This is a genomic window from Yinghuangia soli (genome assembly GCF_021502675.1).
Lineage (GTDB): Bacteria > Actinomycetota > Actinomycetes > Streptomycetales > Streptomycetaceae > Yinghuangia > Yinghuangia soli.
In genome coordinates, this window is record NZ_JAKFHA010000009.1 from 56,841 (window position 1) to 113,230 (window position 56,390).

Genomic DNA, 56,390 nt, shown 5'->3' on the forward strand with positions numbered 1-56,390 from the left:
ACCAGGACGGCCGGGGCAGGCGCCGGGGTGGTCCGCGGCGCGGGGCGCTTCGCGGCCTCGGCCGACGGTGCGGAGACGGCTGCGGCGAGGGCGAGCGGCAGCACGGCGGCGGCCAGGACACGGGGACGGGTGAACCTCATGGGACGGGTTTCCTCTCGGGGTGGAAGGCCGGGCTGCCGCGTACGGGCAGGCCGGAGAACCGAATACGGGCAGGCCGAGATGGCGCGCGCTGCCGTGCGCGGTCGGTGGGACTGGTCGAGATGCAGTGGGACTGGTCGAGATGCCGGCGGGACTCTGTGGGTGTTCCGTTGGCCGCCAGCCGCCCGTGGTCGTCGGACGCTGCCCCAGGCGGTCAGGCGGTCAACCGGCCAGGCGGTCAGCCGGCCAGCAGGGCGGTCGTCAGCGGTCCGAGGCGACCCCCACCGCACCGCGCCGCCTGTCGAGGTACGCGTAGAACGCCGGTCCACCGCCCACCGCCAGTGCCAGACACCCGATGGCCAGCGCGTAGAACCAGATGGCCGGGACCGCCGGCGGGTCGTTCAGGTCGATCGCGCCCGCGCTCTGCGCGACCGGCCCGGACGTGTTGCCCGAGCCGCCGGAGCCGCCCGAGCCGCCCGCGGAGTCGCCGGTGCCGTCCGCCACGCCGTCGCCGTCCGCATCGCCTGCCGGGCCCTCGCCGGCCGGGTCGCCGCCCGAAGCGCCCCCGGCCGCATCCCCGCCCGTCGCGGCGCCTGCCGTGGACGCCCCCGTGGCGCCGCCCGCCGAGGCGCCCCCGGAACCGCTCGAAGCCCCGGCCGCGGACCCGCCGCCCGACGTCCGCGACCCGCCCGTGCCGCCGCCGGCCGCGGCACCGCCGCCCGACGAGCCCCCGCCTGTGCCCGACCGGTCGATCGGCCGGATGAAGCCCGGCTGGAACGTCGGGTTCGGGCAGGCTTCGTACTCGGCCTGCGTGATGTTGTTCAGGTCGCGCGGCAGCGCACCCGGGTCCGGTGCGCCCGGGATGCGCTTGACCGCGTCGTACCCGAACCGGACGAGCTGCGGCGGCAGCGGCGAGTAGCCCAGCGTGGCGACCTGCTTCTGCCCGTCGCACAGGAAGTACCGGATGAACCGGCCCAGCGTCTCGCCGCGACCGGCCGTGAACCGCGAACCGGACGCGATGTTGGTCGGCACGATCATGTAGCTGTAGCTCGACACCGGATAGGCCCGCGGGTCCGGCATCGTGTAGACCCCGTCGAGTTTCTGCGTCGAGTCGTCCGCGAGCTCGACCCGGGTCAGTGCGATCGCCACCGCGTCCGCAGTCGGCTGCACGTACGCGCCGGAGAAGTTGCGCACCGACGCCACCGGGAAGTTGCGCTGCTTGGCGTACGCGTACTCCACGTACGTGATGGACCCGTCGCCGTACCCGGCCGCCACCCAGTTCGCCACGCCGTCCGACCCCGGCTGCGCCTTCGCGCCCTCCGGCACCGGGAAGTCCGACGTCATGCCCTTCGTCCAGATGTCCGACGTCTGCTTCGACATGAACAGGCTGAACTGCGCGCTGGTGCCCGACCCGTCGGACCGCACCACCGGTGTCACCGGAGTCGCGGGCAGGTTCGGGATCGACGGGTTGTCGGCCTTGATGTCCGCGTGGTTCCACACCTTGATCTGCCCGGTGAAGATCTTCGCGATGGTGCGCGGCGACAACTGCAGGTTCCGCACCAGCTGCCCGCGGATCTTCAGGTGGTACATGAACGACGTGCCGCCCGCCACGATCGGCAGGTACGCATAGTTGATGCCCGCGACCCGGGCCTGCTCCAGCTCGTTGTAGACGGTCCCGTCCACGCCGCGGTACGGCGGCTGGAACGGGATCTCCGACACCGCGAAATCCGTGGTCTTCGAGAGGAATTGGGTACGCCCGAGAGTCGACCCGCCGCCCCCGTAGTTCACCTTGATACCGCGCCCCGCGACATCCCGGGTCCACTGGTCCACGGCGACCTGGCTCCAGGTCGACCCGGAGCCGTACACCGGCTCCATCGCCGCATTCGCGGGCGGCGCGGACGCGACCGTCATCACCACGCCCAGCCCCAACGCGGCACCGAGCCGCAGGAAGCGGGCGATCGGCGACGTACGCGCACGCTCCGCGCCCCGCGCCGTACGGCCGTCCGCACGCGGGTTCACGAGCGGGTTCACGAGCGGGTCCATGAACGGGTTCATGACGAGACCGCCTCTCGGGAGATCCGGCGCTTCTGGCGGCGGCTCAGCTCGCCCGGCGCTCGGCCGGCCAGCAGCCGGGTGACCACGAACAACGCCAGCACGATGGCCACCAGCGCGACCGCACCCCCGAAGGCGAGCGAATTGAGCCGGTCGCTGGGCGACTTGACGTTGCGCCAGATGAAGAACACGAGCGATTCCTGCTCGCCGTCGAACGGGTTCCAGTTCATGCGCGCGTTGCCGCCCGCCACCAGCAGCACCGGCGACGTCTCGCCCACCGCGCGGGCCGTCCCCAGGATCACCGCGGTGGCCAGGCCGCTGCGCGCGGTCGGCAGCACCACATGCCACAGCGTTCGCAACTCGCCCGCGCCCAGCGCCAGCGACGCCTCGCGCAGCCCGCCCGGGACCAGCCGCAGCACCACCTCGGTGGTGCGCGTCACGATGGGCAGCATCATGATCCCGAGCGCCAGCGACGCGGCGAACCCGCTGCGGCCCTGGCCCAGGCCGATGATGAGCATCGCGTACACGAACAGGCCCGCCACGATGGACGGCAGCGCACTCATCGCCTCGACCACGATCCGCACCACATGGGCCAGGCGCCCGCGCACCTCGTTCAGGTAGACGGCGGTGGCGATGCCGAGCGGCACCGACATGGCCGCGGCCAGCAGCACCTGCTCCAGGGTGCCGACGATCGCGTGCGCCGCGCCGACGGCGACGTCCGGGCCGCTGAGCGCGCCGAAGAACTCCTGCGTCTCGGTGAAGAACGCGAAGTCCAGCGAGCCCGAGCCGCGCACGAAGATGTAGACCACGACGGTCCCGACCGTGGCAAGCAGCGCGGCGATGCCGGTCCCGACCACCGCACCCGCCAGCCGGTCCCGGGCCTGCACGGCATCGGTACGCAGTCTGCTCGCGACCCCGTACATCAGCAGGAACGCGGCGTACGCGGTGAGCAGGAAGCCCTGCCATCCCGCCACCGGCAGCACCCGGCCGTACAGGATCCACGCCAGGCACGCCCCGGAGACCGCGGCCGCGGCGGCCACGCCGACCTCCTCGCGCGGCACCCGGTGCAGCAGCACCCGGCGTTCCGGGGGAGGGGCCGGCGCCTCGGCCGGCGGTGCGGCCGCGCCGGGAGCCGGGCCGCCGGGCGGCGGCGCGGCGTCGGGCAGGGTGACGGTGCTCATGTCCGCGGTCTTCTGCTTTCTTCCGAGAGTCGTCCGTGGGTCGTCCGTGGTCGTCCGTGGTCGTCCGAGGGGAGCCCGGCGGGCGTCCGAGAGGTGCCGCAGGATCGCCGTCCGAGGATCAGATGTCAGTACCGCTGCCGCTCCGCGACTTCGCGATGACCCACCCGGCCACCACGTTGACCAGCAGCGTCATCGTGAAGAGCGTCAGTCCCGCGGCCATCAGCGCGGACAGCGCGAACTCGTCGGCCTCGCCGAACTTGAGGATGATCAGCGTCGAGATCGTGGACCCGGTGCCCTCCAGGACCCGGATCGTGAAACCGGTGTCGAAGGACAGCACGATCGCCACCGCGATCGTCTCGCCGAGTGCGCGGCCGAGGCCGAGCATCACGCCGCCGATGATGCCGCCGCGTCCGAACGGCAGCACCACCGACCGGATCACGCCCCAGCGCGTCGCGCCGAGCGCGAGCGCGCCCTCTTTCTCGCCGGCCGGGGCCTGCGAGAAGACCTCGCGCATCACCGCGCAGCAGATCGGGATCACCATGCACGCGACGACCACGCCCGCGATGAACAGCGACGAGGCGAACTGCCCGTCCGCGAACCGCGTCGAGCCCTCCAGCTTGTGCACCTCGAAGACCGGCAGGAACCCGGCGTTCTCGGCCAGCCGGCGGCTCACCGGGATCAGCTGCGGCTGCAGCAGGAAGAACCCGAACAGGCCGTACACGATGCTCGGCACCGCGGCCATCAGGTCGACCAGCGAGGTCAGCGTGCGGCGCAGCTTCGCCGGGGCGTACTCGGTGATGTACAGCGCTCCGGTCAGCGCGATCGGCACCGCGACCGCGAGCGCGATCAGCGCCACCAGCACGGTGCCGGACAGCAGCCCGCGGACCCCGATGACGCCCTCGCGCGGCGCCCAGCGGTCCTCGGTCAGGAAGTCCCAGCCGACCGCGTCGATCGCGTTGTAGCCGCGGCGCAGCAGGTACAGGCCGATCGCGCCGAGCAGTGCGAGGACTGTGCACGCGGCCAGCCGCGTGGTCCACCGGTACGCCTGGTCCGCCCGGCTGCGGCGCACCACGACGCGCCGCGGCACATCGGCCGGGACGTCGAGAGCCGGAGCGTCCAAAGGTGCGGTGGACATGGGGAGTTCCTTCACAGAGCCGGGCCGCGCAGGCGGCGGAGCGAACCGGTGCGGAGGTGCGCATCGAGACAGCACGAGACAAGCAGGGGCGCGGTGCGCCTGGGGCGACCGCGGCGGAAACAGCCGGTGACGCAACGGAACGGTCAGGTGCCGTGCATGCGTCGGCCCGACACCGGCCGGACGCGAGATCGGCACACCCCGAAGCGGATGCGGTTCCCGCCCGGAACGCGGCACCGCCGCCCCGGAGTTGCCGTGTACTCCGGGACGGCGGGCGCTGGGGGAGCGTCGTCAGGCGGTGAAGCCGTACGTCGCCTTGATGCTGTTCTGCGCGGCGGCCCAGGTCAGGAAGTCGACCAGGTCGGTCGGGGCGCCCGCGGTCTTGTAGACGTTGTAGACGTCCCGGTTGCCGATGAACGCCGGGCTGGTCGAACCGGGCGCGGTGCCGTCGATGTTGCCCAGCACGAAGCCGTTGCGGGCGTCCGCGACACCGGTCACGGCGCTGTTGGACTGCGCGGTCCAGGCGGCCTTGGAGTAGGGCAGGATCGCGTTGTTCTTGTCCAGTGCGGTGACGGCGGTGCCCTTGTTCTCCTGCACGACCTTGGGCTGCGTGGCGCACAGGTTGCTGCCGCCCAGGACGGTCGGGTCGAAGCCGAGGACCGTGGTGAAGAAGAAGTCGCGGGTGCCCGAACCGGACTGCGGGACGTAGCGCACGATCGTGCCGCTGGTGCCGCCGACCTGGTTCCAGTTGGTGTAGGTGCAGTTGTAGATGCCGCGGAGCTGCGCGAGCGTCAGGTTGTGCGCCGCGGGCGCCTTGCCGCCGGCCGACGACGGGACCGCGGACCACGACACCGCGTCGCCGCCCAGCCGCACCGCGGTCAGCGAAGCCGCCTCGGCAGGCTTCAGGGCGCGCGACGAACGGGCGTAGTCGATGCAGCCGTTGGTGTCGGCAAGCAGCGCGTTGATGCCGGCGCTGGAGCCGTTCGGGGCAGGAGTGCCGGCCGAGAACGTCACACCGGGGCAGCTGCCCGCAGCCGGAATCGAACCGGACGTGGCACCGGCGTTGATGCTCGTCCAGGAGTGCGCCGGGTGGGTCAGCTTGTACTGGTTGGTCAGCGCCTTCATCACGTCCTGCGTGGTGTCGGAACCGACGCCGGCGTACTTGTCGGCGTGCGCGGCACCCGCCGAGACGGCCAGGAGCATGGCGGTGGCAGCGGCCGCCGCTGCGGTCGCGAGCTTGCGGATCATGGGAGTTCCCTCTCTGGGACATCACAGGGATATCGAGGAAATGCCGGTGCTGCTGCGGAGCGTGGACCTCCGTCGCCGGAGCGACGCCGACAACACTCGCGGCCCGCGCACCGGCCCGGCGTGACCGTGGCGGAAACGCTCGATGTCCCACATGTCCGGGGCGGAAACGGCCCGCCACCGGACGGAACGGGCAACGGAAGATGACGCGTTCATGTGCGGGAAGAAACGGCTGGGTGAGCACAACCACCCGGTACTGGACGGGAGTTCGGCGGACCTGTGAGGTGGTGTTCCGGTAGCTGCGCCAACCGGGCAGGCCGTCGCCCCGACATGGCCGGCCCGGACGACCGACGACCGACCGGAGTCGACGTGCCCGCCCTGTTCCGCGCCCGCCCCTGGCATCTGCCCGGCGTCCTCGCCGCCGTACTCGCGACCGTCCTCGGCACCGTCAGTGCGGTGGCGGTGCTCGGCAGGCCCGCGGCCGCCGCGGACGGGCCCGGCACCGGGCCGAAAGTCACGCTCTCCGCCACCGCCGACCTGGTCAACCAGCGCATCCTGGTGCGCTGGAGCGGATTCATGGCGAACAGCTACGCGCTCGGCATCTACCAGTGCAAAGGCCCCAGGCCGACCGCGCTCGGCTGCGACGGCGTCAACGTCCAGGAGTCCAACCCGGACCGCGGCGACCGGCCGCCGGGCACCATCCACGGGCACGGCGCGCAGTACGGGCTCACCGGCAGCGCGGGAGAAGCCTGGTTCCGCATCCTCCCCAAGGAAGACCGCTCGTTCCTGGGCTGCGACGACGTCGCACCCTGCGGCGTCGCGGTGGTGCTGCGGCCCACCGTCGCCTCGACGGCCGAGGACTTCACCCCGGCGAACGTCGGGTTCAGCGTCGCCGCGGGCAACGTGCCCACGGACCGCGAGTTCTCCGTCGCGGTGGCTGCCGGCCAGGCCGCGTACGCGCCCATCTCTTTTGCCGCGGCCAGTGCGACGTGCCCGGACAACCGCACCGCGCTCCGGCTCGCGGGCAACGCCGAGCACAGCATGGCCGGGCAGTCGTGGACCGGCCGGCTGTGCCGCCAGGCCCGCCCGCTGACCGCCACCGTCGCCGCCACCAGCAGCCCCGAAGGACGCGCGGCTTTCCGCGAAGGACTCGTGGACGCGGCGGTCACCACCCAGCCGATCGGCGGCCCCATCGACCAGGCGCTCTCCGAGCAGCCGACCACGCTCCCCGGCCGCGGCGCCGGCGAAGCCGTGTACGCCCCGCTGACCAACGGCGCCCTGGTGTTCGCGATGAACATCGAGCGCATGGACCCGGGCATGACCGGCTACACGGCGATCGAACCGGTCAACCTCACACCCCGCCTCGCCGCCAAGCTGCTGACCAACGCCTACAGCACCTCGGCCCGGCACATGAGCGGCAGCCGGCCGACCGTGCCCGTCAGCACCGCGCCCGGCGTGCCCCCGACGTACCGCATGGTCACCAGCCTCTACGAAGACCCCGAGTTCCTGGCCGCCAACCCCGGGCGGGTCTGGCCGGACCTGCCCCTGCACGCGCTCACCCTGCGCGGCGCGAGCGACGACACCCTCCACGAGCTGACGCGCTGGCTGGTCTCCGACCCCGAGTCGCGGGCATGGCTGTCCGGGACGGTCGACGAGGGCGGGCTGAGCTGCCCCGACGTGTGGCGGATCGGCGCGGCGGCCTACCCGTCGTCGCTGATCGTCAACCGGCTGGAGGAGTCGTACCTGACCTACCGGCCGGTGAGTTCCTACTGGAGCATCGTCGACAACCTGGTCCGCTCGCAGGGCCCCGGAGTCACGTCCGACACCCAGAAGCCCATCGACGCCGACCAGAGCGGGCGGCACCGCGTCCTCGCGGTCACCAGCTTCGAGGCGGCCCGCCGCATGCAACTCCCGGTCGCCAACCTGCGCAACGCCGCAGGGGTGTTCGTGGCCCCGACCGCCGAGTCCATCACCGCCGGGGTCAAGGCCGCCAAACCAGGGCCGGACGGCGTCACCCTCTCCAACGACTTCGCCACCGCGGACCCCAAGGCGTACCCGCTCACCACCACCGACGTCGCCGCGCTGCCCACCAAGAACGTGAGCAAGGACCTGGCCGCGGCCGTCGACACCTACCTCGGCTACGTCGCCGGACCCGGCCAGACCCCGGGCCTGCGCAGCGGCGAACTCCCGCCCGGCTACGCCCCGTTGACCGACAAGCAGCGCCAGCAGGCGGCCAACGCCCGGGACGCGGTGCAGCGCGCCGCGAACACCCCGCCCGCCACGACGCCGCCGCCCGGCACCACCGGCTCCGGCACCGGCGGCGGCCAGGGGACGGGCTCCGGGTCGACCGGTACGACCTCCGGTTCGGGCGGCACCAGCGCGGGCGGAACGGTTGCGGGCGGCGGCACCGCGAGCGCCGGAGGTTCCTCCGCGACGCCGAGCGCCCGCCCTTCGGCGAGCGCCACGCCGCGCCCGGAGGCACGCCCCGCCGCCGCGGCCCCGAAGCCCGACACCCTGCCCGCGGCCGTCGCCGAACGCCTGCGCGACGCACTCGACGGCGACCCCGCCGCAATCCTGCTCGCCGTCCTGATGGGCGTCGCCCTCGCGTCCGGCGCCGCGTCGCCCGTGCTGCTCGGCATCGGATGGCACCGCAGGACGGGCCGATGGCCGCCGCCCTTGCCCGCGCTCGCCCGGGCCGTACGCCGTAACCGCCCGGCCGGAGGAGCCCGATGACCGCCCCCGGCCTCGCCCCTCGCCCGACTGCCGATCCGGTGCCGGACCCCTGCGCGGAAGCCAAGGCCGCGCGGGGCGCCTGGGACCCCTTCACCGTCGCAGGCGTTGCCCTCGCTCTCGTCCTCTTCCTGCTGGCCGGGTTCGTCGGCTACCTCGCCGTCGTCTCCGACCTGCAGCAGGCCCGCAGCCAACGCGTGCTCCACGAGCGCATATCCGAGGACTTCCACACCGACACCGGCCCGCTCGGCGGTGCGATCCGCGAAGGCACCCCCGTCGCCCTCCTGGAGATCCCGGCCCTGGACCTGCGCCAGGTCGTCGTCGAAGGCACCACCGCCGACCTCCTCCGCGGCGGCCCGGGACACCTGCGCAACACCGCGCTGCCCGGCCAGCGCGGCAATGCGGTCCTGATGGGCAAGGCCTGGACGTACGGCGAACCCTTCGGCGACCTCCACAAGCTGCGCCGCGGCCAGATCATCGACGTGACCACCCAGCAGGGCCGGTTCGCGTACCAGGTACGCGAGACCCGCCGCGTCGACGAAGGCGACGACGACGTCATCGCCCCCGGCGGCCCGAACCAGCTGACCCTGGTCACCACCGACTCTTGGCTCGAACCGGACGGCCGCACCGTCGTCGTCGCCGACCTCCAAGGCCGCCCGCAGATCGCCGAGGCGGGCCGGCCCAAGACCGTGCGCGCCGACGAGAAGGGGACCGGCGGCGAATCCGGCGCGGGCATCGCCCTGCTGCTCTGGGCGCAGGCGTCGGTCGTGGCCGCCGCACTGGCCGCCTGGGCGCTGCGCCGCTACGACCGCCGCATCACGCTGCTCCTCGGCACGCCCGTCCTGATCGCCGTGGTCTGGGCGCTCTACGACACGGCGGCCCGCCTGCTGCCCGCGACCCTGTGACCCGCCGCCCCGGCGGAAACCCCGACCGCCCGCCTTAGGACGCGCCGAACTCCCGGCCGCCCACCCGCAACTCGTCCCCGGAGCGGAAGGTTCGTCCCGTGTCCACCGACACCAACGCGACCACCTTGCCCATCGCACCCGTCCCCGCATCCGCATCCGTGCCCGGCGCCCGGCAGCCGGGGCGGAGCTCGTCCACCCTGGAGGCCCGGGCGGTCAGCGCCTGGTTCGGCAGCCACAAAGTGCTCGAGCGCGTCGACCTGACCATTGCCGCCAACACCGTCACCGCGCTGATCGGCCCGTCCGGCTGCGGCAAGTCGACGTTCCTGCGGATCCTCAACCGCATGCACGAACTCGTGCCGTCCGCGCAGTTGGCCGGCGAGATCCTGCTCGACGGCCAGGACATCTACGACCCGGGCCGCAGACCCATCGACACCCGGCGCCGCATCGGCATGGTCTTCCAGAAGCCCAACCCCTTCCCGAGCATGTCGATCTACGACAACGTCGTGTCCGGCCTCAAGCTCACCGGGCGGCGCGGCATCGACAAGGACACCGTCGTGCAGTCCGCGCTCACCCGCGCCGGACTCTGGAACGAGGTCCGCAAACCGGCTCCGGCAGCCGGGCGGCTCGCTGTCCGGCGGCCAGCAGCAACGCCTGTGCATCGCACGGTCGCTGGCCGTCGACCCGGACGTCCTGCTCATGGACGAACCGTGCTCGGCGCTGGACCCCACCTCTACGCGGCGCATCGAGGACACCATCGCGGAACTGCGCGGCGAGGTGACCATCGTGATCGTCACGCACAACATGCAGCAGGCCCAACGCGTCTCGGACCACTGCGCGTTCTTCCTGGCCGCGGAGAACACCCCCGGCCGCATCGTCGAGTCCGGGCCGACCGCCGAGGTGTTCGGCGCCCCCGCCGACCCGAGGACGGCCGACTATGTCGCCGGCCGGTTCGGATGACACGGAGGCCCCGGGCGCGGTTCCGGAGCGCACCGCACGGTACGACGTCCACCTGGACGCCGAACGCCGTGTCCGGTGGCGGCTGGTCGCGCCCAACGGACGGGTCATCGCCCGTTCCGCCCGGGGCCACGCAAGCGCGGCGGCCTGCCGCGCCGAACTCGACGCGTTACGGTCGCGCGTCGCACTCCTGCGCCCTTTGACCGGGCGCGCGGACGGCGGTCGGGGCTGGTGCTGGAGCCTCGCGATCGACGGGGGACCAGTCGTCGCGGTGTCCGCGCGGACGTACGAAAGACTCGAGAGCTGCCAGATCTCCTTCGACCGGTTCGTCCGCGCCCTGGTGGCCGTCGCGCCCGGCGAGGACTGGTAGGGCATGTCTGGGGGATCTTGATACCCCTCGCGGCGCCCGGCACCGCACCTCGCGGCGTTGCAGGGCCTCGCGAGTACGAGAGAGTACGAGCTTCGGCCCTGCGCCTTGCGATGCACGGCACCGAACACCGCGAGGGGCACCAAGATCCCCCAGACACGCCCTAGTTCGCGGCGAAGCGGTGGGTTTCCGGCGCGGGAGTTTCCGCCACCCGTGCCGGATCCACTACGGTGCGTACATGGCCGATGACACGATGCTCATGAATGCCGAGGCGGCCGCCCGTGCGCTGCTCGACCGGCGGATTGACCTGATCCGCGAACTGACCGCTGCCACCGCGGAATTGGAGCCGCTGCAACGCGCGGCCGCGGAAGGCGAGCAGCGCGTGCTCAACGCGTGGACCGAAGCCCTCGCGGGCGGCTGGACCGCCGACGAACTCCGCGGGCTGGGCGTCCCCGAGCCGGACCGCAAGGCGATGGCGAAGAAGGCGCCGCCCAAGCCGCGTGCCGCCGCCCCCGCGGCCCCGCCGCCCGCTCCCGCTGCTGCTGCGCCCGCCCCTGCCCCCGCTCCGGCGGCTGCGGCACCCGAGGCGGACGCCCCGGACGACACCGCGGACGCCGGCCTTGCGCACGACGGCCCGGGGGAGAGCGCCGAGGCCGCGCCGACCCCCGACGCCGCGGATGCCGGTGCCGGTGCCAGTGCCGACCAGTCGGACGACGCCGCCGACCAGGAGTCCTGAGACCGCAGCAGCGGCCGCGCGGCGCACGCGCCACAGGCCGCCGGGACGCGGGCACCAAGCGTCCGCCCGCGTCCCGTACGACTGCTGCGCGGGCCGCCTCGGGCGCTCGTACGGCCATTGCCCCGATTCCGATAGCAGGCCCTGAAAACGCGGACACGGCAAACCCCCGACACCCGCCGCTGCGCGCCGAAAAGGGCAGGAACGCAGGCGGCCCCGCCCGGCACAATGGCCGCATGATCGGCAGACGGATCACGTACCGCATGGCGGACGGCCGGCGTATACCCGGGACTTGGCGGCACGCCTTCATCCGCAACGGCGGGACGCACTTCCTCACCGACCTCGTCGTCTACGCCGACGGACTGGTCGACTGCTGGGGCCTGGTCACGCTCGACGAGTTGGCGCAGCAGCTCCGCTCCGGCTGGGTCGCCACCGATCTCCCCGACGGCGGCAAGGCATCCGCGCACGGCCTTGCGGCCTGGACGTTCGCCGAGCCGCGCTCGTGGCTCACCCCCGAACTGCTGCTGGCGGAGATCCGGGACGACATCGACCGGCTGAACGGCCGTCCCGATGCGACAGGCCGCTGCCTGGCGGCGGTCCGCGCGTTCCTCGCCGACCGCACCGAGGAGAACCGCGCGGTCGCCCGCGAGGGGTACCTCGCCATCCCCGAGACCAAGCGCCACTACGCGCTGGGCGACATGGACAGCAAGGACTGGCCGCTCCGCGTCCTGGTGGCCGGGCCGGGCGGCCGGGTCGACGGGTGGCCCGACGACCCTGACAAGACCGTCTCCCCGGAGATGTACGACAGTGCCGTCGCCTACTTCGAGGACCGCTTCCGCCCGGCCGCCGAACGGCCCTCGCAGCTTCCCGAGGACGGGCCGCCGACCCCGCACGCCCCGGCGATCCACGTGTCCCACACCTTCCCCCGGGAACGCGTGGACGACCCGGGCACGATGGGGCTGCGCAACAACTACCCCGCGCCGATCGAGGTCGACGGCGTCACGTATCCGACGGTCGCCCATGCCTATTGGGCGCTCTCGGCGGCGGGCCCGGCCGCGCGGGCCGGGATCGCCGAAGCGGGCTTCGACGTGCACACGGTCGCCGCTGCTGCGGCGCGGCGCGAGGGTTGGGAGCATGTCCGCACCGCTGTGATGGCGAAGCTCCTGCGCGCCAAGTACGCCCGGCACGCCGACCTTGCCGCGATTCTGTTGGCGACCGGCGACGCCACCCTCCTCTACGACGACGTCGGCGCCGACTACTGGGGCGACAACGCGGGCGCCGGCCGGAACTGGATCGGCCGGCTCCTCGAACTGGTCCGGTCCGAGCTGCGGATGCAGCAGTACGGGATCTGACGGCGCATCCGGGTCCGCGGTCAGAACTCCTGCACCCAGGCCTGGATCACCGTGAAGTCGTCGTCGGTAAGGCCGACTTCGTCGGACACGGCATGCAGGAGGACGCTCGGGCCGCATTCCGCGGCCACCCAGTCGCGGTCCGAGGCCTCGATCTCGTCGTCGATCCAGGCGAACGGCCGCCCGGCGGCGTACGCGACGACCGCGCGCGTCTTCCAGTGCAGTCCGGCCGGGTCGGGGGAGAAGAGCGCGTCGCCCCAGTCGATGAACGGCAGGCGGGGCAGGCCCAGGACCGGTCCGATCATGGCGTTGGCCTGGTCCATCCACGTGGTGGCCCAGACGAGTTCGCAGCCGAGCGCGGTGAGGGCCGGGCCGTGCGCCGGGTTGAGGTCGACCCGCAGCGCCGGCGCCTCCTCGATGACGCCGCCGTGCCGCTCGACCCAGTTGCGGGGCCGCAGCATGTGCGACGCGTATCTCTCGGCGCACGGTCCGGGCTGGCGGCCGAACGGGTTCAGCGGCCCGTCGACGTCCAGCAACAGCAGTGGCCTGCGGGATCGGGAAGCTGTCACGTGGCGGCCTGCCCCCTCGGTGTCCACGCGTGTCCGGTGCGACCAGTGTGTCCTGCCGAGGCGGCCGGTCGGGAGGGGTGGCGGCGCGGGAGATTGCGGTACGGGACCGCATCCGTCACGCGCGCGCCGCAGGCGGCGTGGCGGTACCGGTCGGGGCGGCGGTGTGTGCGGCGATCTCGTCGACCACGATGTCCCACACCTGGCGCGGCGGCATCTGGTGGCCGGCACCCGGCAGCGCCACCAGCCGGGCGCCCGGGATCGCCGCGGCGAGGGCCTCGCCGTGCCCGTACGGGAAGAGCGGGTCGGCGGTGCCGTGCATGACGAGGGTGGGGGCGGTGATGTCGCCGACCCGCCCGGGGGTCTTGTCGCCCTGGTCCATGATCCAGTGGTTGGCCGCGGCGGCCGGGGAGGGGCTGCGGTCGAAGGCGCGGCCCGCGATGCGCCGGATCTCGTCCTCGTCGACGGGGATGGTGCCGGAGAAGTTGCGTTCGGCGGTGACGAAGTAGGCGAGGACGGCGTCGCGGTCGGACCAGTCCGGCCCCTCGGCCGGTTCCGCGAACAGCTTCGCCAGGTCCTCGCTCATCGGCGGCAGTTCGGTGCTCTCCGCGGAGCCGGGGCCGGCGAGCGTGGTGGACATGAGCGTGAGGGACGCCGCCCGGTCCGGGTGGGCGATGCCGATGTCCTGGGCGATGCCGCCGCCCATCGAGATGCCCACGATGTGCGCGGTGCGCAGGCCGAAGGCGTCGAGTACGCCGAGGGCGTCCGCGGTGAGGTCGTCGCCGGTGTAGCCGGGGGCGCCGACGGGATAGGTGGTCGAGCGGCCGGTGTCGCGGGCGTCGTAGCGGATGACGTAGCGCCCGCGGCCGGCGATGCGGTCGACCAGTTCGTCGTGCCACCAGTCCATCGAGGATTCGGCGCCCGCGATGAGCAGGACGGCGGGTGCGGCCGGGTCGCCGAAAGCCTGGACGGCGAGGTCGACGTCGCCGATGCGGACGGTGGTCTCGGGCGCGGCGTGGGTGTTTCCGGTCATGGCAGGCCTCCTGGGGAGTGGGCGTGCCCCCACACTACTTCGAAAATCGAAGTTCTTGCTACTCTTATCGAAGTAGAAGTTCCGACGGCGTGCTCCCCCTACCCTGCGAGGTCCTCATGGCAGCTCCGGCATCCCCGTCGCGCTCGTCGTCCGCTCCGGGCTCGGCGCGCAGGTCGTACGGCCAGGCGTGCCCGATCGCGCATGCGCTGGACATCGTGGGGGAGCGCTGGGCCCTGCTCGTGGTGCGCGAACTGCGCCTGGGCCCGCGCCGCTACGCCGACCTGCAGGCCGCGCTGCCGGGTGCGGGCAGCAGCGTGCTGGCCCAGCGCCTGCGCGACCTGGAGGCGACCGGGGTGCTGCGGCGCCGCACATTGCCCCCGCCCGCGGCCGCCAAGGTGTACGAACTCACCGAGTGGGGCGCCGAGTTGGAACCCGTCTTCGATGCGCTGCGGACCTGGGGCATGCGGTCGCCGGTGGTCCCCCTGACCGGGGAGATCACCGCGGACACGGTGTTCCTGGGCCTGCGGGCGTTCTTCGCGGCGACTCCGGAGACGCCCTGGACCGCGTCGTTCCGGTTCGTGCTGGAGCGGGACGTCTACCGGGTGGACGTCGTCGACGGCCGGCTCGCCGGGGTCGTCCGCGGCGACACCGCGGCGGCGCCCGACGTCGAGGTCACGGGCGACCAGCGCACCCTCCAGGCCGTACTGACGCACCAGGTACCGCTGAAGAAGGCGCTGGCCGCCGGGACCGTCGCGGTCACCGGGGGCGCGGCCGGGCCGGGACACCTGGAGCGCCTGGTCGACGCCCTGCCGCGGCGCGGCTGACCCGCGGGCCGACCCGCGGGCGGGCCGTCGGTCGGTACGGCACGCCCGCGGGTGCCGGGCCCCCTTCCGCAGGGTCTGTCGATCAGCCTGCGGCCCAGCGCGCGCGTTCCGCCGCGAAGGCGGACTCGCGGCGGGCGGTGAACTCCGCGGCCTGGCGCTCCTGCTCGGCGCCGATCAGGATGTTCGCCGCGGTCAAGTCGTCCCAGGTCAGCGTGGCCTCGCGGACCTCCAGGCCGGCGCGTCCGGCGGCGACGTCGGCGCGCAGCCGCAGCAACTCGTCGGCAGGCACCGGGCGGAACCGGAGCCGGTCGAAGAGGCGGAGCAGCCAGGGCGGTTCCTGTACACCGTCAGGAGGCGCGTCGGTGAGCCGCCAGACCGGCACGGTACGGCCGACCAGCTGATAGCCGCCGGGCCCCTCCATGCCGTACACGCACAGGTAGACCCCGCCGATGCCGACCGCGTTCTCCGGCGTCCAGGTACGCGCCGGGTCGTACTTGGTGGTGACCAACCGGTGGCGGGGATCGAGCGGGACCGCGACGGGCGCGCCGAGATAGACGTCGCCGAGCCCGAGGACCAGATAGGTGGCGGCTTCGACGACGGCGAAGACGTCGTCGCGGGTGCCGAGGTCGTTGACGCGCCGGATGAACTCGACGTTGTCGGGGCACCAGGGGGCGTCGGGGCGGACGCCGCGCTGGTAGCGCTGCATGGCCTCGTGCGCGGCGGGGTCGTCCAGCGAGATGGGCAGGACGACTTCGCGGACCGGGAGTTCGATGCCGCGCGGGTCGGGCAGGCCGGTCCAGCACTCGGCGATCCGCCCGGCGATCTCTTCGGCGATTCCGGGGGCGAGGCGGTCGTGCGGAGGGTGCGCGGGGTCGAAGGCGAGGAGCAGCGAGCGGACGCCTTCGACGGTTTCGGTGACCGCGGCGAGCGGGTTGCCGGGTGCGGTGCGGGCCGCGAGGGCTTGGGCGAGCAGGTGGATCTGCAGCCTTACGGTGAGGTCGAGGCGCGGTGGACCGGCCTCGACGAGGAGGTGGTGGTCGCCGGAGCGGCGTACCGCCAGCGCGGGCCGGAGGCCGTCGGCGGGCAGTTCCAGGAGGGCGGCCGGCCGGTCGGGCGCGGCCGCGGGGGAGTGGTCCGATGAGTGCCGGCCGTGTGCGGTGCGGTGGGCTGCGGCGCTTGCCGGGTGGGCGAGTTCGGCGGTGCGGGCGCGGTCGGCGCGGGCTGCCTCCGCGGGGGTGACGGGGACGAGGCGGACCCGGTCGTCGGGCCGGGCCTGCGCGAGTTTCCAGCGGTCCGCGCGGATGACCGCGGCCGGGACGACGAATCCGCCCAGGCTCGGGCCGTCGGGTCCGACGATGACCGGGGTGTTGCCGGACAGCATGATGCCGCCGACGGGATAGGCGCTGTCGTGGATGTTGCTGGGGTGCAGGCCCGCTTCACCGCCGTCCTCGCGGGCCCACGCGGGGGCCGGCCCGACCAGGCGTACGCCGGTGCGGTCGGCGCGGTGGTCGACGCGCCACTCGGCGGCGAAGAGGTCCCGGACGCCGTCTTCGGTGAGGTGTTCGGGGGCGCCGTGCGGGCCGGGGACGACGCGGAGTTCCCAGGTGTCGGCGAGTTCCGGGAGCAGGTCGGTGACGTCGGCGGGGGCGGTGAGGTTCTCCGCCGAGCCGACCGGAAGCGCGTCCCCCGCGGCGAGTGCCCGGCCGCCGTGCCCGCCGAACTTGCCGAGCAGGAACGTGGTGCGGCTGCCGAGGACGGCCGGGACGGCGATGCCGCCGCCGACCGCGAGGTACTGGCGCAGGCCCGGGCCGCCGGTGTCGCCCAGGTCGAGGACCTGGCCGGGGGCGACGACGGTGACCCGACCGGGTCGGACAGGGCGTCCGTCGAGCGTGGCGTGGCCGACGGCTCCGGTGAGGCAGACCAGGGCGCGTTGCACGAAGCGCAGGCTGGGGCCGCGGAGGACGGATTCGAGTCCGGCGGCGGTGCGCGGGTTGCCGACGGCGGTGTTGGCGAGGGCGAACGAGCGGTCGTCGAATGCTCCGGAGGGCGGGACGCCCACGCCCCACAGGCCGCGTCGTCCGTCGAGATCGACGACCAGGGTCTGGACGCCGGGGGTCAGGACGGTGAAGCCGCCGACCGGCGGCGCGGCCGGTGCCGTGCCGTGGGGCGCCGCCGGAGTTGTCGTGCGGCGGTCCGGCCCGGGCGGTGCGTGCGTGCGGGGGCCGGTGGCGACGGGGGTCATGGCGTCCACCCGATGAGGCGTACGGGGGTGGGGTCGTAGCCGTTGCACGGGTTGTTGAGCTGCGGGCAGTTGCTGACCATGACGAGGATGTCGCGCTCGGCGCGGAGTTCCACGTGCTTGCCGGGGGCGGAGACGCCGTCCGCGAAGGTGAGTCCGCCGTCCGGGGTGAGCGGCACGTTCATGAAGAAGTTGACGTTGTGCGTCAGGTCCCGCTTGCCGAGGCCGCGTCCCCAGGCCATGGCCTCGCGCACGAAGGTGGTGCGGCAGGCGTGCTGGTGCCGGGTGTGCTCGCCGTAGCGGACGGCGTTGCTCTCCTGAGCGCACGCGCCGCCCAGCGTGTCGTGGCGGCCGCAGGTGTCGTCGACGATCGTGGCGAGCGGGTCGAGCCCGGTGGAGAGCAGGACCGAGCCGGTGGTGAGGTAGACCGCGCCTTGTTCGCGGATGGTGTCGACGGCGCTGTAGCGGTTGGCGTAGTCGCGGGCGTCGAAGAAGAGCGTGTCGACGGCCTGGTTGCCGCACAGGTCGACGATGCGCAGGTGGGCGCCGGCCGGGAGTTCGCCGGTCCAGCCGGCCCCGGCGCCGACGGTGGCGTCGAACAGCGTGGTCGTCGCGGTGATTGCGGGTGCGGTCATGCCAGGCTCCTCTCGGTCGCGGCCAGCGCGCGGCCGGACTCCGCGCGGAACAGGCGAGCCGGGTCGTCGGGGCCCGGTGCGGGGACCGCGGCGACGGTGGCGCGGATGCGGGCCGGGGCCCAGGCCGGATTCGGGTCGAGCGGGTGCGGTGCGCTGGACAGGACCACCAACAGGTCCTGCTCGGCGCGGAGTTCGGCCCAGTCGCCGGCGGACGCATGTCCGGGGACGAAGGCGAGCGTGCCGCGTTCGTCGCCGTCCGGGACGACCTTGGTGAACAGGTTGGCGGTGGCGTGCAGGTCGCGGCGGCCGAGGCCGTGCTTCGCGAGTTCGTCGAGGAGTCCCGCGCGGGCGCTGCGCCGCCAGGCGTTGCGGTCGGCGGCGTAGTCGGAGGGTCCCCAGCGGGCGTCGAGATGGGCGTCGGTGCTATGCCCGGTGACGGCGTCGTGCCAGTCCAGGGACGAGCCGGTCAGGGTGGCCAGCGCGCGGCCCATGTCGGACATGAGGACGAGCGGCGGACGCAGGCAGGCCGACATCTGCGCCTTGAGAGTGTCGGGGACGTTGAGGCGTTCGAGGGGGTCGGCGGCCGCGAACATCAGCACGGAGACGTTGGCGCCGTCGTCGAGGCAGGTCAGGCGCAGGGCGCGGTGCCGGTTCAGGCGCACGGTCCAGGCCGCGCCCGCGGCGATGTCGTGGGCGTACGCGGTCACGAGGCGGCCTCCGCGGGGAGCGGCAGGACCGCGGCGCCGCGGGCGCGTTCGCGGCGCAGCAGCGCGTACGCCCCGGCACCGATGGCGAGCGCGCCGGCCACGAACAGCACGGCGAAGTACTCCAGGTACCAGTGGCCGCCGGCCGGGTCGTACACCTCGGCGCGCGGCCAGCCGATGTTGACCAGCATCAGGAGGCCGTACACGACCGCGCCCGCGTTGACGGCGATGCCGAACCGGCCGAGGGAGAAGCCGTCGTGCGCGGGCAGGCGGCCGCGCAGCCGGGCGGCCAGCAGCGGGAGGGTGACCAGCAGGTAGGCGCCGTAGACCAGGACGATCGCCACCGACGTCAGCGCGGTGAACAGCTCGGCGCGGCCGACGTTGACGAGCAGCAGCGCGGCCGCAAGGACGCCGATGACCAGGGCGGGCAGCACGGGAGTGCCGGTGCGCGGCGAGACCTTGGCGAGGCGTGCGGAGCCGGGCAGCACGCCGTCCCGCGACATCGAGAAGACCAGGCGGGTGGCGGCGGTCTGGATGGCGAGCGTGCACACGAACATCGCGATGGCGACGTCGACCAGCAGCGCCTTGCCGAGGCCGGTGCCGAGTTGGGCGGTCAGGACGTAGGGGAGGCCGCCCGCGGCCAGTTCGCCGTCCGTGACGCTGGGCGCGGCCATGAGCGCGCCGAGCAGCAGCAGGAGGCCCGCGACGCCGGAGGCGACCAGGGCGCGGATGATGGCGCGCGGTGCGGTCCGGCGCGGGTTCTTGGTCTCCTCGGCGAGTTCGCCCGCGCTGTCGAAGCCGTACATGACGTACGCCGCCATCAGCGCGGAGACCAGGAACGCGCCGAAGTAGCTGCCGCTGCCCTCGACGCCACCGGTGTCGGTGACCACCGACGGACCCCGCTCGGCGTGCACGAACAGCAGCGCGATCAGCAGCGCGATGCCGACAAGTTCGCAGGCCACGCCGACGCTGTTGACCAGCGACATGACCTTCACGCCGACCGCGGTGATCACCGTGGTGACGGCGATCAGGACGGTGCCCAGGAGGACGGCGTTGGTGGCGCCGTCCGACGAGGTCAGCGCGGTCTCGGTGCCGACGATCTGGAAGCCGGACCAGATGCGGGGGAGGACCACCTGCAGCGCGATGGCCGCGGCGGCCACCGAGACGATCTGCCCGATCAGCATGAGCCAGCCCGCGAACCAGCCCGTCACGCCCGTCGACAGGCGCCGCGACCACTGGTAGACGCACCCGGCGATCGGGTAGCGGGCGGCGAGTTCGGCGAAGCACAGCGCGACGAGGAGCTGCCCGGCGAACACGATCGGCCAGGTCCAGAAGAACGCCGGGCCGCCGAACGAGAACCCGAACGCGAACAGCTGGAAGACCGTGGTCAGGATCGACACGAACGAGAACCCGGCCGCGAACGATGCGAACGAGCCGAGCTTGCGGTGCAGTTGCTGCTCGTACCCGAACGAGGCGAGGTCGTGCGCGTCCGCGGCACCGGGCGCAGGGGGAGCCGGCGGCGGGCCGGACGGGGCGCTGATCGTGGTCATGGCAGGAGCCTTTCCGCGCAGGAGCCGGCCCCGTGGGGCGCGGCGCAGGGGTGGGCGCTGGAGAGAGCGGGCCGCGGCCGGGGCATAGAGGACCGGGCGGCGGCGGGCACTGCAGGAGATGCCGGAGCTGCGGGCGGCACGGCAGGACGGCGCCCGGGGTGCGGATCCGGGGCTGTTGCTGCGGCCGTCCGGAACACCGGTGCGGCGGGAGAATGCTGACGGGACGTCACGGGCGGCTCCCCGGGACCGGGATCCGGACATGCCGGATCGACCTGGCCTCCCGGGCTTTTCTCCCGCCGTGGAACGGGGCCTGGGCCCCGCCTGCGGCTCTCGGACCAGACCCGCCGGCACCTTCCGGTGCCGAGCGGCGGAACCCTAGCCGCGCCCCGCCGTCGAGCGGGTCGCGTCCCAGTACAGGGACGGCCTGTTTCCGCTGGCGCCCCGGCGTGTTGCCGCCGTGTGAAAGAGATCTGACGGCGCCTCGGATGCCGACACGTGTCGTACGGCGGTCGGGCCGGCGGGCGTCAGATCAGGTGCGGCAGGCGGCGCCGGGTCGACCCCGGGGTGGCGCGCCGCGGGCGCTGCAGCACCAGCGCGGCGGCGTCGTCCTGCAGCGGGCCGCCGGTGTGGCCGCGCAGGTCGCTGTACAGGTGCAGCACGATGTGCTGCGGCCAGGCCCGGCTCCACCCGGCCAGCCGGGCCGCGGCGGGGTAGAACCGGCCGTCCTCGTCCCGGGCTTCGCTGATGCCGTCCGTGGTGGCGACCAGCGTGTCGCCCGGCGCGAACGGGATCTCGTGCTCCACGTACCGCACACCGCCCGGATACAGCGGCGCCAGGCCGAGCGGCGGAGCGATGTCGGCGAGCTCGATCTCGGTCGACGAACCGTCCCGCAGCATGATGGGCGGCGTATGCCCGCAGGTGATCAGCCGCAGCGTGTCCGGATCGTCGAACGCCATCAGCAGCGCCGTCGCGAAGCGCTCCCCGGGCGGCCCGGTGCGTTCCGAGGTCAGCCGGTGGATCCGGCCCTCCAAGCGGGCAGCAACCTCGGTCAAATCCTTCTCGTGGTACGCCGCCTCGCGGAACGTCGCCATCAGCGCGGCAGCGGTGTTCACCGCCGGCAGGCCCTTGCCGCGCACGTCCCCGATCAGCATCCGGATGCCGTGCGGCCCGTCCACCACCGCGTAGAAGTCGCCGCCGACGAGCGTTTCCGCCTCCGCGGCCATGTAGAGGCTCGCCAGGTCCAGCCCGGGCAGCCGCGGTGGCACCGGCTCCAGCACCGCACTCTGCAGCGTCATCGCCACCGAACGCGCATGCCGCAGCTGCGCCTCGCGGCGCAGCCTCGTCGACGTCACCCCGTACGCCACCAGGCCGAGCGCACCGATCACCGTGACGTGAATGAACTTCGAGGTGACCGTGGTGGATTCGTAGTAGGTGACCAGCACCACCGAACTCGCGGTCGCGACGGTCGCCAGCGCGGCCACCTGCCGCTTGCTGCACACACCCGCGGCGGCCGGTGCGACGAGGCCCAGCGCCACCGCCCCCGGGATCGCCGGATCGACCAGCGCGTCGATCACCGAGATCGCCACGATCGCGGCGAACGCGGCGATCGTGGCCCGGCGGTCCCCGGGCGAGGGCTCGGGGCCGACCGCCCGGCTGTCGGCGGCGCGCCGCAGGCGTCTGAGGGTCATGGGCGTGCCTGTCGGTCCTGTCGGTCGAGGAGACGTCCCGTCGGGTGCCCGGACGACGGGCACGTCATGGTAGCCGGGACGGAGCCGCGAGCGCCCGGCCCGACTCCGTACGCCATGGGAAAGCCCCCGACCGACACCCGACCAGCACCCGAACAAGCAGAAGGGCCGCGGGAGTTGCCTCCGCGGCCCTTGTGGTGCGCGATACTGGGATTGAACCAGTGACCCCCACAGTGTCAGTGTGGTGCTCTCCCGCTGAGCTAATCGCGCGGGACGGACCTTGCGATCCGCGTCGATCCTACTACTCTTCCTGCGCCCCTCATGATCAGGGCCACCGCCTCGACGGTGGCCCGAACGATCGGGGTGGTGCGCGATACTGGGATTGAACCAGTGACCCCCACAGTGTCAGTGTGGTGCTCTCCCGCTGAGCTAATCGCGCGGGGAAGATCCTCCCGGCCGGAGCCGGTTCTCACTTCTCGAGGTGGAGACGGGATTTGAACCCGTGTAGACGGCTTTGCAGGCCGTTGCCTCGCCTCTCGGCCACTCCACCATGCGCAGGTCCGCGACCCGAAGGCCTTGGTCCCACGACTTCTTCCGAGCGGACGACGAGATTCGAACTCGCGACCCTCACCTTGGCAAGGTGATGCTCTACCAACTGAGCCACGTCCGCGTGCCGACCGTTCTGCGTTTCCGCTTCCTGGCGACGTGAAGAACTTTAGCGGAAACCCTGGCCAGCACAAATTCCGTTTCCACCGAACCGCCGCACCACCCTCCCCGCACCCACCTCCACGCGCGCCCGCCGCATCGAACCCACCCACCCCGCAAGCCCGCCGCACTCACCCGACCCCACCGCCCCCGCAGGACACACACAGCCCGCGCCGAGAGCAACGACCCCGGCCCAGACGACCCCTCACGCACCGACCGCGGGCGACGCCCCTCTCAGGCGTCGGCTGTGCACGGAGCGAGCGCGTCGTGGCGCGTCACCTGGCTTAGTGATGAGCCGCCCGCGCGGCAGTGCGGCCGTGGGAGTCGGGTACGTGCGAACCTTCGCGTGCTGTGCCGGCTTCGAGCGCCCGACACCTGCGCACCTCCGCCGAGCCCCCGCCGCATGCCGACCCGACGTTGCGCACCGCGCCGAGCGCCGCGTCGCCGGCGACGGCTACCCGGCCCGCCCATGTGCCCCTTTTGGGCAGCATGCATCGGCTGCGCCGACCTGCCACGGTCACTGGGTGCGTGCGCACCTACGGCAAGTCCCCTCCGCGTGCTGCGCCGACCGCGCGCGCTGCGCCGAGAGCCGTGTCGGCAACGGCGTCACCTGGCTCACTGATGCGCCTCTTGTGCGGAATGTGCCGCGCGTGGTCCCGGTTAGGCGACGCGCCTCTCGGACGGCGGGCATCGGCTGTGCACGGAGCGAGCGCGTCATGGCGCATCACCGGGCTTAGTGATGTGCCCGCCTGCGCGGCATTGCGGCCGTGGGAGTCGGGCACGTGCGAACTTTCGCGTGCTGTGCCGGCCTCGAGCGCTGCCGAGCGCCGTGTCGGCGACGGCGGGCCCGGCTGGGCGACGTGCCTCTCGAGCGGCAACTATCGGCAGTCCGCCTGCAGCAAGTCGCCTCAGCCTGTTGTGCCGACCTCGCGCGCGGCGCCAGCGGCAGCCTGCCCGCCGATGTGCTCCCAGCGCGCGGCATGCGGCGGTCTGCGGTAGGCACTGGGCTTGTGTGCACCTGCGGCAAGTTCCCTTTGCCTCCCGGCGGCCTCGCGCTATGCGCCGAGAGCGTCGTTGGCGGTGCGGTCCCAGCTTGGCGACGGGCCCCTAGCGCGGCATGCGCTGTGGGCGGCGGTGCGTGCGCGTGCCTGGGGTAAGTCCCGTTCGCCTTCTGCGCGGAGGCGCTCATGCAGAAGGCCCGGTCCTTGGGGGACCGGGCCTTCTGGGGTGCTGCGGGTCAGGCGCGCGGGGCGCCTTCGTCGGTCGTGGTGGGGGCCTCGATCGGAAGGATCATGGTCCCGGCCTCAGCCTCGGGCTCGGCCTCGCTCTTCGCCTCGGGTTCGGCGTCGGCCTTCGGCTCGGCGGTCTCGGCCTTTGCTTCGGCGTCGTCCGTGGCGTCGGCCTCTGCCTTCGGTGCTTCGGCGGTCTCGGGCTCGGCCTTCGGCTCCTCGGTGGCGTCCTCCTCCGCGGGGGCGGGCTCGGTGACGGCCGGGAGCACGGTGGTCGCAGCCGCGGCTGCAGGGGCCTCGTCCGCCGCCGGGGCGTCGGCTTCGGGCTCGTCCGCGGTGACCGCCGGGAGGACTGTGGTGCCCTCTTCGGCAGCCGGTGCCTCGTCTGCTTCCGTGGGCTCGTCGGCCACGGCAGGGAGGACGGCGGTCTCGGCCGCGGGGGCCGGGGTGGCGTCTTCCGCGGGAGCTTCTGACGGTGCGTCGGTGACGGCCTCGGCCTCTGCCACGACCTCTGCCGCGGCCTCGGGCGCGGCGTCGGCGGGCTCGTCCTTGGTGAGGGCGATCGGCTCGGCGTCCGGGGTCTTCGTCAGTGACGGGGCCGGGGCCTCGGCGAAGGCTGCGGGCTCGGAGTCCGGGGTCGAGTCGACCGCGGGCGGCGCAGGCGGCGCGGTCGGCGGAGCCGGCGGCATGGCCGGGGGAGCCGGCGGTGCGGCCGGAGCCTCGGCTGCGACCGGGGCCTCGGCGGCAGCGGGGGCAGCCGCCGCCGGAGCGGCAGCTGCGGCATCCGCGGCGACCGCGTCAGCGGCGGGGACCGCGTCGGCCGCCGGGACGGCCTCCGCCGCCGGGGCGGCAGCCGGGTTCGGGACCGCCGCGCCGGCCCACGCCGCCGCCGGGTCCTGGGTGAGGCCCATCGCCGCGAAGGCCTGCGCCTCGCGGGTGTGCTGGAACGCCGTGATCCTGCGGACCACGAGGACCGCGGCGACCGCGGCCAGGACCGTGAGGATCTGCAGCGAGCCGGTGACGTAGTCGGCGATCTTCAGGTCGTCGGCGTCGTCCAGGACGATGGTGTCCTCGGACGGGTACAGGAACGCGGACGCGACCGGCGCCCACATGGCGAGCACGAACAGCACCCACCAGATCCACAGCAGCGGCTTGCGGCCGGGCGTCGCACCTCCGCGCTCGGGGGCCTGCGGGTCGCTTGCCTTCCAGATGTCGTGCGCCATCTGCTTCGGGAACCACCACCACACGACCGGGCAGAACCAGCCACCGATCGCCCACCCGCGGGCGAGCTTCTGCGGGTGCTGGCCGAACAGGTCGGCGTTGGCGCGGGCCCGGTAGAACCAGATGACGAAGACCACCGCGGTGGCCAGCATCACCAGTCCGGTGAAGACGCTCGCGACCGCCACGAAGGTGTCCGCGTTGTCGGCCTCGCTCTGCGTCACCGAGCTCGGATCGTCCACCAGGTCGGCGAGCAGTGCGGCGCGCATGAAGTACGCCACGAGCGACACCACGGCGCCCAGCGCGGTGACGCCGAGCAGTATGTAGAGCGTGAGGGCCAGCCCGCGCAGCGCGCGGAACGGCTGCGGCGGCTGCCAGCCGAATCCGGCGGGCTGCGGGTAGGCGCCGGGGTACGCGCCCGGGTAGGCGGCGGCCGGGTAGGCCGCGGTGCCGTAAGGCGCGGCCTGCGGCACCTGGCCCGGGTAAGCGGCCTGGGCGGCGTACGGGTTCTGGGCCGCGTACGGGTTGGGCACGCCGTACGGGACACCAGGCGCGGCCTGGGGCGGCAGCTGGCCGCCCGGCGCATACGGGTTGGGTGCGGCGTACGGGTTGTGCGGGTACGCACCCTGTCCCGGGACACCCTGTCCGTACGGCGCCGCGGCGGGCGCCTGCGGAGCGGCCGAGCCGCCCACCGGTACGGGGGCGGCCGGAGGCGCGGCCAGTACGGTGCCGCAGTGCGAGCAGCGGTCGGCCTGGGTGGACCAGGTGCCGCAGGCGGGACAGAGCACGAAATGGAACCCTTCGGTCACACGCAGGCCGGGAGTGATCGGGACGCCTGCGTGACGGATCGTTCGCCGTCCGGACACCGACAGCGAAGGGGGTTTCGACACGTCGCCAACCCCCGTGACAAGGCATCATGCCGTGCCTTGGGCACTGCGGGAACGGGTGACCGGATCCCGATGTCGGGGCGCGTCCGTTCCCGATCACCATGTGTCCGGAACGTCCTTACAATAGGTGCCCGTCGCCGCTTCGTGCCGAGGACCGCCTCGGGTGCGCGGGCGGCGGTGCCCAGAGCCCGCCCGGACTCCGGATCCGACGACCTGTGGATCCCGTTGAACTCGCCTGTGAACGCGCTGTGAACGAACTCCCCGCCCTCGCCCACCTCGGCGGCCGCCTCGCGACCGGCCTGCGGGACGTCACCGACGACCCGGCCGCCCTGGATTCGCGCGGTTTCTGGGCGGTGGTCGCCGACTTCGAGGGCGGCGTGGTGTGTGCCCGGTTCGACGACGTGCGCGAGGCGCCGCTGCCGCCCGCGCGCTGGCACGGGCCCGCGCGCGAAGCCTGGTCGTCGTCGCTGGACGCGGACGCGTACCGCGACGGGGTCCGGCGGATCCGCGCCTACATCGAGCAGGGCGAGGTCTACCAGGTCAATTTGTGCCGCATGCTGACCGCGCCGCTGCCCGATCCGGACCGGGCGGACATCGCGGGGCTGGCGGCGCGGCTCGCGCTGGGCAACCCGGCGCCGTACGGCGGGGTCATACGCCTGCCCCGGCACGGTGTGCAGGTGGCCTGCGCCTCGCCCGAGTTGTATCTGCGGCGGCGCGGCACGCGCATCGAGTCGGGGCCGATCAAGGGCACCGGGCGGACCGAAGCCGATCTGCTGCCCAAGGACTTCGCCGAGAACGTGATGATCGTGGACCTGGTCCGCAACGACCTCGGCCGGACCAGCCGGATCGGCTCGGTGACGGTGCCCGAGCTGTGCGTGGTGGAGAAGCACCCGGGGCTGGTGCATCTGGTGTCGCTGGTGGACGGCGAGCTGGCGGAGGGGGCCGGCTGGCCGGAGCTGCTGGCCGCGACGTTCCCGCCGGGGTCGGTGAGCGGGGCTCCCAAGTCGAGTGCGCTGCGCATCATCGGCGAGCTCGAGCCGGTGCCGCGCGGCCCGTACTGCGGTGCGGTCGGCTGGGTGGACGCCGACCGGCGCGAGGGGGAACTGGCGGTCGGGATCCGCAGCTTCTTCGTGGCCGACGAGGGGCGCCGGCTGTGCTTCGGCACAGGGGCGGGCATCACATATGGTTCGGACCCGCAAGGCGAGTGGGACGAGACCGAGCTGAAGGCGTCCCACCTGCTCAAAGTGGCGGCCGGGGACGGGGAGACGGCCGGGGACGGGAACGAAGGAGCGGGGACGGCATGAAGACCTGGCTGGGCGACGCCACCGGCGGCGGACTGGTCCACGAGGAGGACGCCGCGGTCTCGGTGGCCGACCACGGATTCACAGTCGGCGACGGCGTGTTCGAGACGATGAAGGCGTCCGGCGGCGAGGTGTTCGCGCTGACCCGGCACCTGGAGCGGCTGACCCGTTCGGCGCGCGGTCTCGGCCTCCCGGACCCGGACCTGGAGATGGTGCGCGAGGCGTGCGCGGAGGTGCTGGGCGCCAATCCGCTCGACGGCGTGGGCCGGCTGCGCATCACGTACACCGGCGGTCCGTCGCCGCTCGGCTCGGACCGCGGCGGGGCGCCCGCGACGCTGGTCGTGGCGCTCGGCACGGCCAAGCCGCGCCCGGACTCCACCGCGGTCGTGACGGTGCCGTGGACGCGCAACGAGAACGCACCCACGACCGGCCTGAAGACCACCAGCTACGCGGACAACGTGATCATGCTGGCGTACGCGGCCAAGCGCGGCGCCTCCGAGGCGCTGTTCGCGAACACCGCGGGCATGCTGTGCGAGGGCACCGGGTCGAACGTCTTCGTCGCGGTCGGCGGCAAGTTGCTTACCCCGTACCTGACTTCGGGCTGCCTGGCGGGTGTGACGCGGGCGCTGGTCCTGGAGTGGACGGGGGCCGAGGAGGCCGACCTGCCCATGTCGGTCCTCGCCGAGGCGGACGAGGTCTTCCTGACGTCGAGCCTGCGCGACGTGCAGGCCGTGCACCAGGTCGACGACCGCGACCTCCCGGCGCCGGGACCGCTGACGCGCGCCGCGGCGGAGGCGTTCGCGGCCCGTTCGGCAGAGGACATCGACCCCTGACATCAGGCGCTGACATCGCCCCCGCCCCGACCTGCTGGTCCGGTTCCGGAGCGGCCCGCGCACGGCTCCTTCGCGTGCCCGGCCACGGCATTGGTTGACCCTTCCTCTCGGCGGGCAGCACCTCCTCGACAAGGGGATGTCGGGGCGCGGAGAAGGGGAGGGCGGCCAGGTGACGACGACACTGCGACCCGCGCCGGCCGGGACGCGGCCGGACGTCGGGACCGGGGACTGGTACGCGATCTGCGCCAACGGCCGGCCCATCGGCCGCCTGCATCTGGCCCCGGAAGGCCGCTGGGGCACCGGTACCGGCTGGATCGACCACGTCGAGGTGCTCGCCTCGCGGCGCCGCCGCGGGCACGGCTGCGTGGCGCTGCTGGCCGCCGAGGAGATCCTGCGCCGGGAAGGCTGCGGCCGCGTCGCGGTCGAAGTGCCCGAGGGGAACCTGCCGGGTCTGCGGCTGGCCGCGTCGCTGGGCTACGTCTTCGACAGCCGCTATCTGGTGGCCCGGGTGCGCGGCGGCATCGGCGCCGCCCGCAACCTCCCCGACACGCCTCCGGGCCTGCGCCTCGAACCGATGCCGGCCGCCGTCCACGAGGCGTGGCGGGCCGATGCGACGCAGCGCTGCGTGGCGCTGCTGACCGCGGCGGGCTGGGCGCCGCGGCTGGCCGAGACCCGGGCGCGGACGCGCCTGGAGGGCGGCGAGCAGACGGCGTACGCCCTGGTCTCCCGGGACGGCACGCGCACCGGCGTGGTGTGGCTCGACCCGTCCCCGGCCGTGCCGGGCCGCGCCGAGGTGCGGGCGGTCGAGGTCGCGGAGCAGTGGCGCGGGCGCGGGTACGGACGTCTGCTGCTGCGCACCGCGGAGCACCTGGCGTACACCGCCGGGCTGGGCGAACTGGGCCTGGAACTGGTCGGCCCGGTACCGGCCGCCCGGCACATCGCGGCCGCGATGGGCTACCGCACCCAGGCCCGCCACATGGGCAAGATCATCCTCTGACCGCGGCACCCGGATCCTGCACCCGGGACGCCCGCACCCGGGACGCCCGCACCCGGGATGCTGCGCCCGGGACCGCCGTCAGCCGCGCAGCAGTTCGGCGACCTGCTCGCGCAGCCCGGTCTGGTCCTTGCTGCCGTCCAGCAGCTTGCCCGCGACCTCGTACGTCGGCGTCCCGGTGACGCCGATCGCGGTGCCTTCCGCCTCGTCCGCGTCCACCTGGAAGATGTGCCGCCCGTCGATCAGCGCGAGCTCCATCTCGTCGGCGTCCAGCCCCAGTTCGCGGGCCACGCCGACGAGGAACCGCTCCGCCGCGGCCCCCTTCGCGGCGGCCAGTTCCTCGACGCGCGCCAGCACCGCCGCCACGTACTCCCACTGCCGGCCCTGGGCGCGCGCCTCCTCGGCGGCCTGCGCGGCGAGGTGCGCGTGCTTGTGCTTCTCCAGCGGGAAGTGCCGCAGTTCGATGTCGAGTCCGGGGCCGAACTCGGCGCGCAGCGCGGCCAGATCGTCCAGCGCGGTGCGGCAGTCCGGGCATTGCAGCTCGCACCAGAAGTGCAGCCGCGGCAGTACGGGAGCGTTCATGACCGAGATTCTCCCAGGGAGGACGCGGCACCTCGTACGCGCGGACGACGCCGCAGCCCTGCGCGCCGGGCACTATGGAAGGGTCTTGACGCGGAGGGAGCCCGAGATGTCCGGCGCAGGAGTGGTGACAGGGGCGGTGTGCGCGGCCCTGACAGGGCTCGGGCTGGTGCTCGCGGTACGCGCGGTACAGCAGGACAGCTACCTGCGGGCGACGCGCTGGGTGGGCTTGGCGCTGATCCCGACCGGGCTGTTCCTGACCGGTCTGGCGACGCTGGGCCGGCGGGTTGTGGACGCGACCGCGGACTGGGCGACCGACCTGGTCTTCGGGATGCGGGCCTGGGCGGGCGTGGCGGTGCTCGTGGTGGCGTTCTCGCTGCTCCTGCTGGTCCGCACCCTCGGGTCGCGGCGTTCGGGCGACGCAGGCTCCGGCGCGGCCGCGGATCCGGCAGGGCTGTCCGGCGCGTCCGGGCGCTCCCTGACCGGGGCGGCGCCGGCGGCAGGTGCCGCGGCGCCGAAGCCCGCGAAGCAGCCGCGGGCGCGGCGGGGGAGCAGCAGCGGAGCGGGCGACGAGTTCGCGGAGATCGAGGAGATCCTGCGCCGCCGCGGAATCTGACCGCGGCACCTGCACCCGGTGCGCGGCGGCCGGAACATGCCGTCGGAATTGCCGTTCGTCCGCCCTATGCCGGAGAACTGCTTGTGAACCTGGTCACTTATCCGGGAGTTGCAGAGTTGCGCGCGGCGTCGGCGCCGCGATGCCGACGAGGGATTTCCCTCACCGGCTCCTTGTGCGCACATTGACCGGTTGATGCGCGCGTGCGGATATGTATGCGCGAATAACCGGGAAGTTCAATCGGTTACGAGCACAACTCGAACCGGACTCGAACCAGACTCGAACGCGAGTCGAACCGGATAGGACGCGGTTCCGCGAAAATGCGGACTCGTCGACATCCACTGCGCACCCTCGGCCGCGCCGACGAGAGCCGCGCGTCGGGACCTGCGCCAGGAGTTGTACGAGAGGCCTCGGGAACCCGCGTACGACCCGCTCAGGCGCCCGCAGAGGCCTGCGCAGCCCACGCGCACCAGGGGAGCCCGCAGCGAGATCCGGCCGGGCCGGGACAGCCCGCCGGAGGCCGCAGGACGGCATCGGAAGCCGCGCCCCGCACTCGTGCAGGCGCGGCGGTATGGCCGCCGGAAGCGGCGGAGCCGGCCGGACCCTCTTCCCCGAGTGGGAGGTCCGGCCGGCCCTGAGTGTCACGAGAGCAGTTCGCCGCTGCCACCGTTTCCGCAGGTCCGGGCCGGTCCGTGGAGACCGGGGAACAGGTCCTGCCGAGGCGGCGGAGCGCCGGTCAGCTCTCCGCGAGGATCTGGGACAGCTCGCGGTCGAGGTCGAAGTACCGGTGTTCGGCACCCGGCGCGACCGCGGCGTTGGTGCGCTTCAGGAACGATTCGAGGGCCCGGGCCGGGGCCTCGAGGAGCGCTTCGCCCTCGGGAGAGCTCAGCGCGATGCACACGATGCCCTGACCGTGGCTTCGGGACGGCCACACGCGGACATCTCCGGTGCCCGAGGGCTGGCGCAGCCCTTCGGCGAGCAGGTCGCGGGCGAACACCCAGTCGACCGTCTCATCCGCACCCGTGTGGAAAGTGGCATGCACCGCGTAGGGGTCCGACGAGTCGTAGCGCAGTCCCGCGGGGACGGGAAGCGAAGACTCGGCGGAGACGACGAGGCGCAGGTGCAGCTCGCAGCTGACCGTGGTGTTCATAAGCGCCATGGCCTTTCGCTCAGTGTGCGCTCGGGGATTCGCACTCGGCGTTCGCAACATCCCACCTACGCGCGGTTCGTAAACGTCGTTGCCCGATATACGCGGCTCTGGGTACTCCTTAAGAGCGAAGTCCTCGCGAAACCCGTCAAAGGGGTGGCAGAGCGCCTTGCGGGGCCGTGGCACGGCCCGGGTGCCGGGTCTGCCGCGCGGTCTTGCCGGGGGCATCGCGGGGCGCCTTCCCGGGGCCTTCCCGGCGGGCGCGTCCGAACCTGTGTACGCCCGGGTCTGTGCCGTCGCGTGCGCCCCCTTGTAGCGTTGTGCCTCCGCAGACGACGTTTACGCACCGCGCGCAGTAACAGCACGGAGAAAGGGGTACCAAGGATGGACACGGGGGCCGCAGGCGCCGCCAACGGGGCGCCCACCGCCGAGACCGACGCACCGGACGCCATGGAGCCCGCCGAAGAGTCCAAGGTCCCGCAGCAGCGCGGGCACACTTCGCGCGCGCCCCAGTTCATCAAGCGCTCCCGGACGCTGCACCTGACGTGGCAGATCGGTGTCGCGATCGTCGGCTTCGCGGTCATCGTCGCGGGCCTGATCATGATGGTGATCCCCGGTCCGGGCATCCCCGCGGTCCTGGTCGGCCTCGCGATCCTCGGCACCGAGTTCGTGTGGGCCCAGCGCACCCTGCTGTGGACCAAGGACCAGGCGACGAAGGCCGCGCAGCGGGCGCTCGACCCGAAGACCCGGCGGCGCAACCTGATCATCCTGATCGTCGGCGTCGTGCTGATCGCCGCGGCGGCCGGGCTCTACCTGTGGAAGTACGGCCTCGCGCTGCCTTCCTGAGTACACGCCGGGTACGTGCCGAGTACCTGCCGGGCGCGCTCCGCGGCGGTGCGTGGCACCTCCGGGCATGCGGTAAGGTTCTTCCAGCGCCTGGGCGATTAGCTCAGCGGGAGAGCACTTCGTTCACACCGAAGGGGTCACTGGTTCGATCCCAGTATCGCCCACCCAGGCAGAAGGCCCGATTCTTGCGAGGATCGGGCCTTCGGCGTTTTCCGGACCGGAAGCAAGGCGCGCCGCACCAGCCGCAAGACGGGACCCGCTGTCGGGTCTCACGAGGCGGCACGTAATGATCTGTCAGTGACCGACACCGACCATCCCTGCACAAACCGGTGGACCGGAGGCACACAGTGACCGCGGCCGGAACAGGCCTGCTGTTCTCGCCCTGGCTGTGGCTCGTACTGCCGCTGACCGTCTGTGCCGACTCCGTCGTACCGATTATCCCGGGCGACGAGCTGGTGATGGCGTCGGCTGCGGTGGGCCGCGGGAACTTCGGGTACTTGGCGCTCGTGCTCGTCCTGGCTGCGGTCGGGGCGTTCATCGGCGACCAGTGCGCATATGCGGTGGGCCGGGCCGGTCTGCGCCGCGGCGGCGACATGACGCTCGGCCCGCGCCGCCAGAAGGCTTTCGACCTGGCCGAGCGGGCGCTCAACAAAGGCGGCATGGCGACGCTGGTGGCGACCCGCTTCCTGCCCGGCGGGCGTACCGCGGTGAACATCCTCGCGGGCCGGGTCGGCTACCCGCTGCGGCAGTTCCGGGCGGCGACGATGGTCGGAGCGATGGTCTCCGTGTCGTACGCCCTGACCCTCGGCGCACTGGCCGGGAAGTTCGTGCACGACAGCCCGATCTTCGTGGCGGTCGGCGGCATGCTGCTGGGCGCCTCGGTGCCGCTGCTGGTCGGCATACCTGCGCGCATCGTGAAGGTGTGGCGCCGGCGCCGAATAGCCGGCGCCGAACTCGCGGCCGCCGAGGTCGCCACGGAAGCCGGAGCGGAGGCCGGCTGACCGGAGGCGGCGCGAAGCGGTCCGAGAGGACGGCGGATGCGGCGGATGTGACGGACGCCAAGGCAGACGCGAAGACGAAAGCGAAGGGCCGGGTGCCGGGGAGTTGTCCCCGGCACCCGGCCCCTTTTGCGTCCGGTCTTTCGTCAGGCCTTGTCCGGCCGTCAGGCGCCGCGCTCGGCGAGCATGGTGCGCATCAGGTCGATCTCGGACTTCTGGCCGTTGACCATGCCCTTGGCGAGCGCCTTGACGGTGTCGCTCTGGGCGTGGTTCAGGCCGTCCTGCGCCATCGCCACACCCGCCTGGTGGTGCGTGATCATCAGCTGCAGGAACAGGACTTCGGCCTGCGGGCCCTTCAACGTGCGCAGCTGCTCGAGCTGGGCCTTGGTGGCCATGCCGGGCATCTGCGGCGTGTCGGGGCCGGTGGGCATGGTCTGACCGGGCGCCATCGCGTGCCCGCCCATCGCGGCCATGCCCTCCGCCGACATCCACTTCATCGGCGCATCGGTGGTGGTCTGGGTCAGACCCCACAGGTCGAGCCAGCCGGTCATCTGACCGATCTGGTTCTGCTGCGTGGTGATGATGTCGTACGCCAGGCGCCGAGTGGCCTCGTCCTGCGTCTGGTCGCGCACGATGAACGACATCTCGACGGCCTGCGTGTGGTGGACCTTCATGTCGCGGGCGAATCCGGCGTCCACCGAGGTGGTGGACGGCGGGTTCGCCACCTCGGCCCGAGGGCCCCGAGCGTCCACGATCGGCGCGGTGGGTGCCGGGCTCTTGTCGCCGTCGGACGAGCACGCCGCGAGTGCGGGCAGCCCGAAGACCGCGGCGGCGAGGAGCGCCGCCGCTTTGGTGCGGGGGGTCACTCCGGCTTCCCCGTTCCACCACTGCAGGACGCGCCGTACTCCGGGGTGGTGTCCTTGTTGTTGCGGTAGGTGTCGATGTAGGTCTTGATCCGCGGGTCGTCCGCGTTGTCGACCTTGAGCTGCAGAGCCCAGGAGCTGAGCGTGATCGGGCTCGACATGCCCTCGTGCGGGCTCAGGAGCATGTAGTCCTGCTTGGCGAACGCCTTGAGCTTCTCGAGCTGGTCGGCGGGCAGCGTGGGCGAGTAGGTGATCCACACGGCGCCGTGCTCCAGCGAGTGGACCGCGTTCTTCTGCGGGACCGGCTTGCTGTAGATGCCGCAGTTCAGCCAGGTCGGGTGGTGCTCGCCGCCGACCGGCGGGACCTGCTCGTAGGTGATGCTCTTGTTGGGCTCGTGGCCCTGCTCGGCGACCCACGCCGTGACGCCCTGGATCGGGCTGCCGCCGTTCGAGCCCGCGGGCTTGACGTTGGCGACGATCGAGCCGCCGGAGGACCCGCCCTTGTCGTCCTCGGTCAGGACGACGGCGGCGAGGCCGGCGATCACACCGCCCGCGACCAGCGCGGCGGTCGAGCCGATGATGATCGAGCGGCGGCGCGCGGCCTTGGCTTCGCGCTCGCGCTGCTCGGCGACGCGCTGGCGCGCGGCGGCCATCTTGGCGTTCTTCGTCTGCTTCTTCGAGGTGCCGGACTGCGGCCCCATGGTCCCCTCCGGGGAAATGTCGCATTGCTTTTGGCGGTCGATGGACGAGCGAGAGCGCCGGGCGCTGCGCCGCGGACGGCGGCGGATGCGGTGCGGGCGGCGCTGGGAGACCGCTCAGGTGCGACTGACGCAGAGGTCCGTCAAGTCGGTGGGGACGGCGCTCGCGGCGGGCGCGAACGCGGGTCCGGCGCCGTCCGGGTCGACGAGCCACGGCGGCACGAACGATCCGAGGGGTGCGGGGAGCACCGGCGGGATCGGCGGGCTCGTCGACGGCGTGCACACGTGGGTTTCGGTGCCGCAGCCGCCCGGCCGGCCCTGCGAGTCCTGCGGACTGCTGGCATGGAACGGGCAGGCGGCCGGGACCACCGGCCCCGCAGCCCCGGGCTGCGGGTGCGCGGAAGCGGAGGCCTCGGCGTGCGAGGGGAAGGCCCCGCCGATGAGTGCGGCCAGCATGAGCAGCGCCACGGACAGCGCACGGACGGCGGGCCGCAGCGGTGCGGCCTGGTGCTCCGTCCGATGCTTCACGGACCCATTCTCACCCGAACGAGTGAACGTTCCAGAGTCGGGAGGCATATTTGCCGGATCGAAAGGGAAGGCGGTGCCGCGCAAGTCGCAACGAAGCGGTCATTTGGCGGGTGATGGCGGCCCAGGGGAGCGACCTGAGGCGGCCTCGGGGGAGCGGCCGGGGGTGGCCGGGAAGCGGCCGCGGACGGGCCGGAACCGCGGCGTCCCAGGAGTCCGCACATGATCTTCACGAATGCTGCGCAGAAGGCCCCGGGAACCCGCATATCCGTTCCCTAGCGTGACTCGTCAGCCGCCTGCGGGGGAGGCCTGCCGGTATCCCGCACCGCCGGGCGGAATGGCGAAGGGGTGGGCATGGGCGGGCAGTTGCGGGCAGGGGATGCGCGGGAGCCGCGGCGCGGGGTCGCTGCCGTGCGGGCCGGGAGCCGGGCATGAGCGGCGGTGCGGGAGGCGGCATACCGGGCGGCGACGACTCCTTCGATCCGTACCGGCCGCCCGGCGAACCGGGGGAGCCGCGTAGCGCGGAACCGGACAGCGCAGAGCCGGACAGCGCAGAGCCGGGCGGCGCAGGATCGGGCGGCGCAGGACCCGGCAGTGAGGCACCGGGCAGCGAGGAGGCAGGCGGCGAGGGGCCGGGTGAACCTGCCGGGACGGGTGGGGCAGGCGATGCGCCGGAGTTTCCCGACCGGCCGTTCGGCTCGTTCGAGGCGTTCGGCCCGCCCGGCACGGTCCCGGAGTGGTACGCGCGCCCCGACAAGCCGCCGTACGCCGAGCGCCCGGGAGCCCCGGTCCCGGTGCTGGCCGTGGCGGGGGCGACCGCGCTGGCCGCCGGGCTTTTCACGGCCTCGGACGGGCTCGGCGCGAACGTCCTGATCGTGTCGGTCGCGGCGGCCGCCACCTCGGCCGTGGCAGTGCGGGGGAGCGGCCGGCGTCTGCGGCCGTGGACCGCGGCCCTGGCACTTGTCGGCCTCTTCCTGGCCGCGATGCCGATGTGGCGCGGTGCGGGCTGGTTCCATGCGGTCGCACTCGCCGCCGCGCTGGGGGCCGCCTCGCTGGCCCTGGGCGGCGGCCGCAGCGGCTGGCAGCTGGCGACGCGGCCCTTCGCGGTCCTGGCGACGGTGCCGTCCGGGCTGGCCTGGCTGCGCAACGGCCTGGCCGCGGTCCTGCCGCGGCGGGCCGGCAGCCTGGGCGCCGCGGTGCGCGCGCTCGCGGTGACGGCCGTGGTGACGGCCGTGTTCGCCGCGCTGTTCGCGGCCGCGGACGCGGTCTTCACCGAACTGCTGGAGGGGCTGGTCCCCGGGGCCGGGTTCGTGCTGGCCCTGGTGTTCGCCGCGCTCGGCGCCGCACTCGCGGCCGGGGCCGCGCTGGCCGCGGTCCGGCCGCCGCAGGACGACCGGCCGTTCTGGCGCACTCCGGCACTGCCGCGCATCCGGGTCCGCGGCCGCATCGAGTGGGTGCTGCCGCTCGTGGTCCTGGACGCGATGTTCCTGGTATTCGCGGCGGTCCAGTCGGTGGTGCTCTTCGGCGGCCACGACGCGCTGCTCGACGACGCCGGCACCACGCGCGCCGAGTACGCCCGCGAGGGGTTCTGGCAACTGCTGTGGGCCACGGTCTTCACGCTCGCGGTGATCGCGCTGACCATGTACGCCGTGCCGCGCGACCGCCCCGAGGACCGCAGGCTCGCCAAGCGCCTCGTCGCGGTGCTCGGCGTCCTCGCCCTCGTGGTGGGCGCGGCGAGCCTGTACCGGACCCGGCACTACATCGACGACTTCGGGCTCGACCGCAGCCGCCTGGTGATGGCCGGCGCCGAGCTGTGGATGTGCGTGGTCGTGCTGCTGGTCCTGCTTGCGCTGGTGCGGCGGCCGGTCGCCGCCGCGCTGCCCCGGGCAGCGGCCGCGGCGCTGCTGGTCCTGGTCGCGGGGCTGGCCGCGGCGTCGCCGGACGCGATGGTGGCGGACCAGCGCGTGAAGCTGTTCGAGCGCACTGGAGAACTGGACCTCGCGTACGTGCAGGGCCTGTCCGTCGATGCGGTGCCCGCGCTCGACCGGCTGCCCGAGCCGTACCGCTCCTGTGCGCTGCGCGACATCGCGGGCGACTTGTCCGACGACGAACGCCCTTGGTACGCACGCAGCATCGCGTTCGAACGGGCGAAGCGCATCCTGGCGGACCGGCCGGCGGACGCGTCGGCGTCGTGTGCATCGACGCTGCCGTCCGCACCCGGGCCGGCGGGCGGCAGCCGGGCAGCGGAACGGTGACCGCGCCGGTCGACCTGCTCGGCCCCGGAACCGGGGCCGACGGCAGGGGCGGTTCCGGGATCCCGGGCGTCCCCATCCCGGTCGCGGTGCCGGTCGCCGCGCTCGCCGCCGGGGTCTGGGCCGCGTTCACCTTCACCTCCGCGCTCGGCGCGAACCTGCTGATCGCGGCGCTGCTCGCCGCGGTCGGCGCGGCTGCCGCCCGCCGGGCCCGCGGCGGCCGGCTGCACGGGTGGGGTGCGGTCTGGGCCGCGGCCGCGCTCGGGTTCGCCGCGCTGCCGCTGTTCCGCGACGACAGCTGGCTGCACCCGTTCACCACGGTCGCCGCGTTCGGGTTCGGCACGCTCGCGCTCACCGGTCCGCGCGGCTGGCGCGGCATGCTCGCCCGGCCGTTCGTCCTGCCCGGTGCGGTCCGGGCCGGCTGGCAGTGGGCTGCGGACGGGCTGGTCCGGCGGGTCCCGCAGCGGACCGCAGCGGGTTCGCTCGCCGTGGCGTTCGGGCTGTCCGCCGCGGTGCTGCTGCTCTTCGGAGGGCTGTTCGCGGCCGCGGACGCCGTGGTCGGGTCCTGGCTCGACGACGCGGCCGACGCGGCCGAGGCGGTCGACCCGATGGCGCACACCGGGCGCTGGATCCTCGGCGCGGTCGCGGCGAGCGTCGCGCTGGGGGCTGCGTGCCTGGCGGCCCGGCCGCACCGGCCCGAGCCCGAGCCGCGGAGCCTGCGGGTGCCCAAGGCCGTCGAGTGGGCACTGCCGCTACTCGTGCTCGACCTGGTCTTCGCGGTGTTCGTCTTCGTGCAGATCGCGGTCGTCGTCTTCGACGGCTACCACGACGTGCTGGCCGACCAGGGCATGAACTACGCCGAGTACGCCCGGCAGGGGTTCTTCACGCTGCTGGTCGTCACCGCGCTCACCCTCGCCGTGGCCGCCGCCGCATCGCGGTTCGGCCCGGCGCGCGGGGCGCCCGGCCGCCGGCTCTTCGAGACCCTGCTGGGCACGCTGTGCGTGCTGGCGCTGGCCGTGGTGGTCTCCGCACTGCACCGGCTGCAGCTGTACGTCGACTACTCCGGCCTGACCCGGCTGCGGATCTGCGCGGCCACGCTGGAGCTGTGGCTCGGGGTGCTGCTGGTGCTGATCCTGGCCACCGGCCCGTGGGCGCGCGCGGCGCGCCGGTTGCCGCGGCTGGCCGGGGCGTCCGGAGCGGCGATCCTGCTCACCCTCGGCGCGCTCTCGCCGGACGCGCTGATCGCCCGGGTGGGTGTCGAGCGGCAGCGCGAGTCGGGCGTCGTCGACGTCCGCGACATCGAGGGGCTGGGCGCCGACGCGGTGCCGTGGCTGGACAAGCTGCCCGAGCCGCAGCGGTCCTGCCTGCTGCGCCCGATCGCCCGCGATCTGGCCGCCGCCGAGCCGTGGTACGCGACGAACCTCGCGCGCGGCCGGGCCCGGGACCTGCTCGCCGAGCGCCCGCCGCTGGCCGGTCCGGCGTGCGAGAGCCGCGAGTACCGCGGTGACTCTTCCCGGTGATAACCGAGGCGCGATCCACCTCCGCACCCCGATAGCATCGGAGCCACATCATCAGGCCAACATGTCAGGAGAAGGCTGTGTCCGACGCCCGAGTGATCATCAAACGCGACCCGGAGCGGGAAGAGCGCTTGGTGGCCACCGGCACGACGGCCGCCGATCTCTTCGACGGCGACCGCTCGGTCGTGGCCGCCCGGGTCGGCGGGGTGCTGAAGGACCTCGCGTACCAGGTCGCCGACGGCGACGAGGTCGAGCCCGTGGCGATGGACTCCGCGGACGGCCTGGACATCCTGCGGCACTCCACCGCGCACGTGATGGCGCAGGCCGTGCAGGAGCTGTTCCCGGAGGCGAAGCTGGGCATCGGCCCGCCCATCAAGGACGGCTTCTACTACGACTTCGACGTCGCGGTGCCGTTCACCCCGGACGATCTCAAGAGCATCGAGAAGAAGATGCAGGAGATCATCAAGCAGGGGCAGCGGTTCTCGCGGCGCGTGGTCGCCGACGACGACGCGCGCGCCGAGCTGGCCGGCGAGCCGTACAAGCTGGAGCTGATCGGCCTCAAGGGGTCCGACGCGACCGCCGACGACGGCGCGAACGTCGAGGTGGGCGGCGGCGAGCTGACCATCTACGACAACCTGAACGCCAAGACCGGCGAGCTGTGCTGGAAGGACCTGTGCCGCGGTCCGCACCTGCCGACCACCCGCAACATCCCGGCGTTCAAGCTGATGCGCTCGGCGGCGGCGTACTGGCGCGGCAGCGAGAAGAACAAGCAGCTGCAGCGCGTCTACGGCACCGCGTGGCCGAGCAAGGACGCCCTCAAGGCGCACCTGACCTTCCTCGAGGAGGCCGAGAAGCGCGACCACCGCAAGCTCGGCAACGAGCTGGACCTCTTCTCGATCCCGGAGGAGATCGGGTCGGGCCTGGCGGTGTTCCACCCCAAGGGCGGCATCATCCGCCGCGTGATGGAGGACTACTCGCGCCGCCGGCACGAGGAGGCGGGCTACGAGTTCGTCTACACCCCGCACGCGACCAAGGGGAAGCTGTTCGAGCTCTCCGGCCACCTGGACTGGTACGCCGACGGCATGTACCCGCCCATGCAGCTGGACGAGGGCGTCGACTACTACCTCAAGCCGATGAACTGCCCGATGCACAACCTGATCTACCGGGCGCGCGGCCGTTCCTACCGTGAACTCCCGCTGCGGCTCTTCGAGTTCGGGACCGTGTACCGGTACGAGAAGTCGGGCGTGGTGCACGGCCTCACCCGGGCCCGCGGCTTCACCCAGGACGACGCGCACATCTACTGCACCAAGGAGCAGATGGCCGGCGAGCTCGACTCGCTGCTGACCTTCGTGCTGAACCTGCTGCGCGACTACGGCCTGGAGGACTTCTACCTCGAGCTCTCGACCAAGGACCCGGAGAAGTTCATCGGGTCGGACGAGGACTGGGAGGAGGCCACCGAGACGCTGCGCAAGGCGGCCGAGAAGCAGAACCTCGAACTGGTCCTCGACCCGGCGGGTGCGGCGTTCTACGGCCCGAAGATCTCGGTGCAGGCCAAGGACGCGATCGGCCGCACCTGGCAGATGTCGACCATCCAGGTCGACTTCCAGCTGCCGCAGCGGTTCGAGCTGGAGTACCAGGGCGCGGACGGCAACCGCAGCCGCCCGGTCATGATCCACCGGGCGCTGTTCGGTTCGATCGAGCGGTTCTTCGCGGTGCTCCTGGAGCACTACGCGGGTGCGTTCCCGGCGTGGCTCGCGCCGGTGCAGGTGGTCGGGATCCCGATCACCGACGCGCACATCCCGTACCTGCAGGAGGTCGCGGCGAAGCTGCGCGCCAAGGGCATCCGCGTCGAGATCGACATGGCGGACGACCGCATGCAGAAGAAGATCCGCAACGCGCAGAAGGCCAAGGTGCCGTACATGCTGCTCGCGGGCGACGAGGATGCGTCGAACGGCGCGGTCTCGTTCCGCTACCGCAACGGCGAGCAGAAGAACGGCATCCCGGTCGACGAGGCGGTCGCCGAGATCGTCAAGGCGGTCGAGGACCGGGTCCAGGTCTGATCCGCACCGCGCTCCGGCGGGGCCGGCATCCGTACGCGGATGCCGGCCCCGCCGCTTTCGTGCGGCGGCCGGGCGCGGCCCCCGGTCAGCGCGACAGCGGACCCGCGGGCGTCCGCGGGCTCGGCAGCGGCGCGGGGGGCGCGTCCGGGTCGGCCGGGACCAGGCCCGCGATCACCACGGTCCCGGTGGCCGGGTCGGCGTACGCCCCGCCGGAGTTGCGCAGCCAGGACGCCGCGGACGCCGGGAGCAGCGCGCGCAGCGCGGCCGGCAGGTCCGCGGGGGCGTCCGGGGCGGCATGCCACGCGCCGGGCGTGCCCGGCAGCGCCGAGGCCGGGACGCGGGCCACCGCGTAGTAGACGAGGTCCTCGCGGTCGGGGGAGCGCAGCGAGCCGTACTCGGGGCTGCCGAGAGCCTGCACGCACCACGACGCGGAGGCCAGTCGGCCGAGCTCCGGGAAGCGGGCGGACAGCGCGGCGGCGTCCGTGCGGACCGGATCACAGCGGTACAGGGCGTCCTCGACGCTCTCCTTGCCCATCTCGCGCTCCGCGACGCCCGCCACCGCGTACGCCGCCACCGCCACCACCGCGACCGCGGCCAGGCCGCCTGCCGCGGCGCCGAGCGGCCGCTTGCCCGTCCCCATCGGAAACCCCCGTCGTCGCCGTCCCGCCGTCGAGTCTGCCGCGCGCCGGGCGGCGCCGCGTCCACCTGCACGCGTACCGCGGCTGCGACCAAGGTCTGATGCCAGGTCTGATGCATCGTCAGTCCTCGCCCGGGAGTGCCCCCGTGCGCCGAACGCGGCGGCCGCGCGTCATAGGATTCGAATCATGACGAGCGAGCCGGAGCAGCAAGACGGGGTGGGCGAGCCGGATGCGTTCCAGCGCCTGTGGACGCCGCATCGCATGGCGTACATCAAGGGCGAGAACAAGCCGACCGGGCCCGCGGCCGACGACGGCTGCCCGTTCTGCGCGATTCCGCAGATGGACGACGAGGCCGGGCTCGTCGTGCGGCGCGGGGAGAGCGTGTACGCGGTGCTCAACCTGTACCCGTACAACGGCGGCCACCTGATGGTCGTCCCGTACCGGCACGTCGCCGACTACACCGACCTGGACGAGCCGGAGACCGCGGAGCTCGCCGAGTTCACCAAGCGGGCGATGACCGCGCTGCGCAAGGCCTCCGGCGCGCAGGGCTTCAACATCGGCATGAACCAGGGCCACGTCGCGGGCGCGGGCATCGCCGCGCACCTGCACCAGCACCTGGTGCCGCGCTGGGGCGGCGACACCAACTTCATGCCGGTCATCGGCCACACCCGGGTCCTGCCGCAACTGCTGGCCGACACCCGGGCGATGATCGCCGACGCCTGGCCCACCGACTGACCGTGCGCGTCCGCGCGAACCCGGAATGGGGAGAGACAGTGACCACTCGTCCGGTACTGGTTTACGACGGCGACTGCGGCTTCTGCACGAAGTCGGTCGAGGTCATGGAGCGCTACATCGACCCCGACGTCGAGGTCACCGCATGGCAGTTCGCGGACCTCGACGAACTCGGGGTGACCGCGGAGCGCGCCATGCACGAGGTGCTGCTGGTCACGCCGACCGGCGATGTGTACGGCGGCGCCGAGGCGGTCGCCAAGCTGCTGTCCTACGAGCGCGGCGTGTGGACGGTGCCCGGCGCGTTCATGCAGATCCCGCCGGTGAACGCGGTGGCCGCCAAGGTGTACCGGCTGATCGCCGACAACCGCTACAACCTGCCCGGCGGCACGCCGGCCTGCGCGCTGCCCGCCGATCAGCGTCCGGGGGCCGGCACCGCCGCCTGAGAGCGCCGGGCGAGGCCGCCGAGGCCCGCCCGGAACTTCTCCCAGGGGACGAAGGCGGTCAGGCAGATCACCGTCGGGAGGAAGTGGATCCCGACGAGCAGCCACGTCATCAGGTGGAAGCCCAGCCAGAAGACCAGCGCGGCGGCGAGCCACCAGCGGCGCAGGAACAGGATGGCGGGCGAGCAGAGTTCGGCGAAGAAGACCACCCACTGGCTCAGCCGCAGCAGGTCCGGGTGGTCCAGGAACCACTTGCCGAACGGGGTGCCGCGGCGCTCGATGGCCCACAGCAGTGTCGCGCCGCTCGCCCAGCCCCAGCCCGACTCGCGGATCTTGGCCCAGGCAGCCAGCGAATACGTCGAGATGGCCGCGACCTGCATGCAGCGCAGCGTCCAGGTGGCGGCCTCGCTGGGGGTGTCGTCGCGGAACCGGGCGCGGCCCGCGGTCGGCAGCACCCACACCGCGATGACCAGCGCGAAGTGGTCGTGGTCGACCTTGCCGTAGCCCATGTTGATCAACTGCCACCAGGTGAACGCCCCGGCCACCAGGAAGCCGAGCGAGCGGTGGAAGCGCCCGGTCGCGGCCAGCGGTGCGGCGATCAGCAGGACCCACTGCAGCGTGTCGGCGATGCCGGGCGTCGGGGTGGGCAGGTGCAGCCAGCGGGCCAGCATCGTGGGCTGGTAGAACTCCCCGGGCAGCGCCGCGGTGCCCTTCACGTCCTGCGTGATGACCAGGATGTCGTACGGCACGAACAGGTAGACCAGCGCGCGCACCCACGCGATGCGCGAGCCGGGCACCGGGGCGAACCACCAGCGGCGGACCGCCCCGGCGGCGGCGCCCAGGCGCGAGCCGCCCGCCGCGGCCTGCTGCGGCGCGGGGCCGGCCGGGGAGTCCGGTACGGATGTCTGCGTGCTCACCTGACCGCCCAATCCGCCAGCTGCTCGGTGACCGTGTGGTCCTTGGCGCCGTCCCGCAGCACCGTGCGGTCGCGCATGACGTAGACGTGCGTGTAGTGCGGCAGGCCCGGCTGCAGGCGGCGCTGGGTGTCCGCGATGTTCTGCAGCAGCGCCGGGTCGGCGATGATCTTCAGGAGCTGGCCTTCGAGTTCGGCCCGGCCCATGCCGGCCCCGTTCCGCGACATCGGCACCTTGATGCGGGTGCCCGCGTCGGTGTCGGCCTCCAGGTAGTGCGCGTCGATGTTGCCGTTCGGGTCGGTGCGGAACGCGAACATCGACATCGGCGCGAACGGGAACTGGTCGTCGTTCCCGAGCAGGCTGCCGTGCACGATCAGGGCGATGCCGAGCGCCGCCGCGAGGCCCCGCCACCATCGCTGGAACGCGGACAGCGATCTCGCCGGCGCGGGCGCGGAAGTCACTGGTGGTCCCCCGGGAGTTGAGTCGGCGCGCGGTTCGCCGCGCCATCGTCGGGATGGCGGTCCGGAGTGCTGCGGATGCCCGGACCGACCGGCCAACTCTACCTACCGAGTATGCGTCCGGGGCTCGGGCTGTCCACAAACGGGGGCGTGCCGCACGCTGCGCACACCGCGGCGTTCATACACTGATCACAACGGTTCACACTGGTCGGCAGACGGCCGGACCCGCTGCGCCACCTGCGCCGACGGGACGCGGAAAGGCGGGCAGGGCATGCGGCGCGGAGCACGGTGGGTCGCGATCACGGCGGCCTCCGCCGTGCTGTGCGGCGGCATCGCGATCGCCGCCGCGGACAGCCCGGCCGGCAAACCCGTGCCCAGGCTGCTGCAGGGCGGCGTCGCCGCCGACCCCGCGGCACCCGGCGGCCGGCGGTCGCTGCCCGGCGATGCGGACCCCGGGCAGCCGGACGCCGCCGAGGCCGCCTGGCTCGCCGCCGGGCGGATCCCCGGCGGCGCGGCGTACCGCGGCATGGCCGAACGGGCGCTGCTCGACCTGCGGCTGCTCACCTCCCCGGACGGCACGGTCGCGGCCGCCTGGCACCCGGTCTGGGACTACATGTGGCCGCGCGACGCCGCCTGGGTGGCCGCCGCGTACACCGCGACCGGCCACGGCGCGGACGCGCTCGCCGTACTGCGCAGGCTCGCCGCCCTGCAGAACGCGGACGGCACGTGGGAGGCCCGCTACCGGCTCGACGGCGGCCACGTCGGAGACGGGCGTACCGCCCAGCTCGACGGCAGCGGCTGGGTGCCCTGGGCGGTCTGGTTCTGGTACGCCTACCAGGCACCGGCCGACCCCGCGGCGGCCGCCGCACTGGACGAACTGTGGCCGGCCGTGGCCGCGGCCGCCGACCGCGCGGCCGGGTCGCTGCGCGGGAACGGCCTGCCGCCCGCCGGGCCGGACTACTGGGAGACCCGCACCGACCAGGTGACGCTGGGCACCGCCGCACCGCTCCTGGCCGGGCTGCGCGGGGCCGCCGACCTGGCCGCCAAGCGCGGCGACAGCGCGGCGGCGCAGCGCTGGTCGCAGGCCGCGGACCGGCTCGCCGCCGGGGTGCGCGGCACATTCGGGCCGCACGGGTACCCGCGTACGCCGACCGCGCGGAGCGGCGCGGACACCGCGGTCACCTGGCTCGGGCCGCCGTTCGCCGCGCCCGCCGCCGACGTGACCGCCGCGGTCCGCGATGCCGAGCAGGAGCTGACCCTGCCCAACGGCGGCATCCTGCCGGGCGGCGACTGGCGCGGGCGCAAGGATGTGGCGTGGACCCCGGAGACGGCGTCGTTCGCGCTGTTCGACGCGGCGAGCGGCGCGCGCGAGGCCGCCGACCGGCGGCTGGCCTGGCTGGACCGGCACCGCACCGGCTACGGCTCGCTGCCGGAGAAGGTCGATGCGGAGGGCCGCCCGGCGTCGGTCGCGCCGCTGGCCTGGACCGCGGCGACCGTGGTGCTGGCGCTGGCCGCGCAGGAGACACCGCTGCCGGTACTGCCCGGCTGAACCGCGGCGGTCCGGCCGCGGGGCGCCCGCTGCGCGCTCGGGCGTCCCGCGGCCGCCGGATCAGGCCGCGTGCTCGGCCTTCACCTTCGCCGCCAGCTGCGGAGGCATCGGCTCGTGCCGCACGTACGACCGGCCGAACTGCCCGGTGCCGTGCGAGATGGAGCGCAGGTCGATCGCGTACCGGCTGATCTCGATCTCCGGCACCTCGGCGCGCACCGACGTCCGCCCGGCGCCCACCGGTTCGGTGCCGACCACCCGGCCGCGCCGCGAGGACAGGTCGCTCATCACGCCGCCGACGTACTCGTCGGCCACGATGATCTGCACCTCGGACACCGGCTCGAGGAGGTGGACCTGGGCCGCCGCCGCGGCCTCGCGCAGCGCCAGCGAGCCGGCCATCTGGAAGGCCATGTCGGACGAGTCGACCGAGTGCGCCTTGCCGTCCACCAGCGTCACCCGCAGGTCGACCACCGGGAACCCGGCCGCCACGCCGCGGGCCATCTGCGCCCGCACGCCCTTCTCCACCGACGGGATGAACTGGCGCGGCACCGAACCGCCGAAGACCTTGTCGACGAACTCGAACCCGGCCCCGTTCGGCAGCGGCTCGACCTCGATCTCGCACACCGCGAACTGGCCGTGCCCGCCCGACTGTTTGACGTGCCGGCCGCGACCGGCGGCCTTGCCCGCGAAGGTCTCGCGCAGCGACACCTTGTGCGGGATCGCGTCCACCGCGACGCCGTAGCGGGTGCGCAGCCGGTCGAGGAGGACGTCCACGTGCGCCTCGCCCATGCACCACAGCACCAACTGCCGTGTGTCCGGGTTGTGTTCGAGGCGGAGCGTGGGGTCTTCGGCGACCAGCCGGGCCAGCCCCTGGGACAGCTTGTCCTCGTCCGCCTTGCTGTGCGCCTGGATGGCGACCGGCAGCAGCGGGTCGGGCATCACCCACGGCTCCATCAGCATCGGGTGGTCCTTGTCGGACAGCGTGTCGCCGGTCTCCGCGCGGGTGAGCTTGGCGACCGCCACGACATCGCCCGCGATGCCGCGGCCGAGCTGGCGCTGCGTCTTGCCGAGCGGCGAGGACAGCGCGCCGACCCGCTCGTCGACGTCGTGGTCCTCGTGCCCGCGGTCGGCCAGGCCGTGCCCGGAGACGTGCACGGTCATGTCCGGGCGCAGCGTCCCGGAGAAGACCCGCACCAGGCTGATGCGCCCGACGTACGGGTCGGAGGTCGTCTTGACCACCTCGGCGACCAGCGGGCCCTCGGGGTCGCAGGTCAGCGGCTCGCAGGGCTTGCCCTCGGGGGTGGTGACCGGCGGCACCTCGTGCTCCGGCGGCGTCGGGCAGGCCCGCACGATGCCTTCGAGCAGCTCGATGCTGCCCAGGTTGTTGACCGTCGAGGTCGCCAGGATCGGGTAGAACGAGCCGCGCGAGACGGCCAGCTCCAGGTCGGCGACCAGCGTGTCGACGTCGATCTCCTCGCCGCCGAGGTACCGGTCCATGAGCGATTCGTCCTCGCTCTCCGCGATGACCGCCTCGATCAGCCGGTTGCGGGCCTCCTCGATGAGCGGCAGATGCTCGGGGTCGGGATCGCGGGTTTCCCGGGTGCCGGACGAGTAGTCGTAGACGCGCTGGGTGAGCAGGCCCATCAGGCCCACCACGCTCTCGTCGTCGCCGTGCAGCGGCAGATAGAGCGGCAGCACGCGGTCGGTGTCGCCGTCCCCGAAGACGCGCTGGCAGATCGCCGTCATCTCGTCGAAGTCGGCGCGCGCCGAGTCGAGTTTGGTGACCACGAGCGCGCGCGGCATGCCGACCGCGGCGCATTCGTCCCACAGCATGCGCGTGGAGCCGTCCACGCCGTCGGCCGCGGAGATCACGAAGAGCGCGGCGTCCGCGGCACGCAGGCCGGCCCGCAGGTCGCCGACGAAATCGGCGTACCCGGGGGTGTCGAGCAGGTTGATCTTGACACCGTCGAACTCGACCGGCGCGAGCGACAGCGACACCGAGCGGTGTTGGCGATGCTCGATGTCGTCGAAGTCGGACACCGTGGTTCCGTCCTCGACGCGACCGGGGCGCGTGATGGTTCCGGTCGCCACGAGCAGGGACTCCACGAGCGTCGTTTTTCCGGCGCCCGTGTGGCCGACGAGCACGACGTTGCGTACCTTGCCGGGGCCGTCCACGGCAGGGCCTACGCCTGCGGCCCCGGTTGAACCGCCAGACCTGTCCGCCAATGCGCCCACCTCCTTAAACGTCGTGGAGGTGCGGAAAAGGCCGGGAAGTCGGCCTCTCAAGTCCGCACATCCGGTTCCTCACGGGCAGCTTTCCGCCCAAAGCGGGGCGAGCACAAGAGCGCACGGCCACCCGCCTTCAAGTCTGCGCCCGACAACCCGCCCGGTGCCATCGCGGCGCGCCCGGTGGACGGGGGGACATCACCGTGTGGTCGCGTCAGTACGATGGCGTCACCGGGCGGACCCGGCGTGGGGTCACCGGGATCCCGCGGCGTCCGCGTTTCCACACGGTCCCCAGGCGATCCTTCGGGAAGGCGATGCTCAACAAATACGCACGCGCTTTCTTCACCCGCGTGCTCAATCCGTTCGCGAGCTTCCTCGTCCGCAAGGGGGTCAGCCCCGACACCGTCACCTTGCTGGGCACGCTCGGCGTGGTGGTCGGCGCGCTGATCTTCTTCCCGTTCGGGCATTTCTTCGTCGGCACGCTGGTGATCACCGCGTTCATCTTCTCCGACCTGGTCGACGGCAACATGGCCCGCCAGATCGGCAAGTCCACCAAGTGGGGCGCGTTCCTCGACTCGACGCTCGACCGGGTCGCGGACGCCGCGATCTTCGGCGCGCTGGCGGTCTGGTTCGCGGGCGACGGCGACAACCTGCGGCTGGCCGTGCTGTGCGTGTTCTGCCTGGCCTCCGGCCAGGTCGTCTCGTACACCAAGGCGCGCGCCGAGAGCCTGGGCCTCAAGTGCGACGTGTCCGGCCTGGTCGAACGCGCCGAGCGCCTGGTCGGCGTGCTGGTCGCGACCGGCCTGTCCGGCCTGGGCGTGCCGTGGATCCAGGAGATCGCCCTGTGGGGCATCGCGGTCGGCAGCTTCGTGACCATCTTCCAGCGCATGCTCGCGGTCCGGAAGGAAGCCGACGGCCTGGAGATGACCAGGCCGGGGTCCGCCCCGGAGGGCGGTGGCGCGGCGTGAAGCAGCGCCTGGTCGACGCGGGGTACGGACTGGGCTGGTCGCTGCTCAAATGGCTGCCGGAGCCGGTGGCGGCAACGGCGTTCAACGGCATCGCGGACGCCGTCTGGTACCGGCGCGGCGACAGCGTCGAGCAGCTGGAGAAGAACCTGCGGCGGGTGCTGCCCGACGCCTCCGACGCGGAGATCCGCGCGGTCTCCCGCAAGGGCATGCGGTCCTACCTGCGCTACTTCCAGGAAGCCTTCCGGCTGCCGGTCTGGGACGAGAAGACCGTCCTCGAGCGCATGACGCTGGACCACCTGGACCGCCTCGAAGAGGCCTCCGCGCGCGGCAAGGGCGTCATCTTCGCGCTGCCGCACATGGGCAACTGGGACCTGGCCGGCGCCGCGATCACCGCGCGCGGCTACCCGTTCACCACGGTCGCCGAGCGGCTCAAGCCCGAGTCGCTGTACGAGCGGTTCCTGGACTACCGCACCTCGCTGGGCATGGAGGTGCTGCCGCTGACCGGCGGCGACGGCAACACCTTCGGGGTGCTGGCCCGGCGGCTGCGCGAGGGCCGGCTGATCTGCCTGCTCGCGGACCGCGACCTGACCCGCAACGGCATCCCGGTGGAGTTCTTCGGCGAGGAGACCCGGATGCCGGCCGGGCCCGCGGCGCTCGCGCTGCAGACCGGCGCGGCCCTGATCCCGGTCACTCTCGCGTACCGGAAGGTCGGCATCCACGCGACGCTGCACCCGGTGGTCGAGGTGCCGGCGGAAGGCGACCGGAAGGCCAAAATCGCGGCCATGACGCAGGGCGTCGCGGACGCCTTCGCAGCCGGCATCCGCACGCACCCCGAGGACTGGCACATGCTGCAGCGGCTGTGGCTGTCCGACCTGGATGCGGAACGCCTGGCCCGGATCGCGCAGAACGCACCGAAGAACGGGGCCGGCGCGTGAGGATCGGCGTCGTCTGCCCCTACTCGTGGGACGTTCCGGGCGGCGTGCAGTACCACGTCCGCGACCTCGCGAACTGGCTGATCGCCCGCGGGCACGACGTATCGGTGCTGGCCCCGGCCGACGACGACACCCCGCTGCCGCCCTACGTGGTGGGCGCGGGCCGCGCGGTGCCGGTGCGCTACAACGGCTCGGTGGCCCGGCTCAACTTCGGCTTCCTGTCCGCCGCGCGCGTACGCCGCTGGATCCACGACGGCGACTTCGACGTCCTGCACATCCACGAACCGGCCACCCCGAGCCTGTCGCTGCTCGCCTGCTGGTCGGCGTCCGGCCCGGTGGTCGCCACGTTCCACACCTCCAACCCGCGCTCGCGCGCGATGATCGCCGCGTACCCGATCCTGCAGCCTGCACTGGAGAAGATCAGCGCGCGCATCGCGGTGAGCGAGTACGCCCGCCGCACCCTGGTCGAACACCTGGGCGGCGACGCGGTGGTCATCCCCAACGGCGTCGAGGTGGCGTTCTTCGCGGATGCCGCACCCGACCCCGCCTGGCAGGGCACCGCGGTCGCCCCCACCCTCGGCTTCATCGGCCGCATCGACGAACCCCGCAAGGGCCTGCCGGTCCTGATGGCCGCCTTCCCGAAGATCGCCGCCGCCTTCCCCGGCGTACGCCTGCTGGTCGCCGGCCGCGGCGACGCCGAGGAAGCCGCCGAAGACCTCCCGGACGCCCTCCGCGGCCAGGTCACCTTCCTCGGCATGATCAGCGACGCGGAAAAAGCCCGCCTCCTGCGCAGCGTCGACGTCTACGTCGCCCCCAACACCGGCGGCGAGAGCTTCGGCATCATCCTCGTCGAGGCCATGTCGGCGGGCGCCCCCGTCCTGGCCAGCGACCTGGACGCCTTCCGCCAGGTCCTCGACGGCGGCCGGGCCGGCGAACTCTTCGACAACGAGGACGCCGACGCCCTCGCGGACGCCGCCATCACCCTCCTCCGCAACCCGGCCCGCCGCACCGAACTCCGCGACATCGGCAGCCGCCACGTCCGCCGCTACGACTGGGAAACCGTCGGCGCCGACATCCTCGGCGTCTACGAAACCGTCACCGCAGGCGCCGACTCCCTTCTCGGACCGGGGGATTGAACCGATGATGACAGCCGTGTGGATCATCATCGCGGTCGTCGCGGTGGGCATCTACTTGAGCTGGACGGCCGGGCGGCTGGATCGGCTGCATGCTCGGGTGGACTCCACGCGGGCGGCGTTGGATGCGCAGTTGGTGCGGCGGGCTTCGATCGCGTTGGAGATTGCGACGTCGGGGCTGCTGGATCCGGCGAGTTCGCTGGTGCTGGCGGGGGCCGCGCATGATGCGCGGGGGGCGGCCGAGGACGATCGGGAGATAGCGGAGAGCGAGCTGACCCGGGCGCTGCGGATCGTGTTCGAGGAGCCGGGGCAGGTGGAGGACCTGCGGGCCCGGCTCGGTGGGGACGAGCTGGTCGGGGAGCTGCAGACGGCGGTGCGGCGGGTGCCCATGGCGCGGCGGTTCCACAATGACGCCGTACGCTCGGCGCGGGCGGTGCGCCGGCATCGGCTGGTGCGCTACCTGCGGCTGGCCGGTCACGCGCCGTACCCGGTGACGTTCGAGATGGACGACGAGGAGCCGCCGACGCTGCTGCCCGGGGGGACCGCGACCGGCTGATCCGGCCGCGGCAAGGGCCGGGGAGTGGCCGACAGGGTGGGACGGGGTGTCCAGGACCACTTTGCACTCTGTCAAGTGGTCCGGTTTTTCGCCCCCGGAGTGGCACGAAGAAGCAGTACCGATCACCCGTACGATGGAGCCGTTACGTCATCCCCGTCGTGAAGAGGTCCAGCGTGTCCACCACCCCCGAAAGCCCCAAGACCGGCACTGAACTGGTCAAGCGCGGCATGGCCGAGCAGCTCAAGGGCGGTGTGATCATGGACGTGGTCAACGCCGAGCAGGCCAAGATCGCCGAGGACGCCGGTGCGGTCGCGGTCATGGCCCTCGAGCGGGTCCCCGCGGACATCCGCAAGGACGGCGGCGTCGCCCGCATGTCCGACCCCGACATGATCGACGGCATCATCGAGGCCGTCTCGATCCCGGTCATGGCCAAGGCCCGCATCGGCCACTTCGTCGAGGCCCAGGTCCTGCAGTCGCTCGGTGTCGACTACATCGACGAGTCCGAGGTGCTGACCCCGGCCGACGAGGCCAACCACATCAACAAGTGGAAGTTCACCACCCCCTTCGTCTGCGGTGCCACCAACCTGGGCGAGGCGCTGCGCCGCATCGCCGAGGGCGCGGCCATGATCCGGTCGAAGGGCGAGGCCGGCACCGGCAACGTCGTCGAGGCGACCCGCCACATGCGCACCATCCTGGGCGACATCAAGAAGCTTGCGGCCCTGGACGAGGACGAGCTCTTCGTCGCCGCGAAGAACCTCCAGGCGCCGTACGCGCTGGTCAAGGAGGTCGCCGAGCTCGGCAAGCTGCCCGTCGTCATGTTCACCGCGGGCGGCATCGCCACCCCGGCCGACGCCGCGATGATGATGCAGCTCGGCGCCGAGGGCGTCTTCGTCGGCTCCGGCATCTTCAAGTCCGGCGACCCGGCCAAGCGCGCCAAGGCCATCGTCGACGCCACGCTGCACTTCGAGGACCCGGAGATCATCGCCAAGGTCTCGCGCGGCCTGGGCGAGGCCATGGTCGGCATCAACATCGACACGCTCCCCGAGTCCGAGCGCTACGCCGGCCGCGGCTGGTGACGACCGCCTGACCAGGCCGTCGTAGAACCCGCAGCATCCCTCCGGGCCCGGTCGCCGTACGGCTGCCGGGCCCGGCCCCGTGCCGCCCCGCGCCCGCCCGCACATCCCGTACAACTCCCTTGAGGTCGCAGTGTCTTCACCCACCATCGGCGTGCTCGCCATCCAAGGCGACGTGCGCGAACACGCCGTCGCCCTCGCCGAGGCCGGCGCGCTGGCCCGCCCGGTGCGCAAGGCCGAGGAGTTCGACGACCTCGACGCGCTGGTGATCCCGGGCGGCGAGTCGACCACCATGTCCAAGCTCGCGCTGTCCTTCGGCCTGTTCGAGCCGCTGCGCGCCCGCGTCAAGGCCGGCATGCCGGTCTACGGCTCGTGCGCCGGCATGATCATGCTGGCCGACAAGATCCTGGACGGCCGCGAGGACCAGGAGACCGTGGGCGGCATCGACATGACCGTGCGCCGCAACGCGTTCGGCCGGCAGAACCAGTCCTTCGAGGCCGACGTCGACTTCGCCCCCACCCCCGACGCGCCGGTGCACGGCGTGTTCATCCGCGCCCCCTGGGTCGAGTCGGTGGGCGCCGGCGTCGAGGTCCTGGCCACGCTGGGCGCCGAGCCGTACGCCGGGCGGATCGTCGCGGTCCGGCAGGGCAACCTGGTCGCCACGTCCTTCCACCCCGAGCTCACCGGCGACCGCCGCGTCCACGCGTACTTCGTGGACCTGGTCCGCGACGCGGTGTGACCCCCGCGTCTCGGTAGGATCATTGCCGTGGCCTCCGGGCCGCGGCATGAACAGGTGACCTGAAGGAGTAGAGGCGGATGTCCGGCCACTCAAAGTGGGCGACCACCAAGCACAAAAAGGCCGTCGTCGACGCCAAGCGCGGCAAGCTCTTCGCCAAGCTCATCAAGAACATCGAGGTGGCGGCGCGGACCGGCGGCGGTGACATCTCCGGGAACCCGACGCTGTACGACGCCATCCAGAAGGCGAAGAAGAGCTCGGTCCCGAACGACAACATCGACCGCGCCGTCAAGCGCGGCTCCGGTGCCGAGGCCGGCGGTGCGGACTACCAGGCGATCACCTACGAGGGCTACGGTCCGAACGGTGTCGCGGTCCTCATCGAATGCCTCACCGACAACCGCAACCGCGCGGCGTCGGACGTCCGCGTGGCCATGACGCGCAACGGCGGCTCGATGGCCGACCCGGGCTCGGTGTCGTACATGTTCACCCGCAAGGGTGTCGTGATCGTGCCCAAGAACGACCTGTCCGAGGACGACGTCCTCGGTGCCGTGCTCGACGCGGGCGCCGAAGAGGTCAACGACCTCGGCGAGGCGTTCGAGGTCGTCAGCGAGGCCTCCGACCTCATCCCGGTGCGCACCGCGCTCCAGGAGGCGGGCATCGACTACGACTCCGCCGAGGCGAACTTCATGCCGAGCGTGACCGTCGAGCTCGACGAAGAGGGCGCCCGCAAGATCTTCCGCCTGATCGAGGCGCTCGAGGACTCCGACGACGTGCAGAACGTCTTCGCGAACTTCGACGTGTCCGACGAGGTCATGGAGAAGATCGACGCCTGAGGCACGCAGCCGGTCCGCGGACCGGCAGGCAACGCGAAACAGGCAACGCGAAAGGGGCCGACCGTACTTGCGGTCGGCCCCTTCGCATGGGGGCACACGTGTGCAGCCGGGCCTACGGGTTGGTGTCGATCACGTACACCAGGAAGCCCACGTACCAGCCCGCGAACAAGGCGCCCGCGACCAGCACGATCCCGACCAGCTTGCGCGGCCAGCCGGCCATGAACTTGGCCAGCGGCAGCACGATCGTGAACGCGGGCAGCATGAACCGCGGCTTGGAATGGAAGAACCACCCGCTGCTGGTGGCCAGCGCCAGGAACATCACGATGCCGCCGTAGATGTGCACCGGCAGCGGCACCTTGCGGTCCCGGAAGGACCACAGCATCAGCGCCACCGACAGCAGGATCACGAAGGTGCACACCACGTAGATCGGCCGGCCCAGGTGGGTCAGGTACTTGGCCATCCACTGGACCGTGCTGACCCCGAAGTCGAACCGCAGGTTGAACGCCCGGTCCTGGATCCAGAACCACGCGTCCCAGCGGTTGCCGACCGTGCCGACCCACGCGATGAACCCGAGCACCCCGATCGGGGCCAGCAGCGTGGCGACCACCGGCCGCCGCGCCTCCCGGCCCAGCAGGCCCACCCGGGTGCCGTCCGCGCGGCGGCTGAAGACCACCTGCAGAGCCGCCACGCCCAGCGCGGCGACCAGCGCGAACGCGGTGTTGCGGGTCAGCCCGGCGAGGATGCACAGCACCAGCGCCGCGGTCCACTCCCGGCGCACGATGGCCAGCAGACCCCAGGACGCGAACGCCACGAACAGCGCCTCGGAGTACACCATCGTCAGCACCATCGAGCCCGGCGCCACCGCCCACAGCAGCGCGAACAGCGTCGCCACCCGGTGGCTGCCGGTCAGCTCCCGGCCCAGCGCGTACAGGCCCCAGGCGGCCACCGCGCCGGACAGCAGCGTCACCACCATGCCGGCGTTCATGCTGTCCAGCCCGGTCACCGCGGACACGAACCGGACCAGGTACGGATAGCCGGGGAAGAACTCGACGTTGACCCAGTACGGCTTCCCGGCGGGCGAGACCGGCAACTTCTCGACATAGCCGTAGTCCGCGATGTCGATGAACCACTCGCCGTCCCACGAGCCGACCATCGACCAGAACGGCTTGCCCGCCGCGCGCGCCATGACCGCCAGCACGAGCAGGTTGAGCCCGCGGGCGATCAGGTAGCCGACGATGGCCGGCAGCGCCGGCCGGATCGCGGTCCGGAACCGCCGCGCGCCCGACACGGCCGCCGCCCGGGCCCGCTCCTTCAGGTCCGCACCCCGCGAGGTCGGATCGGCGGGCAGGGCGTCCGGCGCACCCGGAGTGTCCGGGGCCACCGGCGTGGACGGAGTCGGCATGGCGGTCCTTCGGGGGAGTCCTCGGCACGGGGCGGCCCAGCGGCGCACCCGGGAGTGATCGACCGGACACAGCCTAGGGGACTCGCGCCGCCGGACCGGTCCGACGGGCGTCGGCCCGGCCCGCATCCCCCGAACGGCGCGCGGGCCGGCCCGCGAGGGTCAGGCGGTGTCGCGGGGGAGCGTGTGCAACGGCAGTTCGGGGCGGCCGTCGGGGGCCGCGCTCCACGGCGAACTGCCGTCGGCGATCTCCAGGCGCTTGCGCATCGCCCGGGCGATGCGGTCGGCCTGGACCGCGGCGCGGTCCGCGACAGGACCGGCGAAACGCGCCTCCAGCGCGGCGGACCACAGCTCCATCCAGCGCGCGAAGTGCTCCGCGGTGAGCGGGGACTCGGCGTGCAGCGCGCGGTGCGGCTCCAGCGCATTGCCGCGGTAGCCGCCGCTGCGCAGCAGCGTGGTCTCCCAGAAGTCGGCGAGCCGCGGCAGGTGCGCGGCGAGGTCCATCTGCGCGACGTCGAC

Annotated in this window: 50 protein-coding genes, 5 tRNA genes, 1 pseudogene and 1 riboswitch (2 of these 57 cut by a window edge); of the genes and pseudogenes, 27 read left to right on the forward strand and 29 right to left on the reverse strand. The window is 72.9% G+C overall.

Translation table 11 applies throughout. The features are described 5' to 3' along the window. The 5 genes from LZ495_RS17385 to LZ495_RS17405 all read right to left on the reverse strand — a co-directional run. Positions 1-140, reverse strand: the beginning of a protein-coding gene (locus LZ495_RS17385) for a hypothetical protein (RefSeq protein ID WP_235053149.1). It extends 625 nt beyond the left edge of the window; the window shows 140 of its 765 coding nt (coding positions 1-140); its start codon is at positions 138-140; its stop codon lies beyond the left edge, outside the window. A gap of 259 nt (positions 141-399) precedes the next feature. Continuing rightward, complete coding sequence (locus tag LZ495_RS17390; protein ID WP_235053150.1) at positions 400-2,193, reverse strand: phosphate ABC transporter substrate-binding protein PstS; 1,794 nt, start codon at positions 2,191-2,193, stop codon at positions 400-402. Next, positions 2,190-3,371, reverse strand: coding sequence for a phosphate ABC transporter permease PstA (pstA, locus tag LZ495_RS17395; protein WP_235053151.1), 1,182 nt, complete (start codon positions 3,369-3,371; stop codon positions 2,190-2,192). The genes LZ495_RS17390 and pstA overlap by 4 nt, the downstream gene beginning before the upstream one ends. A 118-nt stretch (positions 3,372-3,489) precedes the next feature. Next, a complete protein-coding gene (pstC, locus tag LZ495_RS17400) occupies positions 3,490-4,506 on the reverse strand; it encodes a phosphate ABC transporter permease subunit PstC (protein WP_235053152.1) in 1,017 nt (338 codons plus the stop codon). Positions 4,507-4,794: 288 nt separating this feature from the next. Next, positions 4,795-5,751: a substrate-binding domain-containing protein gene (locus tag LZ495_RS17405; protein WP_235053153.1), complete on the reverse strand. Its 957-nt coding sequence runs from the start codon at positions 5,749-5,751 to the stop codon at positions 4,795-4,797. A gap of 366 nt (positions 5,752-6,117) precedes the next feature. Here LZ495_RS17405 and LZ495_RS17410 point away from each other — a divergent pair, with 366 nt between their 5' ends. Next, the gene (locus LZ495_RS17410; protein ID WP_235053154.1) at positions 6,118-8,481 is read left to right on the forward strand and encodes a substrate-binding domain-containing protein; all 2,364 of its coding nucleotides are present in this window, start codon (positions 6,118-6,120) and stop codon (positions 8,479-8,481) included. Beyond that, complete coding sequence (locus LZ495_RS17415) at positions 8,478-9,383, forward strand: sortase (RefSeq protein WP_235053155.1); 906 nt, start codon at positions 8,478-8,480, stop codon at positions 9,381-9,383. The genes LZ495_RS17410 and LZ495_RS17415 overlap by 4 nt, the downstream gene beginning before the upstream one ends. Before the next feature lie 34 nt (positions 9,384-9,417). On the opposite strand, the gene LZ495_RS17420 is transcribed toward LZ495_RS17415, so the two are convergent. Next, complete coding sequence (locus LZ495_RS17420) at positions 9,418-9,696, reverse strand: hypothetical protein (protein WP_235053352.1); 279 nt, start codon at positions 9,694-9,696, stop codon at positions 9,418-9,420. Here LZ495_RS17420 and LZ495_RS17425 point away from each other — a divergent pair. The 4 genes and pseudogenes from LZ495_RS17425 (at position 9,581) to LZ495_RS17440 (ending at position 12,789) form a co-directional block, all read left to right on the forward strand. Continuing rightward, positions 9,581-10,340: pseudogene (locus tag LZ495_RS17425) on the forward strand (phosphate ABC transporter ATP-binding protein). The gene LZ495_RS17420 and the pseudogene LZ495_RS17425 overlap by 116 nt on opposite strands. Continuing rightward, the gene (locus LZ495_RS17430) at positions 10,318-10,707 is read left to right on the forward strand and encodes a YegP family protein (RefSeq protein ID WP_235053156.1); all 390 of its coding nucleotides are present in this window, start codon (positions 10,318-10,320) and stop codon (positions 10,705-10,707) included. The pseudogene LZ495_RS17425 and the gene LZ495_RS17430 overlap by 23 nt, the downstream one beginning before the upstream one ends. A gap of 235 nt (positions 10,708-10,942) precedes the next feature. Then, complete coding sequence (locus LZ495_RS17435) at positions 10,943-11,440, forward strand: hypothetical protein (protein ID WP_235053157.1); 498 nt, start codon at positions 10,943-10,945, stop codon at positions 11,438-11,440. Between the two features lie 233 nt (positions 11,441-11,673). Next, positions 11,674-12,789, forward strand: a complete 1,116-nt coding sequence (locus LZ495_RS17440) for an NADAR family protein (protein WP_235053158.1) — start codon at positions 11,674-11,676, stop codon at positions 12,787-12,789. A gap of 20 nt (positions 12,790-12,809) precedes the next feature. Here the strand turns inward: LZ495_RS17440 and LZ495_RS17445 are convergent, their stop codons facing one another. Together LZ495_RS17445 and LZ495_RS17450 are read right to left on the reverse strand one after the other, a co-directional pair. Further along, positions 12,810-13,355 (reverse strand): HAD domain-containing protein, encoded by a 546-nt coding sequence (locus LZ495_RS17445; RefSeq protein ID WP_235053159.1) that lies wholly within the window; start codon positions 13,353-13,355, stop codon positions 12,810-12,812. A 115-nt stretch (positions 13,356-13,470) separates the two neighbouring features. Next, positions 13,471-14,385, reverse strand: a complete 915-nt coding sequence (locus tag LZ495_RS17450; protein ID WP_235053160.1) for an alpha/beta fold hydrolase — start codon at positions 14,383-14,385, stop codon at positions 13,471-13,473. A 116-nt stretch (positions 14,386-14,501) separates the two neighbouring features. Here LZ495_RS17450 and LZ495_RS17455 point away from each other — a divergent pair, with 116 nt between their 5' ends. After that, a complete protein-coding gene (locus LZ495_RS17455) occupies positions 14,502-15,209 on the forward strand; it encodes a winged helix-turn-helix transcriptional regulator (protein WP_235053161.1) in 708 nt (235 codons plus the stop codon). Positions 15,210-15,291: 82 nt separating this feature from the next. On the opposite strand, the gene LZ495_RS17460 is transcribed toward LZ495_RS17455, so the two are convergent. The 10 genes from LZ495_RS17460 to LZ495_RS17510 form a co-directional block, all read right to left on the reverse strand. After that, positions 15,292-17,451 carry a 5-oxoprolinase/urea amidolyase family protein gene (locus LZ495_RS17460; protein WP_235053331.1) on the reverse strand — a complete coding sequence of 720 codons (2,160 nt, stop codon included), beginning with the start codon at positions 17,449-17,451 and terminating at the stop codon, positions 15,292-15,294. Then, complete coding sequence (locus tag LZ495_RS17465; RefSeq protein WP_235053162.1) at positions 17,448-18,083, reverse strand: urea amidolyase associated protein UAAP2; 636 nt, start codon at positions 18,081-18,083, stop codon at positions 17,448-17,450. Before LZ495_RS17465 ends, LZ495_RS17460 begins: the two co-directional genes overlap by 4 nt. After that, positions 18,080-18,790, reverse strand: a complete 711-nt coding sequence (locus LZ495_RS17470; RefSeq protein ID WP_235053163.1) for an urea amidolyase associated protein UAAP1 — start codon at positions 18,788-18,790, stop codon at positions 18,080-18,082. The genes LZ495_RS17465 and LZ495_RS17470 overlap by 4 nt, the downstream gene beginning before the upstream one ends. Beyond that, entirely contained in the window at positions 18,787-20,337 is a 1,551-nt protein-coding gene (locus LZ495_RS17475) for an amino acid permease (protein WP_235053164.1), read from the reverse strand. Before LZ495_RS17475 ends, LZ495_RS17470 begins: the two co-directional genes overlap by 4 nt. 275 nt (positions 20,338-20,612) lie before the next feature. Then, positions 20,613-20,727: riboswitch (guanidine-I (ykkC/yxkD leader) on the reverse strand. Between the two features lie 134 nt (positions 20,728-20,861). Beyond that, a complete protein-coding gene (locus LZ495_RS17485) occupies positions 20,862-22,025 on the reverse strand; it encodes a PP2C family protein-serine/threonine phosphatase (RefSeq protein WP_235053165.1) in 1,164 nt (387 codons plus the stop codon). A gap of 192 nt (positions 22,026-22,217) precedes the next feature. Next, positions 22,218-22,292, reverse strand: a tRNA-Val gene (locus LZ495_RS17490). A 94-nt stretch (positions 22,293-22,386) separates the two neighbouring features. Next, positions 22,387-22,461: transfer RNA gene (locus tag LZ495_RS17495), tRNA-Val, on the reverse strand. Between the two features lie 40 nt (positions 22,462-22,501). Further along, positions 22,502-22,572: transfer RNA gene (locus tag LZ495_RS17500), tRNA-Cys, on the reverse strand. Between the two features lie 47 nt (positions 22,573-22,619). Beyond that, positions 22,620-22,692 (reverse strand) — tRNA-Gly (locus tag LZ495_RS17505). Between the two features lie 1,272 nt (positions 22,693-23,964). Next, positions 23,965-25,962, reverse strand: a complete 1,998-nt coding sequence (locus tag LZ495_RS17510; RefSeq protein WP_235053166.1) for a DUF4328 domain-containing protein — start codon at positions 25,960-25,962, stop codon at positions 23,965-23,967. A gap of 347 nt (positions 25,963-26,309) precedes the next feature. On the opposite strand from LZ495_RS17510, the gene LZ495_RS17515 reads away from it, so the two are divergent. The 3 genes from LZ495_RS17515 (at position 26,310) to LZ495_RS17525 (ending at position 29,192) form a co-directional block, all read left to right on the forward strand. Beyond that, entirely contained in the window at positions 26,310-27,365 is a 1,056-nt protein-coding gene (locus LZ495_RS17515; RefSeq protein ID WP_235053167.1) for a chorismate-binding protein, read from the forward strand. Further along, positions 27,362-28,195 carry an aminotransferase class IV gene (locus tag LZ495_RS17520; protein ID WP_235053168.1) on the forward strand — a complete coding sequence of 278 codons (834 nt, stop codon included), beginning with the start codon at positions 27,362-27,364 and terminating at the stop codon, positions 28,193-28,195. The genes LZ495_RS17515 and LZ495_RS17520 overlap by 4 nt, the downstream gene beginning before the upstream one ends. Before the next feature lie 169 nt (positions 28,196-28,364). Continuing rightward, entirely contained in the window at positions 28,365-29,192 is an 828-nt protein-coding gene (locus LZ495_RS17525; protein WP_235053169.1) for a GNAT family N-acetyltransferase, read from the forward strand. Between the two features lie 78 nt (positions 29,193-29,270). On the opposite strand, the gene LZ495_RS17530 is transcribed toward LZ495_RS17525, so the two are convergent. Then, entirely contained in the window at positions 29,271-29,771 is a 501-nt protein-coding gene (locus LZ495_RS17530; protein ID WP_235053170.1) for a DsbA family protein, read from the reverse strand. Positions 29,772-29,877: 106 nt separating this feature from the next. Between LZ495_RS17530 and LZ495_RS17535 the strand changes: the two genes are divergently transcribed. Next, on the forward strand, positions 29,878-30,384 hold the full coding sequence (locus LZ495_RS17535; RefSeq protein WP_235053171.1) for a hypothetical protein: 507 nt from the start codon (positions 29,878-29,880) through the stop codon (positions 30,382-30,384). Positions 30,385-31,117: 733 nt separating this feature from the next. Here the strand turns inward: LZ495_RS17535 and LZ495_RS17540 are convergent. Beyond that, positions 31,118-31,531: an SsgA family sporulation/cell division regulator gene (locus LZ495_RS17540; RefSeq protein ID WP_231779752.1), complete on the reverse strand. Its 414-nt coding sequence runs from the start codon at positions 31,529-31,531 to the stop codon at positions 31,118-31,120. Between the two features lie 381 nt (positions 31,532-31,912). Between LZ495_RS17540 and LZ495_RS17545 the strand changes: the two genes are divergently transcribed. From LZ495_RS17545 to LZ495_RS17555, 3 genes are all read left to right on the forward strand, one after another. Then, the gene (locus LZ495_RS17545; RefSeq protein WP_372498585.1) at positions 31,913-32,374 is read left to right on the forward strand and encodes a TIGR02611 family protein; all 462 of its coding nucleotides are present in this window, start codon (positions 31,913-31,915) and stop codon (positions 32,372-32,374) included. A gap of 92 nt (positions 32,375-32,466) precedes the next feature. Beyond that, a tRNA-Val gene (locus LZ495_RS17550) sits at positions 32,467-32,538 on the forward strand. Positions 32,539-32,721: 183 nt separating this feature from the next. Next, positions 32,722-33,375 (forward strand): DedA family protein, encoded by a 654-nt coding sequence (locus LZ495_RS17555; RefSeq protein WP_235053172.1) that lies wholly within the window; start codon positions 32,722-32,724, stop codon positions 33,373-33,375. Positions 33,376-33,536: 161 nt separating this feature from the next. Here LZ495_RS17555 and LZ495_RS17560 read toward each other — a convergent pair whose 3' ends face one another. The 3 genes from LZ495_RS17560 to LZ495_RS17570 all read right to left on the reverse strand — a co-directional run bounded on the left by LZ495_RS17560 (position 33,537) and on the right by LZ495_RS17570 (position 35,461). Next, complete coding sequence (locus tag LZ495_RS17560) at positions 33,537-34,238, reverse strand: DUF305 domain-containing protein (RefSeq protein WP_235053173.1); 702 nt, start codon at positions 34,236-34,238, stop codon at positions 33,537-33,539. Beyond that, positions 34,235-34,936: a thioredoxin-like domain-containing protein gene (locus LZ495_RS17565; protein WP_235053174.1), complete on the reverse strand. Its 702-nt coding sequence runs from the start codon at positions 34,934-34,936 to the stop codon at positions 34,235-34,237. Before LZ495_RS17565 ends, LZ495_RS17560 begins: the two co-directional genes overlap by 4 nt. 114 nt (positions 34,937-35,050) lie before the next feature. Then, positions 35,051-35,461: a hypothetical protein gene (locus tag LZ495_RS17570; protein WP_235053175.1), complete on the reverse strand. Its 411-nt coding sequence runs from the start codon at positions 35,459-35,461 to the stop codon at positions 35,051-35,053. A gap of 428 nt (positions 35,462-35,889) precedes the next feature. Here LZ495_RS17570 and LZ495_RS17575 point away from each other — a divergent pair, with 428 nt between their 5' ends. The 3 genes from LZ495_RS17575 to thrS all read left to right on the forward strand — a co-directional run bounded on the left by LZ495_RS17575 (position 35,890) and on the right by thrS (position 41,287). After that, positions 35,890-37,713: a DUF4153 domain-containing protein gene (locus tag LZ495_RS17575; protein ID WP_235053176.1), complete on the forward strand. Its 1,824-nt coding sequence runs from the start codon at positions 35,890-35,892 to the stop codon at positions 37,711-37,713. Next, positions 37,710-39,230: a DUF4153 domain-containing protein gene (locus tag LZ495_RS44895; RefSeq protein WP_235053177.1), complete on the forward strand. Its 1,521-nt coding sequence runs from the start codon at positions 37,710-37,712 to the stop codon at positions 39,228-39,230. Before LZ495_RS17575 ends, LZ495_RS44895 begins: the two co-directional genes overlap by 4 nt. Positions 39,231-39,307: 77 nt before the next feature. Next, a complete protein-coding gene (gene thrS / locus LZ495_RS17585; RefSeq protein ID WP_235053178.1) occupies positions 39,308-41,287 on the forward strand; it encodes a threonine--tRNA ligase in 1,980 nt (659 codons plus the stop codon). Positions 41,288-41,372: 85 nt separating this feature from the next. Here the strand turns inward: thrS and LZ495_RS17590 are convergent, their stop codons facing one another. Continuing rightward, positions 41,373-41,927, reverse strand: a complete 555-nt coding sequence (locus tag LZ495_RS17590) for a hypothetical protein (RefSeq protein ID WP_235053354.1) — start codon at positions 41,925-41,927, stop codon at positions 41,373-41,375. A 184-nt stretch (positions 41,928-42,111) separates the two neighbouring features. On the opposite strand from LZ495_RS17590, the gene LZ495_RS17595 reads away from it, so the two are divergent. After that, the gene (locus tag LZ495_RS17595) at positions 42,112-42,660 is read left to right on the forward strand and encodes an HIT family protein (protein ID WP_235053179.1); all 549 of its coding nucleotides are present in this window, start codon (positions 42,112-42,114) and stop codon (positions 42,658-42,660) included. A gap of 38 nt (positions 42,661-42,698) precedes the next feature. Next, positions 42,699-43,100: a thiol-disulfide oxidoreductase DCC family protein gene (locus LZ495_RS17600; protein ID WP_235053180.1), complete on the forward strand. Its 402-nt coding sequence runs from the start codon at positions 42,699-42,701 to the stop codon at positions 43,098-43,100. Here LZ495_RS17600 and LZ495_RS17605 read toward each other — a convergent pair. Continuing rightward, a complete protein-coding gene (locus LZ495_RS17605; RefSeq protein ID WP_235053181.1) occupies positions 43,070-44,014 on the reverse strand; it encodes an HTTM domain-containing protein in 945 nt (314 codons plus the stop codon). The genes LZ495_RS17600 and LZ495_RS17605 overlap by 31 nt on opposite strands. Continuing rightward, a complete protein-coding gene (locus LZ495_RS17610) occupies positions 44,011-44,472 on the reverse strand; it encodes a hypothetical protein (protein ID WP_235053182.1) in 462 nt (153 codons plus the stop codon). The genes LZ495_RS17605 and LZ495_RS17610 overlap by 4 nt, the downstream gene beginning before the upstream one ends. A gap of 268 nt (positions 44,473-44,740) precedes the next feature. Here LZ495_RS17610 and LZ495_RS17615 point away from each other — a divergent pair, with 268 nt between their 5' ends. After that, positions 44,741-46,018 (forward strand): glycoside hydrolase family 15 protein, encoded by a 1,278-nt coding sequence (locus LZ495_RS17615; protein WP_235053183.1) that lies wholly within the window; start codon positions 44,741-44,743, stop codon positions 46,016-46,018. A 60-nt stretch (positions 46,019-46,078) separates the two neighbouring features. On the opposite strand, the gene LZ495_RS17620 is transcribed toward LZ495_RS17615, so the two are convergent. After that, positions 46,079-48,241, reverse strand: a complete 2,163-nt coding sequence (locus tag LZ495_RS17620; RefSeq protein ID WP_235053184.1) for an elongation factor G-like protein EF-G2 — start codon at positions 48,239-48,241, stop codon at positions 46,079-46,081. A 314-nt stretch (positions 48,242-48,555) separates the two neighbouring features. Between LZ495_RS17620 and pgsA the strand changes: the two genes are divergently transcribed. The 7 genes from pgsA (at position 48,556) to LZ495_RS17655 (ending at position 54,472) form a co-directional block, all read left to right on the forward strand. Continuing rightward, positions 48,556-49,209 (forward strand): phosphatidylinositol phosphate synthase, encoded by a 654-nt coding sequence (gene pgsA / locus LZ495_RS17625; RefSeq protein ID WP_235053185.1) that lies wholly within the window; start codon positions 48,556-48,558, stop codon positions 49,207-49,209. Beyond that, positions 49,206-50,144: a phosphatidylinositol mannoside acyltransferase gene (locus LZ495_RS17630; protein WP_235053186.1), complete on the forward strand. Its 939-nt coding sequence runs from the start codon at positions 49,206-49,208 to the stop codon at positions 50,142-50,144. The genes pgsA and LZ495_RS17630 overlap by 4 nt, the downstream gene beginning before the upstream one ends. After that, positions 50,141-51,277 (forward strand): glycosyltransferase family 4 protein, encoded by a 1,137-nt coding sequence (locus LZ495_RS17635; protein ID WP_235053187.1) that lies wholly within the window; start codon positions 50,141-50,143, stop codon positions 51,275-51,277. The genes LZ495_RS17630 and LZ495_RS17635 overlap by 4 nt, the downstream gene beginning before the upstream one ends. A gap of 4 nt (positions 51,278-51,281) precedes the next feature. Further along, positions 51,282-51,830: a LemA family protein gene (locus LZ495_RS17640; RefSeq protein WP_235053188.1), complete on the forward strand. Its 549-nt coding sequence runs from the start codon at positions 51,282-51,284 to the stop codon at positions 51,828-51,830. 173 nt (positions 51,831-52,003) lie between these two features. After that, positions 52,004-52,906, forward strand: coding sequence for a pyridoxal 5'-phosphate synthase lyase subunit PdxS (pdxS, locus tag LZ495_RS17645; RefSeq protein ID WP_308268278.1), 903 nt, complete (start codon positions 52,004-52,006; stop codon positions 52,904-52,906). 130 nt (positions 52,907-53,036) lie between these two features. Beyond that, positions 53,037-53,642 (forward strand): pyridoxal 5'-phosphate synthase glutaminase subunit PdxT, encoded by a 606-nt coding sequence (gene pdxT, locus LZ495_RS17650; RefSeq protein ID WP_235053189.1) that lies wholly within the window; start codon positions 53,037-53,039, stop codon positions 53,640-53,642. A gap of 77 nt (positions 53,643-53,719) precedes the next feature. Continuing rightward, positions 53,720-54,472: a YebC/PmpR family DNA-binding transcriptional regulator gene (locus LZ495_RS17655; RefSeq protein ID WP_235053190.1), complete on the forward strand. Its 753-nt coding sequence runs from the start codon at positions 53,720-53,722 to the stop codon at positions 54,470-54,472. A gap of 112 nt (positions 54,473-54,584) precedes the next feature. On the opposite strand, the gene LZ495_RS17660 is transcribed toward LZ495_RS17655, so the two are convergent. Further along, a complete protein-coding gene (locus LZ495_RS17660; RefSeq protein ID WP_235053191.1) occupies positions 54,585-55,874 on the reverse strand; it encodes a mannosyltransferase family protein in 1,290 nt (429 codons plus the stop codon). Positions 55,875-56,033: 159 nt separating this feature from the next. Continuing rightward, positions 56,034-56,390: the 3' portion of a group III truncated hemoglobin gene (locus LZ495_RS17665; RefSeq protein WP_235053192.1), read on the reverse strand. It continues 102 nt past the right edge of the window; only the last 357 of its 459 coding nucleotides appear in the window; the start codon falls outside the window, past its right edge; the stop codon is at positions 56,034-56,036.

Bases quoted from the DNA above. Each gene is read 5' to 3' on its own strand.
- LZ495_RS17390 (WP_235053150.1), bottom strand. From the start codon at position 2,193: ATGAACCCGTTCATGGACCCGCTCGTGAACCCGCTCGTGAACCCGCGT.
- pstA (WP_235053151.1), bottom strand. From the start codon at position 3,371: ATGAGCACCGTCACCCTGCCCGACGCCGCGCCGCCGCCCGGCGGCCCG.
- pstC (WP_235053152.1), bottom strand. From the start codon at position 4,506: ATGTCCACCGCACCTTTGGACGCTCCGGCTCTCGACGTCCCGGCCGAT.
- LZ495_RS17405 (WP_235053153.1), bottom strand. From the start codon at position 5,751: ATGATCCGCAAGCTCGCGACCGCAGCGGCGGCCGCTGCCACCGCCATG.
- LZ495_RS17415 (WP_235053155.1), top strand. From the start codon at position 8,478: ATGACCGCCCCCGGCCTCGCCCCTCGCCCGACTGCCGATCCGGTGCCG.
- LZ495_RS17430 (WP_235053156.1), top strand. From the start codon at position 10,318: ATGTCGCCGGCCGGTTCGGATGACACGGAGGCCCCGGGCGCGGTTCCG.
- LZ495_RS17435 (WP_235053157.1), top strand. From the start codon at position 10,943: ATGGCCGATGACACGATGCTCATGAATGCCGAGGCGGCCGCCCGTGCG.
- LZ495_RS17440 (WP_235053158.1), top strand. From the start codon at position 11,674: ATGATCGGCAGACGGATCACGTACCGCATGGCGGACGGCCGGCGTATA.
- LZ495_RS17450 (WP_235053160.1), bottom strand. From the start codon at position 14,385: ATGACCGGAAACACCCACGCCGCGCCCGAGACCACCGTCCGCATCGGC.
- LZ495_RS17455 (WP_235053161.1), top strand. From the start codon at position 14,502: ATGGCAGCTCCGGCATCCCCGTCGCGCTCGTCGTCCGCTCCGGGCTCG.
- LZ495_RS17460 (WP_235053331.1), bottom strand. From the start codon at position 17,451: ATGACCCCCGTCGCCACCGGCCCCCGCACGCACGCACCGCCCGGGCCG.
- LZ495_RS17465 (WP_235053162.1), bottom strand. From the start codon at position 18,083: ATGACCGCACCCGCAATCACCGCGACGACCACGCTGTTCGACGCCACC.
- LZ495_RS17475 (WP_235053164.1), bottom strand. From the start codon at position 20,337: ATGACCACGATCAGCGCCCCGTCCGGCCCGCCGCCGGCTCCCCCTGCG.
- LZ495_RS17485 (WP_235053165.1), bottom strand. From the start codon at position 22,025: ATGACCCTCAGACGCCTGCGGCGCGCCGCCGACAGCCGGGCGGTCGGC.
- LZ495_RS17520 (WP_235053168.1), top strand. From the start codon at position 27,362: ATGAAGACCTGGCTGGGCGACGCCACCGGCGGCGGACTGGTCCACGAG.
- LZ495_RS17530 (WP_235053170.1), bottom strand. From the start codon at position 29,771: ATGAACGCTCCCGTACTGCCGCGGCTGCACTTCTGGTGCGAGCTGCAA.
- LZ495_RS17535 (WP_235053171.1), top strand. From the start codon at position 29,878: ATGTCCGGCGCAGGAGTGGTGACAGGGGCGGTGTGCGCGGCCCTGACA.
- LZ495_RS17540 (WP_231779752.1), bottom strand. From the start codon at position 31,531: ATGAACACCACGGTCAGCTGCGAGCTGCACCTGCGCCTCGTCGTCTCC.
- LZ495_RS17545 (WP_372498585.1), top strand. From the start codon at position 31,913: ATGGACACGGGGGCCGCAGGCGCCGCCAACGGGGCGCCCACCGCCGAG.
- LZ495_RS17565 (WP_235053174.1), bottom strand. From the start codon at position 34,936: ATGGGGCCGCAGTCCGGCACCTCGAAGAAGCAGACGAAGAACGCCAAG.
- LZ495_RS17575 (WP_235053176.1), top strand. From the start codon at position 35,890: ATGAGCGGCGGTGCGGGAGGCGGCATACCGGGCGGCGACGACTCCTTC.
- LZ495_RS17590 (WP_235053354.1), bottom strand. From the start codon at position 41,927: ATGGGGACGGGCAAGCGGCCGCTCGGCGCCGCGGCAGGCGGCCTGGCC.
- LZ495_RS17595 (WP_235053179.1), top strand. From the start codon at position 42,112: ATGACGAGCGAGCCGGAGCAGCAAGACGGGGTGGGCGAGCCGGATGCG.
- LZ495_RS17615 (WP_235053183.1), top strand. From the start codon at position 44,741: ATGCGGCGCGGAGCACGGTGGGTCGCGATCACGGCGGCCTCCGCCGTG.
- pgsA (WP_235053185.1), top strand. From the start codon at position 48,556: ATGCTCAACAAATACGCACGCGCTTTCTTCACCCGCGTGCTCAATCCG.
- LZ495_RS17640 (WP_235053188.1), top strand. From the start codon at position 51,282: ATGATGACAGCCGTGTGGATCATCATCGCGGTCGTCGCGGTGGGCATC.
- LZ495_RS17655 (WP_235053190.1), top strand. From the start codon at position 53,720: ATGTCCGGCCACTCAAAGTGGGCGACCACCAAGCACAAAAAGGCCGTC.
- LZ495_RS17660 (WP_235053191.1), bottom strand. From the start codon at position 55,874: ATGCCGACTCCGTCCACGCCGGTGGCCCCGGACACTCCGGGTGCGCCG.